This window comes from Gemella sp. GL1 (genome assembly GCF_013415365.1).
GTDB lineage: Bacteria > Bacillota > Bacilli > Staphylococcales > Gemellaceae > Gemelliphila.
The window spans coordinates 115344-171921 of record NZ_JACBYB010000007.1 but is presented as its reverse complement, the minus strand read 5'-3'; the positions used below and the strand labels follow the sequence as shown (position 1 = coordinate 171921).

At 29.6% G+C, this 56578-nt stretch carries 73 protein-coding genes and 1 other RNA gene (2 of these 74 only partly in view); 64 read left to right on the top strand and 10 right to left on the bottom strand.

From position 1 onward, the window contains the following. The 4 genes from HZY82_RS01020 to HZY82_RS01005 all read left to right on the top strand — a co-directional run. On the top strand, positions 1 to 1075 hold the 3' portion of the coding sequence (locus HZY82_RS01020; RefSeq protein WP_135156999.1) for a S1C family serine protease. It extends 164 nt beyond the left edge of the window; 1075 of the gene's 1239 nt are visible here — the last part of the coding sequence; the start codon falls outside the window, past its left edge; the stop codon is at positions 1073 to 1075. 70 nt (positions 1076 to 1145) lie between these two features. Then, positions 1146 to 1901 carry a GNAT family N-acetyltransferase gene (locus tag HZY82_RS01015; protein ID WP_135157001.1) on the top strand — a complete coding sequence of 252 codons (756 nt, stop codon included), beginning with the start codon at positions 1146 to 1148 and terminating at the stop codon, positions 1899 to 1901. A 142-nt stretch (positions 1902 to 2043) separates the two neighbouring features. After that, positions 2044 to 3330, top strand: coding sequence for an adenylosuccinate synthase (locus HZY82_RS01010; protein ID WP_135157003.1), 1287 nt, complete (start codon positions 2044 to 2046; stop codon positions 3328 to 3330). 128 nt (positions 3331 to 3458) lie between these two features. Next, positions 3459 to 4439 (top strand): serine hydrolase, encoded by a 981-nt coding sequence (locus tag HZY82_RS01005; RefSeq protein WP_179938417.1) that lies wholly within the window; start codon positions 3459 to 3461, stop codon positions 4437 to 4439. 14 nt (positions 4440 to 4453) lie between these two features. Here HZY82_RS01005 and HZY82_RS01000 read toward each other — a convergent pair whose 3' ends face one another. The 4 genes from HZY82_RS01000 to mvk are packed head-to-tail and all read right to left on the bottom strand — an operon-like array spanning position 4454 to position 8127. Further along, on the bottom strand, positions 4454 to 5407 hold the full coding sequence (locus HZY82_RS01000; protein WP_135157007.1) for an alpha-hydroxy-acid oxidizing protein: 954 nt from the start codon (positions 5405 to 5407) through the stop codon (positions 4454 to 4456). Positions 5408 to 5420: 13 nt separating this feature from the next. After that, a complete protein-coding gene (locus tag HZY82_RS00995) occupies positions 5421 to 6461 on the bottom strand; it encodes a mevalonate kinase family protein (RefSeq protein ID WP_135157009.1) in 1041 nt (346 codons plus the stop codon). Continuing rightward, positions 6428 to 7339: a diphosphomevalonate decarboxylase gene (gene mvaD / locus HZY82_RS00990; RefSeq protein ID WP_135157011.1), complete on the bottom strand. Its 912-nt coding sequence runs from the start codon at positions 7337 to 7339 to the stop codon at positions 6428 to 6430. The genes HZY82_RS00995 and mvaD overlap by 34 nt, the downstream gene beginning before the upstream one ends. Further along, entirely contained in the window at positions 7321 to 8127 is an 807-nt protein-coding gene (gene mvk / locus HZY82_RS00985) for a mevalonate kinase (RefSeq protein WP_135157013.1), read from the bottom strand. The genes mvaD and mvk overlap by 19 nt, the downstream gene beginning before the upstream one ends. Positions 8128 to 8315: 188 nt before the next feature. Between mvk and cmk the strand changes: the two genes are divergently transcribed. From cmk to trpS, 22 genes are all read left to right on the top strand, one after another. Beyond that, on the top strand, positions 8316 to 8999 hold the full coding sequence (gene cmk, locus HZY82_RS00980) for a (d)CMP kinase (protein ID WP_135157015.1): 684 nt from the start codon (positions 8316 to 8318) through the stop codon (positions 8997 to 8999). Further along, positions 8992 to 9579 carry a lysophospholipid acyltransferase family protein gene (locus HZY82_RS00975; RefSeq protein ID WP_135157017.1) on the top strand — a complete coding sequence of 196 codons (588 nt, stop codon included), beginning with the start codon at positions 8992 to 8994 and terminating at the stop codon, positions 9577 to 9579. The genes cmk and HZY82_RS00975 overlap by 8 nt, the downstream gene beginning before the upstream one ends. Before the next feature lies 1 nt (position 9580). Further along, positions 9581 to 10012, top strand: coding sequence for an acyl-CoA thioesterase (locus HZY82_RS00970; RefSeq protein ID WP_135157019.1), 432 nt, complete (start codon positions 9581 to 9583; stop codon positions 10010 to 10012). Between the two features lie 49 nt (positions 10013 to 10061). Continuing rightward, positions 10062 to 11210 (top strand): cysteine desulfurase family protein, encoded by a 1149-nt coding sequence (locus HZY82_RS00965; protein WP_135157021.1) that lies wholly within the window; start codon positions 10062 to 10064, stop codon positions 11208 to 11210. Then, entirely contained in the window at positions 11200 to 12444 is a 1245-nt protein-coding gene (gene thiI, locus HZY82_RS00960) for a tRNA uracil 4-sulfurtransferase ThiI (protein WP_135157023.1), read from the top strand. The genes HZY82_RS00965 and thiI overlap by 11 nt, the downstream gene beginning before the upstream one ends. A 275-nt stretch (positions 12445 to 12719) precedes the next feature. Further along, complete coding sequence (locus tag HZY82_RS00955) at positions 12720 to 12881, top strand: hypothetical protein (protein WP_179938415.1); 162 nt, start codon at positions 12720 to 12722, stop codon at positions 12879 to 12881. A gap of 240 nt (positions 12882 to 13121) precedes the next feature. Then, on the top strand, positions 13122 to 13295 hold the full coding sequence (locus HZY82_RS06675; protein ID WP_135157075.1) for an oxidoreductase: 174 nt from the start codon (positions 13122 to 13124) through the stop codon (positions 13293 to 13295). Between the two features lie 39 nt (positions 13296 to 13334). After that, positions 13335 to 13535 (top strand): hypothetical protein, encoded by a 201-nt coding sequence (locus HZY82_RS00940; protein ID WP_135157027.1) that lies wholly within the window; start codon positions 13335 to 13337, stop codon positions 13533 to 13535. Then, positions 13532 to 13978: an ArsR family transcriptional regulator gene (locus HZY82_RS00935; RefSeq protein WP_135157029.1), complete on the top strand. Its 447-nt coding sequence runs from the start codon at positions 13532 to 13534 to the stop codon at positions 13976 to 13978. Before HZY82_RS00940 ends, HZY82_RS00935 begins: the two co-directional genes overlap by 4 nt. 144 nt (positions 13979 to 14122) lie before the next feature. Next, positions 14123 to 14338, top strand: coding sequence for a type 1 glutamine amidotransferase family protein (locus tag HZY82_RS00930; protein ID WP_135157031.1), 216 nt, complete (start codon positions 14123 to 14125; stop codon positions 14336 to 14338). Between the two features lie 160 nt (positions 14339 to 14498). Next, positions 14499 to 15233 carry a biotin--[acetyl-CoA-carboxylase] ligase gene (locus HZY82_RS00925; protein ID WP_135157033.1) on the top strand — a complete coding sequence of 245 codons (735 nt, stop codon included), beginning with the start codon at positions 14499 to 14501 and terminating at the stop codon, positions 15231 to 15233. A 13-nt stretch (positions 15234 to 15246) separates the two neighbouring features. Continuing rightward, positions 15247 to 15720, top strand: a complete 474-nt coding sequence (locus tag HZY82_RS00920; RefSeq protein WP_135157035.1) for a MarR family winged helix-turn-helix transcriptional regulator — start codon at positions 15247 to 15249, stop codon at positions 15718 to 15720. A 74-nt stretch (positions 15721 to 15794) separates the two neighbouring features. Beyond that, the gene (trmFO, locus tag HZY82_RS00915) at positions 15795 to 17102 is read left to right on the top strand and encodes an FADH(2)-oxidizing methylenetetrahydrofolate--tRNA-(uracil(54)-C(5))-methyltransferase TrmFO (protein WP_179938413.1); all 1308 of its coding nucleotides are present in this window, start codon (positions 15795 to 15797) and stop codon (positions 17100 to 17102) included. Between the two features lie 76 nt (positions 17103 to 17178). Then, positions 17179 to 17964 carry a GTP-sensing pleiotropic transcriptional regulator CodY gene (codY, locus tag HZY82_RS00910; protein WP_135157039.1) on the top strand — a complete coding sequence of 262 codons (786 nt, stop codon included), beginning with the start codon at positions 17179 to 17181 and terminating at the stop codon, positions 17962 to 17964. A gap of 246 nt (positions 17965 to 18210) precedes the next feature. Next, the gene (pheS, locus tag HZY82_RS00905) at positions 18211 to 19230 is read left to right on the top strand and encodes a phenylalanine--tRNA ligase subunit alpha (RefSeq protein ID WP_135157041.1); all 1020 of its coding nucleotides are present in this window, start codon (positions 18211 to 18213) and stop codon (positions 19228 to 19230) included. A 14-nt stretch (positions 19231 to 19244) separates the two neighbouring features. Next, positions 19245 to 21632, top strand: coding sequence for a phenylalanine--tRNA ligase subunit beta (pheT, locus tag HZY82_RS00900; protein WP_135157043.1), 2388 nt, complete (start codon positions 19245 to 19247; stop codon positions 21630 to 21632). Between the two features lie 7 nt (positions 21633 to 21639). Further along, complete coding sequence (gene plsY, locus HZY82_RS00895; RefSeq protein ID WP_135157045.1) at positions 21640 to 22239, top strand: glycerol-3-phosphate 1-O-acyltransferase PlsY; 600 nt, start codon at positions 21640 to 21642, stop codon at positions 22237 to 22239. An 11-nt stretch (positions 22240 to 22250) separates the two neighbouring features. Continuing rightward, on the top strand, positions 22251 to 23102 hold the full coding sequence (locus tag HZY82_RS00890) for a bifunctional 5,10-methylenetetrahydrofolate dehydrogenase/5,10-methenyltetrahydrofolate cyclohydrolase (protein WP_135157047.1): 852 nt from the start codon (positions 22251 to 22253) through the stop codon (positions 23100 to 23102). Positions 23103 to 23597: 495 nt separating this feature from the next. Beyond that, positions 23598 to 24611, top strand: a complete 1014-nt coding sequence (locus tag HZY82_RS00885) for a methionine ABC transporter ATP-binding protein (RefSeq protein WP_135157076.1) — start codon at positions 23598 to 23600, stop codon at positions 24609 to 24611. Position 24612: 1 nt separating this feature from the next. Next, entirely contained in the window at positions 24613 to 25272 is a 660-nt protein-coding gene (locus HZY82_RS00880; RefSeq protein ID WP_135157049.1) for a methionine ABC transporter permease, read from the top strand. A gap of 88 nt (positions 25273 to 25360) precedes the next feature. Continuing rightward, positions 25361 to 25666: a rhodanese-like domain-containing protein gene (locus HZY82_RS00875; RefSeq protein WP_135157051.1), complete on the top strand. Its 306-nt coding sequence runs from the start codon at positions 25361 to 25363 to the stop codon at positions 25664 to 25666. 90 nt (positions 25667 to 25756) lie between these two features. Beyond that, positions 25757 to 26776 carry a tryptophan--tRNA ligase gene (gene trpS, locus HZY82_RS00870; protein WP_135157053.1) on the top strand — a complete coding sequence of 340 codons (1020 nt, stop codon included), beginning with the start codon at positions 25757 to 25759 and terminating at the stop codon, positions 26774 to 26776. A gap of 132 nt (positions 26777 to 26908) precedes the next feature. Here the strand turns inward: trpS and HZY82_RS00865 are convergent, their stop codons facing one another. After that, on the bottom strand, positions 26909 to 28168 hold the full coding sequence (locus HZY82_RS00865) for a competence/damage-inducible protein A (protein WP_179938411.1): 1260 nt from the start codon (positions 28166 to 28168) through the stop codon (positions 26909 to 26911). A gap of 107 nt (positions 28169 to 28275) precedes the next feature. Between HZY82_RS00865 and ssrS the strand changes: the two genes are divergently transcribed. The 9 genes from ssrS to HZY82_RS00820 all read left to right on the top strand — a co-directional run bounded on the left by ssrS (position 28276) and on the right by HZY82_RS00820 (position 33646). Then, positions 28276 to 28463: non-coding RNA, 6S RNA (ssrS, locus tag HZY82_RS00860), on the top strand. A gap of 94 nt (positions 28464 to 28557) precedes the next feature. Continuing rightward, the gene (locus tag HZY82_RS00855; protein ID WP_135157056.1) at positions 28558 to 29325 is read left to right on the top strand and encodes a tRNA threonylcarbamoyladenosine dehydratase; all 768 of its coding nucleotides are present in this window, start codon (positions 28558 to 28560) and stop codon (positions 29323 to 29325) included. A gap of 244 nt (positions 29326 to 29569) precedes the next feature. Then, positions 29570 to 30559 (top strand): competence type IV pilus ATPase ComGA, encoded by a 990-nt coding sequence (gene comGA / locus HZY82_RS00850; RefSeq protein WP_228098197.1) that lies wholly within the window; start codon positions 29570 to 29572, stop codon positions 30557 to 30559. After that, positions 30516 to 31580 (top strand): competence type IV pilus assembly protein ComGB, encoded by a 1065-nt coding sequence (gene comGB / locus HZY82_RS00845; RefSeq protein WP_179938407.1) that lies wholly within the window; start codon positions 30516 to 30518, stop codon positions 31578 to 31580. The genes comGA and comGB overlap by 44 nt, the downstream gene beginning before the upstream one ends. A gap of 10 nt (positions 31581 to 31590) precedes the next feature. Beyond that, entirely contained in the window at positions 31591 to 31935 is a 345-nt protein-coding gene (comGC, locus tag HZY82_RS00840; RefSeq protein WP_135157059.1) for a competence type IV pilus major pilin ComGC, read from the top strand. Beyond that, positions 31910 to 32350, top strand: coding sequence for a prepilin-type N-terminal cleavage/methylation domain-containing protein (locus tag HZY82_RS00835; RefSeq protein WP_135157060.1), 441 nt, complete (start codon positions 31910 to 31912; stop codon positions 32348 to 32350). Before comGC ends, HZY82_RS00835 begins: the two co-directional genes overlap by 26 nt. After that, positions 32328 to 32624, top strand: coding sequence for a type II secretion system protein (locus tag HZY82_RS00830; RefSeq protein WP_135157062.1), 297 nt, complete (start codon positions 32328 to 32330; stop codon positions 32622 to 32624). Before HZY82_RS00835 ends, HZY82_RS00830 begins: the two co-directional genes overlap by 23 nt. Further along, positions 32596 to 33294, top strand: a complete 699-nt coding sequence (locus tag HZY82_RS00825; RefSeq protein WP_135157064.1) for a prepilin-type N-terminal cleavage/methylation domain-containing protein — start codon at positions 32596 to 32598, stop codon at positions 33292 to 33294. Before HZY82_RS00830 ends, HZY82_RS00825 begins: the two co-directional genes overlap by 29 nt. Next, positions 33251 to 33646, top strand: coding sequence for a hypothetical protein (locus HZY82_RS00820; protein WP_135157066.1), 396 nt, complete (start codon positions 33251 to 33253; stop codon positions 33644 to 33646). Before HZY82_RS00825 ends, HZY82_RS00820 begins: the two co-directional genes overlap by 44 nt. Before the next feature lie 121 nt (positions 33647 to 33767). Here the strand turns inward: HZY82_RS00820 and HZY82_RS00815 are convergent, their stop codons facing one another. The 4 genes from HZY82_RS00815 to HZY82_RS00800 all read right to left on the bottom strand — a co-directional run bounded on the left by HZY82_RS00815 (position 33768) and on the right by HZY82_RS00800 (position 37504). Further along, entirely contained in the window at positions 33768 to 34865 is a 1098-nt protein-coding gene (locus HZY82_RS00815) for a tyrosine-type recombinase/integrase (protein ID WP_135157068.1), read from the bottom strand. 374 nt (positions 34866 to 35239) lie between these two features. Further along, complete coding sequence (locus HZY82_RS00810; RefSeq protein WP_135157070.1) at positions 35240 to 36274, bottom strand: Abi family protein; 1035 nt, start codon at positions 36272 to 36274, stop codon at positions 35240 to 35242. Between the two features lie 105 nt (positions 36275 to 36379). Then, entirely contained in the window at positions 36380 to 36760 is a 381-nt protein-coding gene (locus HZY82_RS00805) for a hypothetical protein (RefSeq protein WP_135157071.1), read from the bottom strand. A gap of 78 nt (positions 36761 to 36838) precedes the next feature. After that, positions 36839 to 37504 (bottom strand): LexA family transcriptional regulator, encoded by a 666-nt coding sequence (locus tag HZY82_RS00800; protein WP_135157072.1) that lies wholly within the window; start codon positions 37502 to 37504, stop codon positions 36839 to 36841. 176 nt (positions 37505 to 37680) lie between these two features. On the opposite strand from HZY82_RS00800, the gene HZY82_RS00795 reads away from it, so the two are divergent. From HZY82_RS00795 to HZY82_RS00780, 4 genes are all read left to right on the top strand, one after another. Beyond that, a complete protein-coding gene (locus HZY82_RS00795) occupies positions 37681 to 37836 on the top strand; it encodes a hypothetical protein (RefSeq protein WP_167753239.1) in 156 nt (51 codons plus the stop codon). A 209-nt stretch (positions 37837 to 38045) separates the two neighbouring features. Continuing rightward, positions 38046 to 38255 carry a helix-turn-helix domain-containing protein gene (locus HZY82_RS00790; RefSeq protein WP_135157073.1) on the top strand — a complete coding sequence of 70 codons (210 nt, stop codon included), beginning with the start codon at positions 38046 to 38048 and terminating at the stop codon, positions 38253 to 38255. Positions 38256 to 38272: 17 nt separating this feature from the next. Beyond that, positions 38273 to 39016, top strand: coding sequence for a phage antirepressor KilAC domain-containing protein (locus HZY82_RS00785; protein WP_179938404.1), 744 nt, complete (start codon positions 38273 to 38275; stop codon positions 39014 to 39016). 12 nt (positions 39017 to 39028) lie between these two features. Continuing rightward, positions 39029 to 39217 carry a hypothetical protein gene (locus HZY82_RS00780; protein ID WP_135157305.1) on the top strand — a complete coding sequence of 63 codons (189 nt, stop codon included), beginning with the start codon at positions 39029 to 39031 and terminating at the stop codon, positions 39215 to 39217. On the opposite strand, the gene HZY82_RS00775 is transcribed toward HZY82_RS00780, so the two are convergent. Further along, positions 39204 to 39407 (bottom strand): YozE family protein, encoded by a 204-nt coding sequence (locus HZY82_RS00775; RefSeq protein ID WP_218925221.1) that lies wholly within the window; start codon positions 39405 to 39407, stop codon positions 39204 to 39206. The genes HZY82_RS00780 and HZY82_RS00775 overlap by 14 nt on opposite strands. 55 nt (positions 39408 to 39462) lie before the next feature. Between HZY82_RS00775 and HZY82_RS00770 the strand changes: the two genes are divergently transcribed. From HZY82_RS00770 to HZY82_RS00650, 25 genes are all read left to right on the top strand, one after another. Further along, positions 39463 to 39720, top strand: coding sequence for a hypothetical protein (locus HZY82_RS00770; protein ID WP_135157301.1), 258 nt, complete (start codon positions 39463 to 39465; stop codon positions 39718 to 39720). 29 nt (positions 39721 to 39749) lie between these two features. Next, positions 39750 to 40046 carry a hypothetical protein gene (locus tag HZY82_RS00765; protein WP_135157299.1) on the top strand — a complete coding sequence of 99 codons (297 nt, stop codon included), beginning with the start codon at positions 39750 to 39752 and terminating at the stop codon, positions 40044 to 40046. Positions 40047 to 40057: 11 nt separating this feature from the next. Beyond that, on the top strand, positions 40058 to 40603 hold the full coding sequence (locus HZY82_RS00760; protein WP_135157297.1) for a dUTP diphosphatase: 546 nt from the start codon (positions 40058 to 40060) through the stop codon (positions 40601 to 40603). After that, a complete protein-coding gene (locus HZY82_RS00755; protein WP_135157295.1) occupies positions 40584 to 40877 on the top strand; it encodes a hypothetical protein in 294 nt (97 codons plus the stop codon). Before HZY82_RS00760 ends, HZY82_RS00755 begins: the two co-directional genes overlap by 20 nt. 283 nt (positions 40878 to 41160) lie before the next feature. Further along, positions 41161 to 41502 (top strand): hypothetical protein, encoded by a 342-nt coding sequence (locus tag HZY82_RS00750; protein ID WP_135157293.1) that lies wholly within the window; start codon positions 41161 to 41163, stop codon positions 41500 to 41502. Between the two features lie 56 nt (positions 41503 to 41558). Then, on the top strand, positions 41559 to 41849 hold the full coding sequence (locus tag HZY82_RS00745) for a hypothetical protein (RefSeq protein WP_179938402.1): 291 nt from the start codon (positions 41559 to 41561) through the stop codon (positions 41847 to 41849). After that, the gene (locus HZY82_RS00740; protein ID WP_135157289.1) at positions 41839 to 42060 is read left to right on the top strand and encodes a hypothetical protein; all 222 of its coding nucleotides are present in this window, start codon (positions 41839 to 41841) and stop codon (positions 42058 to 42060) included. The genes HZY82_RS00745 and HZY82_RS00740 overlap by 11 nt, the downstream gene beginning before the upstream one ends. Continuing rightward, positions 42050 to 42421, top strand: a complete 372-nt coding sequence (locus tag HZY82_RS00735; protein WP_135157287.1) for a hypothetical protein — start codon at positions 42050 to 42052, stop codon at positions 42419 to 42421. Before HZY82_RS00740 ends, HZY82_RS00735 begins: the two co-directional genes overlap by 11 nt. Further along, positions 42421 to 42756, top strand: coding sequence for a hypothetical protein (locus HZY82_RS00730; RefSeq protein ID WP_135157285.1), 336 nt, complete (start codon positions 42421 to 42423; stop codon positions 42754 to 42756). The genes HZY82_RS00735 and HZY82_RS00730 overlap by 1 nt, the downstream gene beginning before the upstream one ends. Further along, entirely contained in the window at positions 42749 to 43177 is a 429-nt protein-coding gene (locus tag HZY82_RS00725; protein ID WP_228098195.1) for an MBL fold metallo-hydrolase, read from the top strand. The genes HZY82_RS00730 and HZY82_RS00725 overlap by 8 nt, the downstream gene beginning before the upstream one ends. Before the next feature lie 181 nt (positions 43178 to 43358). Then, positions 43359 to 43703 carry a phage replisome organizer N-terminal domain-containing protein gene (locus tag HZY82_RS00720; RefSeq protein ID WP_135157281.1) on the top strand — a complete coding sequence of 115 codons (345 nt, stop codon included), beginning with the start codon at positions 43359 to 43361 and terminating at the stop codon, positions 43701 to 43703. An 8-nt stretch (positions 43704 to 43711) separates the two neighbouring features. Beyond that, the gene (locus HZY82_RS00715) at positions 43712 to 44461 is read left to right on the top strand and encodes a DUF1351 domain-containing protein (protein ID WP_135157279.1); all 750 of its coding nucleotides are present in this window, start codon (positions 43712 to 43714) and stop codon (positions 44459 to 44461) included. 15 nt (positions 44462 to 44476) lie between these two features. Continuing rightward, positions 44477 to 45118, top strand: a complete 642-nt coding sequence (locus tag HZY82_RS00710) for a lipocalin/fatty-acid binding family protein (protein WP_135157277.1) — start codon at positions 44477 to 44479, stop codon at positions 45116 to 45118. A gap of 41 nt (positions 45119 to 45159) precedes the next feature. Further along, the gene (locus HZY82_RS00705) at positions 45160 to 46821 is read left to right on the top strand and encodes a hypothetical protein (RefSeq protein WP_135157275.1); all 1662 of its coding nucleotides are present in this window, start codon (positions 45160 to 45162) and stop codon (positions 46819 to 46821) included. 1 nt (position 46822) lies between these two features. Continuing rightward, on the top strand, positions 46823 to 48637 hold the full coding sequence (locus HZY82_RS00700; protein ID WP_179938400.1) for a DNA primase family protein: 1815 nt from the start codon (positions 46823 to 46825) through the stop codon (positions 48635 to 48637). Between the two features lie 422 nt (positions 48638 to 49059). Further along, positions 49060 to 49347, top strand: a complete 288-nt coding sequence (locus tag HZY82_RS00695; protein WP_179938398.1) for a helix-turn-helix domain-containing protein — start codon at positions 49060 to 49062, stop codon at positions 49345 to 49347. 12 nt (positions 49348 to 49359) lie between these two features. Continuing rightward, positions 49360 to 49617 (top strand): glutaredoxin domain-containing protein, encoded by a 258-nt coding sequence (locus tag HZY82_RS00690; RefSeq protein ID WP_135157269.1) that lies wholly within the window; start codon positions 49360 to 49362, stop codon positions 49615 to 49617. A gap of 248 nt (positions 49618 to 49865) precedes the next feature. After that, positions 49866 to 50303 carry a hypothetical protein gene (locus HZY82_RS00685; protein ID WP_179938396.1) on the top strand — a complete coding sequence of 146 codons (438 nt, stop codon included), beginning with the start codon at positions 49866 to 49868 and terminating at the stop codon, positions 50301 to 50303. A gap of 89 nt (positions 50304 to 50392) precedes the next feature. Then, the gene (locus tag HZY82_RS00680; RefSeq protein WP_218925220.1) at positions 50393 to 50878 is read left to right on the top strand and encodes a terminase small subunit; all 486 of its coding nucleotides are present in this window, start codon (positions 50393 to 50395) and stop codon (positions 50876 to 50878) included. Then, positions 50871 to 52166 carry a PBSX family phage terminase large subunit gene (locus HZY82_RS00675; RefSeq protein ID WP_179938392.1) on the top strand — a complete coding sequence of 432 codons (1296 nt, stop codon included), beginning with the start codon at positions 50871 to 50873 and terminating at the stop codon, positions 52164 to 52166. The genes HZY82_RS00680 and HZY82_RS00675 overlap by 8 nt, the downstream gene beginning before the upstream one ends. A 56-nt stretch (positions 52167 to 52222) precedes the next feature. Continuing rightward, the gene (locus HZY82_RS00670; RefSeq protein ID WP_179938390.1) at positions 52223 to 52861 is read left to right on the top strand and encodes an HNH endonuclease signature motif containing protein; all 639 of its coding nucleotides are present in this window, start codon (positions 52223 to 52225) and stop codon (positions 52859 to 52861) included. A gap of 44 nt (positions 52862 to 52905) precedes the next feature. Next, positions 52906 to 54414, top strand: coding sequence for a phage portal protein (locus HZY82_RS00665; RefSeq protein ID WP_179938388.1), 1509 nt, complete (start codon positions 52906 to 52908; stop codon positions 54412 to 54414). Positions 54415 to 54416: 2 nt separating this feature from the next. Further along, on the top strand, positions 54417 to 56195 hold the full coding sequence (locus HZY82_RS00660; protein WP_135157258.1) for a phage minor capsid protein: 1779 nt from the start codon (positions 54417 to 54419) through the stop codon (positions 56193 to 56195). A gap of 15 nt (positions 56196 to 56210) precedes the next feature. Further along, positions 56211 to 56396, top strand: coding sequence for a hypothetical protein (locus HZY82_RS00655; protein WP_135157256.1), 186 nt, complete (start codon positions 56211 to 56213; stop codon positions 56394 to 56396). A gap of 50 nt (positions 56397 to 56446) precedes the next feature. Beyond that, positions 56447 to 56578 carry the 5' portion of a hypothetical protein gene (locus HZY82_RS00650; RefSeq protein WP_135157254.1) on the top strand. It continues 117 nt past the right edge of the window, so the window shows 132 of its 249 coding nt (coding positions 1–132); its start codon is at positions 56447 to 56449; its stop codon lies off the right edge, out of view.

Sequence of the window (56578 nt, the reverse complement as noted above, 5' to 3'; positions counted from 1 at the left end):
AAAAACCGCTAGTCCTCTATTTGCTTCTTCGGAAGAAGTAGCAAATATTAATGCAGCTGCAATTGCCAAAGATTCTGTAGTATCTGTAGTAGGATATTCAGATGTGTCGACTACTTTACAGGCTAGATTGTTTGGAAATTCAAATGTAGACAGCTCGAAAATAAAGGATGGTATGAGAGCGGTAGCTAATGGAAGTGGTGTAATTTACAAAAAAAACTTAGGATCTGCATATATTGTTACGAATAATCATGTAATTGATGGAGTTAAGAAAATAGAAATTATTTTAAGTGACGGTAGCAATATTGAAGCTGAGATTGTAGGTAAAGACTTATGGACAGATTTAGCTGTTTTAAAAATTTCATCTGCTAATGTAAAATCTGTAATGGAATTTGCAGATAGTGATAAAGTTGTGGTAGGACAGGATTCTTTAGCCATAGGTTCTCCACTAGGAGCCACATTATCTAATACTGTAACAAAGGGGATAATCTCTGCAACAGAAAGACAAGTTCCTATGGATATAGATAGTGATGGAACAAGTGACTGGTATCAGACAGTTATTCAAACTGATACAGCTATAAATCCTGGTAATAGCGGGGGAGCATTAATTAATAGTTCTGGTCAATTAATAGGTATAAACCAGTTAAAAATTTCTAATGTGACTTCATCGGTTAGTGCTGAAGGAATAGGTTTTGTTATACCATCAAATGAAGTTAAGTTGATTACGGAACAGTTAGAAAAAAATGGAAGTGTTAAGAGACCAGCTTTAGGTTTACAGTTGATTTCACTATCTACTTTAAATTCTCAAACGGTAAAAGAAGAATTGAATTATGATGCTTCTAAACAAGGTGTTATAGTCAGAAATGTAGAGAAGGATTCAGCAGCAGAAAGAGCGGGCTTAAAAGAAATGGATATTATTACTAAGATTAATAATACTGAGATAAAGTCTGTAGCTGAATTAAGAAAGTATCTATTTGAAAAAACAAAAGTAGGAGATACTGTTAATTTAAGCTATTATAGAAATGGGAATGAAAATTCTATACAACTAGTTTTGGGAGAATTAAAGTCAACAAATTAAAAGTAAATTTTTAGAATAATTTTTGTGAGTATGATATAATGTTTTTGAATTTTAATTAAGGAAAAAATATATGTCGTACTCATTTATTAATTTACACAAAAAATCTAAGGTAGCTTTTGAGACAGAAAACTATTTAATCCATAGAAGAATAAAATCTAAATTAGCTTATGATGATAACTATTTAGAAATTAAAATTTTACCAACCACTATTGAAGAAATGCAATATTACATTGAAGCTAATAGAGCATTCTTTAGTGGAATAGGTGTGAATTTTATAAATATAGTATTAGGTGAAAATGAAAATTTAGATAAAAAAATAGAAAAGTATCTTTTCTCTAAAAATTTTCATAAAAATGAATTAGATTTATATTGTTTAGATGTAGAAAAGAAAAACTTAAAAAATACAAGCGAGTTTGAGATTACTTTATTAGATAGAAAAGATTATACCAATTATCTTCAATTTATATATGAAATTGACTTAGAGTACGCAAATAAAGAGTGGGCAGAACATAATAGAGAATTTATATATGACGAAATTAGGGGAGAAGAAATTATTCAGTTAATTGCAAAAGATGATAATCGAATAATTGCTAGTGTGAATATTATTTTATCAGAAGATTACTTTGAGATAGATAATCTTTATGTTGAAAAAAAATATAGAAAAAAGGGGATAGCTTCTTCTATGATTTCTTATGCAATAAAAAAATTTCATAAAAAATTTGTTATTTTAGTTGCAGATTCTAATGATACACCTAAATATATGTACGAGAAAATTGGTTTTGACCATATTTCAACAAGAATCTCTTATTTGAAAAACGAACTATAGATGGTTATCTTAAAAAGATAACCATTTTTTAATGGTCTTTATTCGTTTTTTTGATCATAATACTAGTTTTTTTAGAGTATATTGCAAACGTTGAGAGGAACTGTTATAATAGAGGAGTAAAAAATTTTAGGAGGACAATTAAATGTCTACGATAGTTATTGTTGGTTCACAATGGGGAGATGAAGGGAAAGGTAAAATTACTGATTTTCTATCTGAAGATGCTCATGTTATAGCTAGATATCAAGGAGGAAACAACGCAGGGCATACTATTAAATTTGATGGTAAAACATACAAATTGCAATTAATACCTTCAGGAATTTTTAATGAGGATAAATTATCAATAATAGGTAATGGTTTAGTGGTAGATCCAAAATGGATTTGTGGAGAAATTGAAGGCTTACAAGCAACAGGTGTTACTTGTAAGGGATTAAGAATTTCTAATAGAGCACATGTAGTGTTACCATACCATTTAAAACTTGATGAGTTAGAGGAAGAAAGACGTGGAGAAAACAAGATAGGAACTACTAAAAAAGGTATAGGTCCTGCATATGTTGATAAATATAAGAGATGTGGAATTAGAATTGCAGATTTGCTAGATGCAGACTTATTACGTAAAAAATTAGAACAAAATTTATTGGAAAAAAATGAAGTATTTGAAAAAATTTATGGTGCTAGTGGATTTATAGTAGATGAAATTTTTGATGAATATTTTGAATACGGTAAAAAATTAGCAGAATATGTAACAGACACTGCAAAATTATTAGAAGATGCTAAGAATAAAAAAGAAAATATTTTATTTGAAGGTGCCCAAGGAGTAATGTTAGATATTGACCACGGTACATATCCTTATGTAACATCTTCTAATCCAAGTGCAGGAGGAGTAACTGTAGGTAATGGATTTATTCCAAGTGAAGGATTTAAAGTTTTAGGTATTTGTAAGGCATACACATCAAGAGTTGGAGATGGGCCTTTCCCAACAGAATTATTCGACCAAGTAGGAGAAAAAATAAGAGAAGTCGGAAATGAATATGGAACAGTTACAAGAAGACCCCGTCGTATTGGGTGGTTTGATACAGTAGTAATGCGTCACTCTTCAAGAGTTTCAGGTATGACTAATTTATCAATTAACTGCTTAGATGTGTTGAGCGGCTTAAAGGAATTAAAAATTTGTACAGCCTATGATTACAAAGGTGAGTTACTAACAGAATATCCAGCCAATGAAAATATTATCAATGAATGTGTTCCAGTTTACGAAGTATTAGCTGGATTTGATGAAGATATTACTGGTGTAACCTCATTTGATGAATTACCAGAAAATGCAAAAAATTATCTAAGGAAAATTGAAGAATTAGTAGGTGTTAAAATCTCTGTCTTCTCAACAGGACCAGATAGAAATCAAACACACTTATTAGAAGATTTATGGAAGTAAACTATAAGAGTAGATAGTTAGAGTGATCTAACTATCTACTCTGTTTTTTGTAAAATTATAAACAGTATGTTATACTGTAAAGATACGATATAAAATAGTGTTTATGAAAAATTATAAAGGATAAATTCATGAATAAAAAAGAAAGAAGAAGACCATCTAAAAAAAAAGTAAATAAAAATTTTAGAAGAATGGCTGAATTAGTTATAATATTCTTTATTATAGCTTTCGTATTCACTTCTCGTGCTGCCTACGATGATATTTTTAAGGAAAAAACTGAGGAGCCAGTGGTAGAAATTAAAGAGCCACCAGCCACAACTACCGTAATAGTAAATTCAGAGCAAGAAAAGTATAATAATGAACAGATGACAGGAGCTATTAATAGCATTATAGCAGCTTATGAAGCAAAATATTCTAAAGCAAAAATATCGGTTATTTATCAGGATATTAAATCAGGATACAGATATGGCTATAACGATAAGGAATATTTCTCTTTTGCATCAACAGCAAAAGTGATTTATGCTATGGATACCTACAATAGGATAGCTAGTGGTGAGATAGATCCAAGTTTACCGCTTGCATATAAGGCATCTTATGCAGCTGCAGGAAATGGTCATATTACTAATAATCCTAAGAAAAAAACTTATGAATTAGAGTATGTAATTATGAATATGATTACTTATTCAGATAATACAGCAACTAATATACTATTACAGGGATCTAATTATAATATGATGACGATTGTAAATAGAGTTTATGCTGGATTAGGAATAAGTACAGATCAGATATTACTAGAGAATAATAAGATGAGACCTGAATCAGTTGAAAAAGTATGGTTGCATCTGTATAAGAATCAAGATAAATATCAAAACTTGATAAAATACCTAAAAGATACACAGGCAAGTGCTTGGATAAAACAAGGTATACCTGGAAAAACTATCGCTTCTAAATATGGACAGATTCCAAATGTTTCAAATGATACATCTATAGTATTTGGAGAAAATGGTGATTACTTGCTATTAATTTATACAGAAGGATTGCCAAATCCAGGAACATCTATCCCAGACATAGCAAGACAAATAAATGAACTTCATGATGAAAAACAAAAATAAAGAAGTAGAATTTTCTACTTCTTTATTTTTGTTATTCTGCCATAAAGTTCATCGATATTTTTAGCATGGCATAAAATCATTAGATACTTAATTTCTTTTTGCCATTTTTTAATCTCTTTTTTTAATCCTTCTTTACCTGAAGATAAGAGTATTTCTAAGAAATTTCTAGAAACACCAGCAGCTTTTGCTCCAAGAGCAAGTACTTTAATAACATCAAGAGAGTTTCTTATACCTCCACTTGCAATAATATCTAGGTTTTTCCTATAATTTTTAGCTATTTCTAAGGACTGGGCAGTAGTATAACCAATTTCCTCAAGATAGGGAGAAGGACTAGAAGAACGACCATTTTCAATTTTAGCAAAGTTAGTTCCATCTTTACCAGAAACGTCAACGGCCATAACCTTGTCTAATTTTATTGCTAATTCAAAAACGGATTTTCCAGTTCCAAAACCTGTTTCCTTAAGAATTATGGGAATATTTATCTTTTCATTAGCATTTTGTAAGTTCTCTAACCAGGTCTCAAAGTTTCTATCACCTTCTGGCATAATCATCTCCTGTAGAGGATTCATATGAAGTTGTAGATATTTGGCGTTGGTAGTATCTATAGCTTCAATAATCTGATGAATATTTTTATCTAATCCTAAATTTACAGATCTATATTTAGGATAGGAAATTTTATCTGCTTCGTTTTTTAAAGCGGGGGAATATGAGCCGGGGAAAAATTCTATACCCATTTCACCACAGACCTCTTCAAAATCTTTATTTATTTTATTACATTCATCACCACCTGCGGTAATAGCGTTGATAAAAAATGGATATTGCCATTTATAGCCACAAATAGTAGTAGAGGTATCTACATCGTCTAAGCCAAATAATGGAATAGAATTATATTCCATTCTATATTCATCTAAAGACGTAGATAATGTTTTATCTTGCAAAGCAATATTAATATGATCTATTTTTCTCATTTAGTATAGTCCTTTATAATTTAGTAAGGTCCAAAGTAATTGTAAATTTATCACAAGTATCTATTTTAAAACCTAAAACCATATCTCCACAGCCAGAACCACTTTGTTTTCCTGCGGAGAAAGTCATGATATATTTTTTCATCGCGATAGTCTCCATTGGTATATTAGAAATTTCCTCCAGATATAAAAGATTTTTTCTTATATCTTTTATTACTAGGGCAACTAATTCTGGATTAGTTCCTTGTAAGAAATTTTTTAACCGAATTACTAATTGATTGGATCTATCAATAAATTTTTTATATTTTCTTTTTTCTAAAATTCTTTTTACTTTTTCTCTTAAGTTAGATGAGGGCATATTCATTTCTTTTTTATTTTGAGCCCATTTTTTCACGTGTATTTTAGTATCAATAACTTCGCCTGTCCATTTAGCAATGATTTCTATAGGTACATTTACATTCAGTTTTTCAATTTGAAGGTTTGGCCAGTCTAGTTTGTCGATAATTTCTTTATCTGAGTAGTTCTGGATATATTCTTTAATTATTTTATCATTGAATTTTTTATAGTATGTAACGCCTTCTTCATAAGAAGCAGCTATATCTCCCATGGAACCAGACATACCATTTTTTAAAGAAAATAAAACAACCAGTTTAAAAACTTTAAGACTATTAAACTCTTGTTTATAAAATCTTAATAAAGCTTTAGTAATAGCTACTAATACAGCACCAGAAGAACCTAAACCATATTTTTTATTATTAGAGATAAGTTCATTATCAATCTTTAGAGAAAATGCTTTATTGACACCACAGTAGTTTTGAATAAATGTTATTAAAGACTGAATTGTGGTAAAGTTTTTGTTTTCTTCATCTAATGCAACTTTAGTATTGTAGACATTGTCACTAATAGTAGTCACTGTATCAGCCTTGACATAGGCGGTTATTTTTTTTGGTACTGATGTTATAATGGCTTTCGCATTATCTTCCAAAATAGCGTATTCTCCAGCAAGATATAACTTACCGTAGGCTATTCCGTGCACAGTATGATTTTTTTCTTCCATACCTTTAATATTTCCTCATATATTTTTTTTTGATTTTCTTTTAAGTATAAGACTTTTACATTTGGACCGGCGTCCATTGTAAAATAGGCTTCCAATCCTTTTGAACGTAGAGATTTAACAATATCCATGGCTAGGTAAGAATCTTCTTCCAAGAAAGAAAATGGGGGATTAGCATATTTTGTAGTAGAGTGCATAGCTAAAGCGTTAGATTCTGTTAATTTACCAATTTTTGTAAAATCATTCTTTGCTAGTGCATCAAGAATAGCTTTGTAGTCTTGCCTAGCTTGTTTTACCCAATCAGCATAGGAAGAAGATGTTTGAACACAGTCTTCCATGGCCTTTCTACTAGAAATTTTCTTTCTTCCTTCATTAACTACAAGTACCATCATAGCCAAATCTAAATCACATTTAATTTCGTGAACAGATCCATCTTCTAACCAGGAAGCCATTTTGTAAAAACTTCTACATGAAGAACCAGATCCTTCTTTAGCAATTTTAACTAAATCTTCAGTGCTTTTTTCAAGTCTGAAATATTCATTACAAGCAAGCACAAGTGCCATAGTTCCTGATGAGGAAGATGATAATCCAGCTGCAGTAGGGACAGTATTGTAACTAATTATTTTAATTTTTTCTCTGTTTTCCGGTGTGAATTTATTTACAAAAGTGATGATTTTTTTTAATTCATCAGCTCCTTGTCTTTCGTCATTGATATAAAATTCATCTTGTCCAGACTCTGATTTTTCAATCTTTGTTTTAGTATATAATTTATCCAATCTAAGTGATAAGTTTGGATTGTATGGTAAGACAGGGTCTTTTGATTTCTTTCCCCAATATTTAATCAAGGCTATATTTGCATAACCTATAGAGTAACTATCCATGATGAATATCCTTTCTCTTTTAGTTTTTTTTGTATCTTTTTTGCTGTATTTTGTTCTGGAGTGAGGGCTATACAGCAACCACCATCGCCACCACCTGTAAGTTTAGCACCAATTGCCCCATTTTTTTTTGAAATTTCTACAACTTCATTATTAGCAGGATGGCAGACACTAAGTTCATTTAATAAAATATGAGCTTTATTCATATAGGAGGCTACCTTTTCGATATCTTTATTCTTTAAAGGTTCAATAACTTCAAGACTTATATTCCCCAATTCTTCAATAGCTCTCTTGTTTTGTTCATAATTTTTTCTAACTCTTTCTACTGCGTGTTTAGTTATTCCTACAATACCAGTATCAATAATTAAAAGATAAGCATCTAAAGTAAAATCTAGTTCCTGAGCTCCTTCTTCTTTAGAGAAGAGTAAGGGTTTATCACTTAGTACCTGACTTACATCAATACCACTTGGATTACCGTGGATGAATTTTTCGCACTTATCAGCAATTTCTTTAATATTTTTGCAAGAATTTGCCCTTGCAATTGCAACAGATAGGGCAGCAGATGAACCCAATCCTCGGCCTAAAGGAATAGAAGAAGTAATCTTAATTTCTGTAGTATTACTAATTCCGCATTCTTTAGCTATATAATCGATAATTTCATCTCTTTCCTGAGTTGTATCAGTTTTATTTAATTTTACATTTATTTTCATTTGGTTAAGAGGAATTGATATTCCTTTTTTACCGTAAACTAAGGCATGTTCACCAAAGAAAATTGCTTTAGCATGAGCCATACAAACCTCTTGATAATTTAAATTATAGTGAATATATTAATTATAATAGAAAAATAAGGTAATGTAAAATTAATTATATGATTTTATGATGGGGTAAGTGAGGATACTTAATTAAGTAATTAATGAATAGAAATTATACCATATTTGTAGTATAATATTTTAGATAAATTATTAGTAGAGGTGCATTTATGAATATATCTGTAGCAATAGACGGACCAGCAGGTTCAGGGAAGTCTACAATAACAAAACAAGTGGCGAAGGAATTAGGTTTTAATTATATAGATACAGGAGCTTTGTATAGATCTTTGTGTTATACATTTTTAGAGAAAAATTTAAAAGAATTGAATGAAGAAAAAATTGCAGAGATATTGAAGGATACAGAAATAAAAGTATATTTTAAAGACTTTAAGCAATATCAAGAAGTTAATGGTGTAGACATAACTGATAAGATAAGAACTAATGAAGTTTCAACCTATACATCATTATTTGCTAGAAGTAAAAATGTAAGAGATTATCTAATTGATATTCAAAGAGATTTAGCCAACTTTTGCGATGTGATTATGGATGGAAGAGATATTGCTTCAGTAGTTTTGCCCAAAGCAGATGTAAAAATATATTTAACTGCATCAGTCGAAGAAAGGGCTGGGAGAAGATTTAAAGAATTGAGGGAGAATGGAGAGAGTGTAGATATTGAGGAACTGAAAAAAAATATTGAAACTAGAGATAATCAAGATAAAAATAGAGAGATAGCACCACTTGTGAAAGTTGATGACGCCATAGAGATAGATACAAGTAATATGACTATTGAACAAGTGGTCAATAAGATAAAAGAAATTATTGAGAAAGTTAGGGTTAGTAAGTTAAGTGTATAGAATAATTAAAAAATTAATAAGAACTTATTACAAAATATTTTATAAGATAAGTATAGTCAATAAGGAAAAACTTGAAAATGCTTCTGGGGTAGTCTTATCTGGAAATCATACAAGTAATCATGATCCAGTTTTAATATATACTCTATTTGATAAAGCAACAAGGTTTATTGCTAAGGAAGAATTATTTAAAATACCTATTTTAAAAAATTTACTAGAGAAACTTGAGGTCATACCGGTAAAACGTGGTTCTTTTGATAGAGCATGTATAGCAGCGGCGGTTAATGGATTAAAATCTGGTCAAAATATAGGTATTTTTCCAGAGGGAACTAGATCGAAGTCAAAAGATTTAAAGTTAGGAGAGGGGCATAGTGGAGTATCTTTAATATCCTCAAGAGCAGGAGCTAATGTATTGACATTTGCTATTATCCCTAAAAAACATTTTAGATTGTTTTCTGAGATAAAAATTGTGATCGGAGATGAAATAAATGTAACTTCTTTAAGAGAAGAGGGTTATAAACACGATCAAATTACATCTGAAATTATGAAATCTATAGAGAATATAATAAAGAAGGAGATATAGTATGTACGAAAAATCAATAAAATTTAGATTAGAGAAGAAATTTTTTAATAAAGCATCTTATCTTGATAATCTTAATATTTATTCATGGTTAGAGATTGCAAGAAAGCATTTTTTAATTTCGGTGGGTATTGATATTGATTCTTTAGAAAATTATGGATTTTATTATGCAGATGCTGAAACTAGAGTATCTATAAAGGAAAATATTAGATATAGTCCTAAAGAAGTGAGAGTATATGTAGGACTTTTGAAACATTCAGGAGTAAAATCTACATTTACTTATGAGATTTGCATTGATGATGTAATAATAATTACGGCAAAGTCAACTCATAATGTTTTAAGAGCAGACAGTGATAGAGCGGTAAGAATTGATAGATATTTACCTAAATGGGATCAAATTTTAAAAGATGTAGTTAATAATGAGATAGCGAATTAAAACTTAAGGTAGTACTACCTTAAGTTTTATAACTTTATTAGGAGGAACGATGATTTATTTAGACAACGCCGCTACTACAAAGATGTTTAGAGAGGCTTTAGATAGTTATATAGAAGTTAATGAAAAATTCTACGGTAATACAGCAAGTATTAATAATTATGGAAAAAATAATGCTAAATTACTGGATGCATCAAGAAGACAAATAGCAGATATATTAAAAGTAGAACAAGAGAAAATTTACTTTACAGCTGGGGCAACAGAGTCTAATAATATAGCAATTTTAGGTGCTGCAAAACATAAAAAGGCTTTTGGGAATAGAATAATAGTCTCTAAAATTGAGCATCCCTCAGTTCTAGAAACTTTTAGAGCTTTAGAAAAAGAAGGATTTGTTTTAGATTATGTCAGTGTTGATAAGATGGGAAGAGTAGATCTAGTAGATTTAAAAAGATTATTAACAAAAGATACAATTTTACTAAGTGTGATGCAGGTTAATAATGTATTTGGAACTATTCAGCCAATTGCAGAAATAATTGAAGTTTTAAAAGATTATCCAAAAGTCCACTTTCATGTTGATGGAGTCCAGGGTGTGATAAAAGAAGAAATAGATCTAAGTTTGATTGATTCTTATTCAGCATCTGCTCATAAATTTCATGGACCTAAAGGTATTGGAATATTATATGTGAAATCAAGAAGAACAGTTAATAATGTTAACTATGGTGGAGGGCAAGAAGATAATCTTCGAAGCGGGACAATTAATTTACCATCAATAGTTTCTATGGCGAAAGCTATGAGATTATATAGTGAGAGAATTGAGGAGATTAAGGAAAGGCATTCAGTTTTTAAAGAAAGAATTATTAATGAATTAGGATCCTTGAAATATCTAGAGATAAACTCACCTAAGGATGAAAATTTCGTAGACTCAATTATTAATATTTCCTTGCCAAAGATTAAGGGAGAGGCCATAATAAATTCTTTAAATGAAGAAAATGTTATGGTTTCAACAACAAGCGCTTGTTCATCTAAGAAATTTTCTGTTAACGAGGCACTTTACGCAAGGGGACTTAGTGAAGAAAATATCAAAGGTTCTATAAGAATAAGTCTTTCATACTTTACTACTAGTGAAGATATAGATGGATTTATTAAAGTATTTAAAGACAAATATAAACAATTTGAGGAGGTAATAGAAAGTGCAATATAGTCACATAATAGTAAGGTATGGAGAACTAACTCTAAAATCTGGAAATAGAAATGAATTCTTAAAAAAATTAACTAAAAACATAAAACTAAACTTTAAAGAATTTAAGGGATATCACATTCAAACAAAAAGAGATAGAATGTATATCCATTTAGATAAGAATGATTATATAGATGAAATTTTAACCTCATTGAAGAGAATACCCGGAATTCATACATTTTCTCCTGTATTAAGAGCAGGATTAGATATTGAAGATGCTAAGAAAAATATTGATTTATTGTTGCATACTAAATTAGACGGAAATTATAAATTCAAAATACAAACTAAAAGACCAAACAAAAATTTTCCTAATAATACTAATGAATTAAATAATATTTTTGGTAGTCATGTTTTAGTTAATTACCCCAATTTAAAAGTAGATGTTAAGAATCCTGATTTTGTAATCAACGTTGAGGTAAGAAGTGAAGGTATTTTTATCTTTACAGACTTTATCAAAGGGGTAGGAGGATTTCCGGTTAATACATCATCCAAAGCGCTCTTATTATTATCCGGGGGAATTGATTCTCCTGTAGCAGCACATATGCTACAAGTAAAAGGGGTGGAAGTCGAAATGCTACACTTTCAATCACCTCCATTTACATCTAAAGAAGCATTGGATAAAATATTCTCTCTTGCCCAAGAATTAAGTAAGGTAATAGGAACTGTCAAAGTTCATGTTGTAAATTTTACAAAACTTCAAACAGAAATTGTTAAAAGAATACCATCCAATTACACTATGACATCTACAAGACGTTTTATGTTAAAAATAGCAGACAAAATCGCCAGAAAGGAAGATTGTTTAGCTCTAGCAACAGGTGAATCATTGGGGCAAGTGGCAAGCCAGACACTTGAATCAATGAACTGCATAAATGAAGTAACAAATATGCCTGTTTTGAGACCTTTATTAACAATGGATAAGGTGGATATTATTAAAATAGCAGAAGAAATAGGAACTTATGAAATTTCAAATTTACCATTCGAAGACTGCTGTACAATTTTCACTCCAAAAGCACCAAAAACAAGACCAAAATTGAAAAAAATTATAGGCTATGAAGCAAGAGATGATTATTCTGAATTAATAGAAGAATGTATTGCAAGTGCGCAAACTTATTTAGTTAATACAAAAGCTGTAAATTTATTTGAAGAAAATAGAGAGAAAAATCTTCAAGACAATGAAGATTTTTCAGGATTATTATAAAATTCTTTTATAATAATTGTATTCCTATACTAAGATTATCATTAAGATAATCTTAGTATAGGAATATTTTTATTTGAGACAATATTTTTGAAACATGTTCATTGAAAAATATAAGTTATAACAATACAATATTTTTAAAAGTTTAAAAATACGAAAGTAAAGGTGGGTTAAATTTATGAAAGATATACTATTTTCGTCTAAAACTAAGAAGTGGATTAATATTTAAGAACAGATTTGTTAAAGCTGCTATGAATGAAGCCATGGGAACAAAAGAAATGAAAGTTAAAGAAGAAATTTCTAATTTATATAAAATTTGGGCTCAAGGAGGAACTGGACTCATTATAACCGGAAATGTTATGGTTGATGAAAATTATTGGGCAGAACCAGGAAATATTGTATTTAATGAAAATATTAATAAAGAGGTATTGAGATCTTGAGCCCAAGCCGGACAGATAAATGGATCCAAAATAATAGTTCAAATAAATCACCCTGGTAAGCAGGTTCCAAAAACTATTGCTAAAAGGCCTGTGGCACCTAGTGCGATCCCAATAGAAGGAGACATAGGAAATTTATTTAATCCTCCGAGGGAATTGACTAATATAGAAATCAAAAATTTAATTAAAAAATTTGCTCGGACAGCAAAGATTTCTTAAAAAACTGGTTTTGATAGTGTAGAAATTCATGCAGCACATGGTTACTTAATAAGCCAATTTTTAGCAGCTTATGACAATAGAAGAAGCGACGAATATGGTGGAAGCTTAGAGAATCGAATGAGATTTTTACTTGAGATATACTTAGCAATGAGGGAAGTTACGAGTGAAAAGTTTACAATAGGTTTAAAAATAAATTAATCCGATTTCAAGGAGGGTGGTTTAACTGAGGAAGAATCTATGTTGGTAATTCAAAAAATGGATGAAATGGGAATAGACTTTGTAGAAATATCGGGAGGAAGTTATGAAAATCCTAAAATGAATGAAACTACAAGTAAAAATAAGAATACTATTTTCTTTTCTGAGTACAGTAAACTATTAAAAGAAAAAGTAAAAGCTCCACTTATTTTAACGGGGGTATTCGTAGTGAAGATTCTATGATTGATTTGTTAAAAGAAAATATCGCAGATTTAATAGGGATTGCTAGACCCCTTGTAATAGAACCTAATATTCCTAATTTAATTGAAGATAATGAGTATGATATTATAGAAACAAAAAGATTAACAACTGGGATAAAAAGTTTGGATAAAAAACTAGGAGGCTTGATAGGACTAGTTTACTATCAAAGATTAATGAAAGCATATGCTAAAAACAAAAAGCCCAAAATAACTACAAATACCTGGCCATCATTATTGGATGCAATTTTTCACCGACAAGAAATTTTAACAAATTTAATGAAGAATAAAGAGTTGACAGTTAGTGAGTTAGTAGATTTGTCAGAACTATCTATGCCGGCAATATCACATCATCTCAAGTTGTTATCACAAAGTGGTCTAGTAGTTTCAAGAAAAAAGGAAATAAAAAATATTATAGGGTATCATTAGACAAAGCATTATTTGAATTAGAAAAGCTGATAGAATCTTTAAAAAATATACAGAACATGAGGCAAGGAGATCTACAATGAAAAAAATATTAATAGTTTTAACAAATACGGAAAAATATAAGAAGTATAATATAGCCACAGGTTTATGGTTAGGAGAATTAGTACATTAGAAATATTAAGCAGAAAATATAATAAAGTTCCCTTTTCTACAGAAAAGGAACTAAAGAGAAGAGGAGCAATATATAGTAAGAAAAGATTTTTCAAAGAGTATGCGATTTCTGATCAAAGACTTATAACTGGACAAAATCCATGGTCACCTAGAGAAGTTGCAAAATTATTATTGCTTGAAAGTGGAATGTAAAAGTAGTTGAATATATTTAATTGGAGGAATTATGTGTAAAATAATACGAGTGATAGTGGAGAAAATTTTATAAAATTATCGACTTATTCTGTATAAGATTTTGAAAGTAGCCTAAATTATAATATAATTATACTAAACATCTATTTAAGGAGACTATATAATGAGCATATCAAAAGAAAAATTACAAGGGAATTTAAATAAGAAATATACTTTTGAACTAGTTGAAAATCTGGATTCAACAATGGACTATATCAAAAAATATGTAGATGAAAGAAAGTTTAACCATATAGTTATAGCTAAAGAAGATGGTGGTAAAGATGGAGGAAAATCTATTTCTACAATAAATATGTCTTTACTTATCAAAGATGATATTTCTATTGAAGAAGTGTTGAAGATAAATACACTGACGTCAACAGCAGTTTATTCAGCTCTTAAAGAGCTATATGATATAGATCTAGGGTTGAAATGGTTAAATGACTTAATTTTGGATGATAAAAAGGTAGGGGAAATTTTATGTCAATATCCACAAACAGCAGGAAATAAACTAGATTATTTAATTATAAATGTAGTCTTAAATACTAAGAAAGTAGAAATTTCAGGTAATTTAGCAGAGATAAGAGCTATTGAAAGTGTTAGAAATATTCAAATAGATGAAAATTTATTACTTATCAAAATAGTAGACTATATAGATAAATATCTAAGAGATGATTCAACTTATTTAGAAATATATAAGCAGGCATCTAGTATTATAGGTAAAGAAGTAGATGTATATACTAATAATGAGTCATTTTCAGCGGTAGCACTATTAGTAAACAAATATGGGTACCTATTATTAGATAAATCAGGAGAAATAGTACCTCTACTAAGTGGAAAAGTAAGTATTAAGAAAAAATAGAGGAGACAGTCTTATAGGTAAAGAAGAAACATTAAAAATTGTTAATGAACTAGTTAGAGATTTATTCAAATACATTTTATATATACAAGAAAAAGAGCTACAAAAAAGCGGCTCTAAATTAAGTGTTACAGAAATTCATTTACTAGAATCAGTAGTAAATTCAGAAGAAAATAATACAGTAACTAGTATTGCTAAATCTATGTTGATAACTAAATCAACATTTTCTATTAATGCAAGTAAGTTGATAAAAAAAGGATATTTAACTAAATTTAGAGATGAAAATGATGGCAGAATTGTGAGAGTAAAGATTACGGACAAGGCCAAGGATATATTGAAAATCCATAAAAAGTATCATGATATTATAACTAAAAAAATTATGGAGGTCATTACAGATGAAGAAAGTCTAGTTCTCAACAAGAGCCTAGGAAATATCTTAGAATATTTGAAGGAAGAGTACAGAACAATTCTAGAAAAACAGGATATTTAAGACTTTACAATTATCTTTAGATACATTATAATTTACAGGTTAAATATATGATTATATGAAAATAGGAGACGAAAATGAAAAAGATTACCGTTATCGGTGCTGGTTTAGCAGGAAGTGAAGCTGCTTGGCAAATAGCAGAACGAGGAGTAAAAGTAGAGTTATATGAAATGCGACCTAAAAAAATGACACCGGCCCATAAAACAGAAAAATTTGGAGAGTTAGTATGTTCAAATTCATTGAGAGGAAATGATATTACTAATGGAGTTGGACTATTGAAAGAAGAGATGAGAAGATTAAACTCTTTAATTATTTCTTGTGCAGATGCAACACAGGTACCTGCGGGAGGTGCATTAGCAGTAGATAGGGAAAGTTTTTCGGCATTAATTACAGAAAAAATTAAAAATCATCCTAATATAACAGTTATTGAAGAAGAAATTAAAGAAATACCTAAAGGAGGAAATCCTGTAATTGTTGCAACTGGTCCTCTAACATCTGATGCCCTATCAGAAGATATTAAAAAATATACTAAGCAAACAGGATTATATTTCTACGATGCGGCAGCACCAATATTAGAAAAGGATTCTTTAGATATGGATAAGGTATATCTAAAATCACGTTATGATAAAGGAGAAGCGGCTTATCTAAACTGTCCAATGACAAAAGAAGAGTTTGAAGCATTTTACAATGAATTAATTAATGCAGAAGTAGCACCACTGAAAGAATTTGAAAAAGAAATCTACTTTGAAGGTTGTATGCCTTTTGAAGAAATGGCGAGACGTGGGGAAAAAACATTGTTATTTGGACCTATGAAACCAGTAGGATTAGAAGACCCCAAAACAGGGGAACGACCATATGCAGTAGTACAATTACGTCAAGATAATGCAGAGGGAACCTTATACAATATAGTTGGATTCCAAACCCATTTAAAATGGGGAGAACAAAAAAGAATTATTTCTATGATTCCAGGTTTGGAAAATGCTAATATTGTAAGATATGGAGTTATGCATAGAAATACATATCTAAATTCACCAACACTCCTAAAAAGAACTTACCAATTAATCGAAGAAGATAATATTTATTTTGCAGGACAGATGACTGGAGTAGAAGGTTATGTTGAATCGGCAGCGTCTGGGATAGTTGCTGCCTTAAATGCAATTAACAATCAAAATGATAAGGAGATTATATTTCCAACGGAAACTATGATAGGAGCTATGGCTAACTATATAGTAGATACAACAAATAAAAATTTCCAACCAATTAATGCTAACTTTGGTGTAATTAAACCTTTAGAAGAAAGAATTAAAGATAAAAAGGAAAAGTATACGAAATATGCTGAGCGTTCTTTAGAAGTTTTAGCAGAATTCTCTAAAAATATCCTGTAGACTTTAAAAAAATATTTACAATTTGTCTGAAAAATTGTATAATAATTTATGATAAAATTAAATAAAGGAGGAATAGATGGCTAGTTTATTACAAAGAACAAGAAAAATAAGTGCTATATTGCAAGAAGGACGTCATGATAAAGTGGATTTCGAAGCAATGGCTATGAGATTAAGTCCTATACTAGATTCTGTTGTATATATAATTGATAATGATGGAAAAATCTTAGGTTATGATTCAAGTATCGATTATTCTAATCAACGTCTTGATGATATGATTAAAACAGGATATGTCACGAAAGATTATTTGCAAGCAGCTTTAAAAATATATTCAACAATGACTGATATTCCGTTTAGACATGAACTTTCTATTTTCCCAATTGAAGAGGAAGAAAGATTTGATGGAAAAACATTTACCGTAGTTTTACCTGTACGTGGTGCAGGTGAACGATTAGGTACACTAGTCTTTGGTAAATTAAATAAAAACTTTGAAGAAGAAGATCTAGTATTAGCGGAATATGCATCTACAGTAGTAGGAATAGAAGTATTGCATGAAAAACAGGATAAAGAGAAGAATATAGCAAGAGATAAAGATTTAGTTATAATGGCTATGAACTCTTTATCGACGTCAGAAAAAGATGCTGTAGATCATATTTTCAGAGAATTAGATGGAACAGAAGGTTTACTAATTGCATCGAAAATAGCTGATAGAGTAGGTATTACAAGATCTGTGATTGTAAATGCTTTAAGAAAATTGGAGTCAGCAGGTATTATTGAATCAAAATCTCTAGGTATGAAAGGGACTTATATTAAAGTTCAAAAGGAATACTTCCTAGAGTATATCTTTTCTAAAGAAAATATTTAAAACAATGATTAAGACGGTGTATAATTAAATTCTTACAGGAAACAATTCCTAGACTGAGAGAATTGTAGAAGGTATTATATATTTTCAGCTTATGAGTGATTCTATAAGCACTAGTGAGTAGAGTCGGGTGGTTTCGTTAAAGACTATTAAAGGAGAGTATGTAGTACTCTTAAAAATGGGTGGTACCACGATTATTCGTCCCTGGATTATTCCAGGGACTTTTTTATTTATAATTAGGAGATAAGAATGAATTTAGAACATATAAAAGAAGAATATCAAAGATTAATAAAAGAGGTAAGTGATGAAAAATCACTTTATGACTTGAAAGTTAAATTTTTAGGAAAAAAGGGAAGTCTTACAGAAATAATGAAAGGAGCAAAAGATCTTTCTCCAGAAGAAAGACCTGCATTCGGTAAAGCTGTTAATGAGATTAAAGCATATATTAATAAACATATAGAGGAAACTAAGGACGAACTTATTAAGAAAGAAGTTGAAGCAAAACTCGTTAGCGAAGAAATTGATGTCACACTTCCAGCAAAAGAAGTTGAATTAGGGGGAATGAATCCACTTAATAAAGTAATTGAAGAGATTGAAGAATTGTTTATTAAACTAGGATATTCTGTAGCTGAAGGTCCAGAGGTAGAAACAGACAAATTTAACTTTGAAATGCTTAATTTACCAAAAGATCATCCGGCACGTGATATGCAAGATTCTTTTTATATTACTAATGAATTATTAATGAGAACGCAGACTTCTCCAGTACAAGCAAGAGAAATGCTAAAAACTGAAGGAGAAGGTCCAATCAAAATTATTTGTCCTGGTAAAGTATTTAGACGTGATAATGATGATGCAACGCATTCTCATCAATTTACTCAAATTGAAGGATTAGTAGTTGATAAAAATATTAAATTTTCTGACCTAAAGGGTACGTTAGAATATTTAATTAAATCAGTATTTGGACAAGATAGACAAATTAGACTACGTCCATCATTTTTCCCTTTTACTGAACCATCAGTAGAAGTAGACATTTCTTGGGGACAAGATGGAGAAGGAAATACAAAATGGTTAGAAATTTTGGGTGCAGGTATGGTTCATCCTAAAGTATTAGAAATGGCAGGCTTTGATCCGGAAATTTATTCAGGATTTGCTTTTGGTATGGGACCTGAGCGTATAGCCATGCTTAAATATGGAATCAGTGATATAAGATCATTCTATACAAATGATGTAAGATTTTTACAACAATTTTCAAGTGATAGAAACGATTAATTTAGGAGGAAGATATGTTACTTAGTTATAATTGGTTAAAAGAATTAGTAAATATTGAGGATTCAGTTGAAATTTTAGCTGATAAAATTACACGTGGTGGATTAGAAGTTGAAGAAGTGATTAGATTAGATGCAAATTTATCTAATCTAGTAGTTGGATATGTTGAGTCTAAAGAAAAACACCCAGATGCTGAGAAATTAAATGTATGTCAAGTAAATGTTGGTGATGAAATTTTACAAATTGTATGTGGTGCGGCTAATGTTGATGCTGGTCAGTATGTAATAGTTGCTAAACCAGGTGCTAAATTACCGGGTATTAAGATAAAAAAAGCTAAATTAAGGGGAGTAGAATCAAATGGGATGATTTGCTCTCTTAAAGAATTAGGATTTTCTTCATCAGTTCTTCCTAAGAAAACTCAGGATGGAATTTTTGTATTTGAAGAGAAAGTTACTCCTGGACAAGATGCTATTGAATTACTAGGATTAAATGACTCGATAATTGATATAGCAATCACACCTAATAGAGCAGATGCATTATCTATGAGGGGTCTAGTTTATGAAATTTCTGCTTTATATAATAAAGAAGTAAATTTTGAAAAAGCTAATGTGAACAAAGGTTATGAAGCAAGTGAACTTACAGTAAAAGTGGATAGTTCTAACTGTATAAATTATTTAGGACAAGTGGTTAAGAATGTAGAAATTAATGATTCTCCATTATGGATGCAATCTAAGCTTATGAAGTCTGGTATTAGACCGATTAACAATATAGTAGATATTACAAACTACATATTACTTGAGTATGGTCAGCCTATGCATGCTTTTGATAAAGATTTGTTAGGAACTAATATTTTAGTACGTCAAGCAAATGTAGGAGAGAAACTAATAACACTTGATGGAGAGGAAAGGGAGCTGACAGTAGAAGACTTGGTGATTACGGATGCTTTTAAACCTGTTGCATTAGCAGGAGTTATGGGAGGAAAACATACAGAAGTATCTGATTCTACAAAGGATATAGTATTAGAATCGGCTTACTTTAATCCAATTTCTATAAGAAGAACTTCGTCTAGACATGGATTAAGAAGTGATTCATCGGTTAGGTTTGAAAAAGGTATTGATGCAAATATGCAAAGACTAGCTTTATCAAGGGCTTTAGAGTTAATTTTAGAATTTTGCCCTAAGGCAGCAGCAGAAGAAGTAGTGGCAGTAGAAAATAAATTTGAAGAAAAAGAAATTAAGGTAAGCACTAGCTATTTAAACAATTATATTGGAATTAATCTAAAAGCAGAAGATGTAGAAAATTTATTAAAATCATTGTCATTTGCAGTGGAGAGAAATGAAGATGAATTATTTGTAAAAACATCTAGTAGAAGACCAGATATTACAATTAAACAAGATTTAGTAGAAGAAGTTGCTAGATTATATGGTTATGACAATATTAAATCTACTTTACCACTGACAAGTAAAGCTATACAAGGTGGGCTAACTTATAAGCAAAGGCTAATAAGAGAACTGAGAAAAAGCTATTTGTCACTTGGATTTAACGATACAATTAACTACTCATTAGTATCTGAAAAAGAAGCAGATCAGTTTACCTTGATGGATCATCATAAGGTTAAACTTTTGATGCCAATGACTGAAACTCACTCAACTTTAAGGCAATCACAAGTACCTGGTCTGCTAACTACACTTGCTTATAACAAGGCAAGAAGACAAGAAAATTTAAAATTATTAGAAATTGGTAAGGTATTCTTTGGTTCAGGAGATGATAATATTCAGCCTGAAGAAGTTTTATATCTAACAGGTGTTTTATCTGGTAAAGATGAATTAAGTAGATGGCAGAAAGAAGAAAATAAATTTGATTTCTTTACGGCTAAAGCTTATTTGGAGGTAGCTTTTAAAAAATTAGGATTAAGTGGGATTACGTATAAAAAATCAAAATTAGATTTATTACATCCAGGAAGAACAGCTAGTGTATTTTACAAGGGGGAAGAAATTGGATTTATAGGAGCAATTCATCCAGAATATGCAAGACAATTAGACTTAGATGAAACTTATGTATTTGAAATTAATCTTGATAAAGTTTTAACAAATGATAAGGTAAGTCCTATATACACAGAAGTATCTAAATATCCAACAGTAACTAGAGATATAGCTATGTTACTAGACAAAGAAGAAGCCTATTCAAATATTGAAAACTTAATCTTAGGATTAAATAACAGATTAATCAAATCTGTAGACGTATTCGATGTTTACCAAGGAATAGGCTTAGCAAGTGGTAAAAAATCAGTAGCAATAAGTATTGCTTATAATGATAGTGAGAAGACATTAACAGAAGAAGAAATTACTGCAGTTCATAACAAGGTTCTTAGAACTTTGGAAGAATATGGAGCAATAATAAGGTAACAATATTATGAAGATAATTTTAGTTTGTTTATTGGCCTACCTAATAGGTTCAATCCCTTGGGCACTGATTATAGGTAAGGTATTCTTTAATAAAGATATTAGAACAATGGGTTCTGGTAACTTGGGAACTACTAATATGATTAGAAATTTAGGTAAGAAGGCAGGAATGTTTGTTTTCTTCCTAGATATTTCTAAATCGATACTAAGTATGTTTATTGCAGCTAAGGTTCTAGGAGATGTTAACTATTTATCATTATTTGGTGCTTTTGCTATGCTAGGACATATATTCCCTTTATTCGCAGGGTTTAAAGGTGGAAAAGCAGTAGCTACAGGATCAGGTATATTTATATATTTATATCCAGTATTAGCTTTAGTATTGGTTCTTATATTTTTTATAAATTTATTTGTGACAGGGTATGTTTCACTAGGTTCAATAATTATTTCTATAGTAGGAGCTATAGGTGTATTTTTCATTGGACAAGGTTTTGATAAATATATTATGATAATAATGTGCATATTAGTTGTTTATATGCATAAATCTAATATAGTCAGATTAAAAAATGGTACAGAGAATGTATCAAAGATGAAGATTAATTTTAAAAAATAAGAGGTTACATAATGGGTAAGATAATCGATGGGAGACAAATTGCAACAGAATTAAGAGGAAGAATAAGAGAAGAAGCTATACAGCTTAGAAGTTTAGGAATTATTCCAACTCTTGCAGTGGTAATAGTAGGTGATAATAAAGCCTCTCTTTCTTATGTTAACTCTAAACATAAGGCTTGTCTTGAAAATGAAATACATTCTGTAAAAGTAGAGTTAGCTAAAGAAATTAGTCAAGAAGAGTTAGAAAAAAGCATTGATGCATTGAATAAAGATAATAGTGTTAATGGGATTTTAGTTCAATTACCATTACCAAAACATATTAATGAAGATAGAATTTTAGAAAAAATTTATGTAGAAAAAGATGTAGATGGATTTCACCCAATAAACGTAGGGCGACTATCTGTAGGTAATGCTGATTTAATACCTTGTACGCCATTAGGTATTATGGATTTAATAAAATCGACAAATGAAGAAATTAGTGGTAAGAAAGCATTAGTAATAGGGCGTTCTAATATAGTAGGAAAGCCAGTTGCTAATTTACTTCTAGCAGAAAATGCAACAGTAACAATTGCTCACTCAAGAACGGATAATTTACATAAAGAGGTAAAAGAAGCTGATATAATTGTATCATGTGCAGGTGTAGCTCATTTGCTTGATGAAACTTATGATTTTAAAGAAACAGCTCTAGTTATTGATGTAGGAAATAATTATAAAGATGATAAGTTAGTAGGAGATATTGACTTTGATCTAGTTAAAGATAAGGTAAGCTATATTTCACCAGTACCTGGGGGAGTGGGGCCTATGACTATTACAGAATTAATGCATAATACAATTGTAGCTTGTAAAAAACAAAATAATTTATAAGAATAAAAGGGTTTGTTTGATTAAAGAAAACTTTTTTTCAATAAATATTAATTAATAATAAGTAATGTTTGTTCTATATTAGTTTCAAGACAAGAATAAAATCATATATTAATTAGGTATGAAATTCTTTTGAAGTAGGTGAATTTAAAACAAAGATATTAAATTATCTGAAAATAGTTTTAATTGATTGACAATTGATGATAGAAAAGGTATAATATGTTTATATCAAATAAAGACGTTAGATGAGTAACTAGGGGAAGATTTTCAGAGAGTGTAGGGTGGCTGAGACTACATAATAATAACTTGGTGAATATGGTCTAATTTATGTCGGTAAAGTAAACTATGTGAACTTTATTCGTGTTGCCGCGTTATAGGCAAAGCTATGTTAGTAGCAAGAGTTATAAATCAAGGTGGTAACGCGTATAAACGCCCTTATTAGTTTTACTAATAAGGTGCGTTTTTTGTTTAAATAAGAAAGGAGTAAATATAATGACAATAATTGAATTGAAAAATGTAAAGAAAGTTTATAATGATACTGTTCATGCTTTAAAGGAAGTAGATTTAAAGGTGGAAGAAGGAGATATTTATGGTATCATTGGTTATTCAGGAGCAGGTAAATCTACATTGATTAGATTACTTAACGGCTTGGAAACAGCAACTGAAGGGGAAGTCATTGTTCTAGGGGAGGATTTTGGTAAAATTAATAATGAAAAAAGACGTATTAAGCGACAAAGTATAGGAATGATTTTTCAACATTTTAATTTACTATGGTCTAGAACAGTGGCTGAAAACATAGCCTTTCCATTAGAAATCTTGGGAATACCTAAAGAAGAAAGACAAGAACGTGTTGATGAATTAGTTAAGTTAGTTGGATTAGAAGATAGGAAGGATAATTATCCCTCTCAACTATCAGGAGGTCAAAAACAACGAGTAGGTATTGCTAGAGCTTTAGCAGGAAATCCTAAAATTCTTTTATGTGATGAAGCGACCTCAGCACTTGATCCAGAAACAACAGCAGATGTATTAGAATTAATTAGTGAAATTCATAAAAAAACCAATATTACAGTAGTCTTAATTACCCATGAAATGCATGTTGTTAAAACTTTATGTACTAAAGTTGCTGTTATTGATGGTGGTATGATTGTAGAAGAAGGTTTAGTATCAGATGTATTTTATAGTCCGCAACAAGAGATTACAAAACGTTTCTTAAAACAAACAGAGTTTTCATCGGAAAAATCAGCTAATAAAAATATTGAATTATGGAAAGAGTCATTTGTTAATGGAAAATTAGTTAAATTACTATTTGATGACAAGAGATTCAATGAACCTTTAGTAAGTAAATTGTCAAAAGAATATGGAGTTACAATTAATATTATTCAAGGCAAGATTGATAAAACACAAACTGGTAATATCGGTACCTTGTACGTTCAATTAGTAGGGGAAGACACTAATATAGGAAATGTAATAAGTAAATTAAACGAAGAAAAAGTTTCTGTGGAGGTATTATAAAATGGATTTTTCAAAAGTTAAATGGGAGAAAATAACAACAAATACAGTTGAAACCTTATCTATGACGGTTCAGTCTTTAATAGCAGTATTCATATTAGGATTAATATTAGGGTTAATATTGTACATTACATCAACAAGTCAAAATAAGTTAGCAAGGATTTTCTACAATGTAGTGACTTGGATTGTAAATATCTTCAGAGCTATTCCTTTTATTATATTAGTAATACTATTAATACCTTTTACAAAGTTAATAGTTGGAACAATGCTAGGGTCTCAAGCAGCCATACCAGCTCTTATTGTATCAGCAGCTCCATTTTATGCAAGACTTGTAGAGATTGGGCTTAGAGAAGTAGATAAGGGAGTCATTGAAGCAGCTAAGGCAATGGGTGCTAAAAATATTACTATTATTACTAAAGTATTAATTCCAGAATCATTACCTGCCCTTATTTCTGGACTTACTGTTACGGCGATAGCATTAGTAGGTTCTACTGCAATGGCAGGTGTAATTGGAGCAGGAGGATTAGGGAACTTAGCTTATCTAGATGGATTCCAAAGATCTAATAATGCAGTTACATTCGTAGCAACTGTAGCAATTTTAATTATAGTGTTTGCAGTTCAATACTTAGGTGACTATGTAGTTAAGAAAGTAGATAAACGATAATATATAAGCAGAGTAGCTGAAAGCTACTCTTTTATTTTTACATAAAGTATGTTATAATTTTCAATATAAATACACGGAGGAAGAGCTAATGGAAGACACTTATAAAAACATAACAGCCATAGCTTTGCAAGAATTATTAGAAAAAGAGGACATAATTTTAATTGATGTCAGAACACATGAAAAGTATAATGAAGGGCATATAGAGGAGTCAATAAATATTCCTTTGGAAGATATAGCTACTTATAAGGGTGATATTGATTCTGTTCATTATATAATTTGTCAACAAGGTAGTCGTAGTAAAGAAGCTGCTGAAATATTAATTAAAAAAGGTTATATAGTGGTTAATGTACTTGGAGGAATGACAGATTGGCAAGGAGAAAAAATAGAAGATTAATCTAGTGTGTTACTAAATTTTTATTTACTTTCATAAGTTGTAGGAAGTAGGATATAATGCTAGTATTATTGAGTTTAGGGAGTTAATAAAATGAGTAAAAAAATAATTTTAACTGGAGATAGGCCGACAGGAAAATTACACCTGGGACATTATGTAGGATCACTTGAAAACAGATTAAAGCTGCAAGAAGAGGAAGATACAGAAATGTTTATTATGATTGCGGACCAACAAGCACTTACTGATAATGCAGATAATCCACAAAAAATCATTGAATCAGTAACAGAGGTTGCATTAGACTATTTGGCAATTGGTATTGATCCAAATAAAACAACAATCTTCTTGCAGTCACAAATACCACAATTACCAGAATTAATGATGTATTACATGAATTTGGTATCCGTATCTAGACTACAGCGTAATCCAACGGTAAAACAAGAATTAAAAAGTAAAAACTTTGGAGAATCTATACCGACAGGATTTTTTACATATCCAATAAGTCAAGCGGCTGATATTACCGCTTTTGGTGCTACTCATGTACCGGTAGGAGAAGACCAAAAACCTATGATTGAGCAGACTCGTGAGATAGTAAGAGATTTTAATAGAATTTATAATAAAGAAGTTTTAGTAGAACCAGAAATTGTTTTACCTCCTAAAAAGCAAGGACGCCTTGTAGGAATTGATGGAAATGGTAAGATGAGTAAATCTTTAAACAATGGTATATACTTATCTGACTCGCCAAAAGAAATTCAAGATAAAATCATGAAGATGTACACTGATCCTAATCATATAAGAATAGAAGACCCAGGTCAAGTAGAGGGAAATGTTGTATTTACTTATTTAGACATCTTTGATCCTAATAAGGAAGAAGTAGAGTCACTTAAAGAGCATTACCGTCGTGGTGGTTTAGGTGATGTTAAGTTAAAACGTAGACTTAATGATATAATGCAAGATATGTTAAGACCAATTCGTGAGCGACGTGAAGAATTAGCTAAGGATAAAGAAGCAATCTATAAAATGCTAGAAGAGGGTTCTAAAAAAGCAGAGAAAGTTGCGGCTAAGACCTTAGCAGAAGTAAAAGAAGCCATGGGGATTAACTACTTTAAAAAATAGAATAAAGTCATAAAATAAGCACAGCTAGACAGCTGTGCTTATTTTTTTATATAAAAAACGATGAGAAATTAGTATTTTAGTATGTATTTTAGAATCTAGAAAAATAGGATGAGGAGTGCAATGAATCAGATATTAGGAAATCTTACTTAATATTAATTTTCTTAATACATTCATTGCTTCTTGACTAGCTCTATATCTAATTTTATTTCTATTTCCAGAGTAATGAAATTTTTTTATGATTTTTTCTCCTTTATAGTAGGCTCCAATATAAACTAGGCCAGATAAATATTTTTTTTCATGATTGGCATAACCTGTTGTAATAAGGGCTGACTCTACATTGGTTTTTAAAATTAAACCATCTAGCATTTCTTCAGCAACTTCTTTAGAAACAGCTGTATAGTTTTTCAAACTTGCTATATTAACTCCCAGTAGATCTATTTTACTTTGATCAGAGTAGCTAATATAAGATTCTTTTAATACAGAAGAGATTCCTTCGTTTTCAATTAAAGTAGAGACAATAAGCCCCCCAGTAATGGATTCAGCTGTAGAAATAGAGATATTATTGTCTATTAAAAGTTTAGCTAAAACTTTATTCATTTCACTTTGAGATTCAGATGCTTCTTCTCCAGCGACTAAATATATATATTCTCCAACTAGCTCATAAACCTCTTTTATTTTATTATCAATTAATTTTTCACATTCTTCAGCAGAAGAGGCGGAGGCAGTAATTCTAAGTAAGACTTCACCGTATTTAGCATATAAAGCAAGACTAGGATTTGTCTGTTGGATCATTAAGTCTTTAATTCTATCTTCAAGCAAAGATTCTCCAATGCCAAAAAATCTTATGTATTTTGAAAGAAATTTTTGATTAGAAAATGAGGCTAGGTAGTCTCTTATATGATGATTAAAAATATTTTTCATTTCATGAGGAGGGCCGGGTAATAATATTATTTTTCTATTATAGTCTTCTATTGCTATTGCAGGAGCAGTACCCCAAAAATTTTCAAAAGTTATGGCTCCCTCTGGAATCGAGGCTGTTTTTTCGTCGTTTTTCGTTATAGTTTTATTTGATGAATGATTAAGCAGATAGTTTTGAATTTTATTCCAGTAGTATTTATCAAGATATTGTTTTCTTTTAAAAAATTTTGCAACACATTCTTTTGTGATATCATCATCTGTAGGTCCTAAACCACCGGTTACTATAACAGTGTCGGCATCTTTAAAGGCATTACTCAAAACTTTTAAAAACCTTTCTCTATTGTCACCAACACTAGTGTGTCTAAAGACGTTTATTCCAAGATTTGCTAACTCTTTTGATAGATAGTGTACGTTTGTATTTAGGATATCTCCTATTAAAATTTCTGTTCCTACAGATATTAATTCTACTCTCATAAATATACCTCTTTATATTTCTTAGATTAATTATACTAAATAATGTTTATTTTTGAAAATGTGAAAAGCCCTTGTTTATTAAAAATTTCTGTGCTAAAATATAAATATAAGAACTTAAGTATATGTATGGCTCATGTTTATTCGGGCCTAACACTTTTGAATAGGGAATGAGAATTATCTGCTAGTATAGCGTGCCTAACCACTATTGTTAGGATTTTAGAAAACAGAACTATCATACCCACCTGATCATATCAGGACCAATTTTTGTGAGTACCTACGATACTTCGGTTTACCTAGCTATATGCTAGGTTTTTTTATTTAAATTTAAAGAAAAATTTTTAAAAGTATAGTATAATATTTTTATGTTTATTTAATGAGGAGAAATAAAGATGTTACATCAATTTTCAAGAAATGAATTAGTCATTGGTCAAGAAGGACTTAATATATTAAAAAATTCCAGAGTAGGGGTTTTAGGAATGGGGGGAGTTGGTACTTTTGCAGTAGAAGCTCTTGCCAGATCTGGAGTTGGTTCATTTGTAATTATGGATAAGGATAGCATTGATATTACCAATGTTAATCGTCAAATCCATGCTACAACAAAAACTGTAGGACTTAGTAAAGTAGATGAGATGAGAAAAAGAATTCTAGATATTAATCCGGAAGCAGAAGTTATTGCGATCCACGATTTTTATACAGAAGAAACGTTTGAGAAATTTTACGAGAAAAAGCTTGATTTTGTTATTGATGCTTGTGATACAATCAAGTATAAAATACATTTAATCGACTATTGCTTAAGAAATAAGATTAAATTTATTTCTGTAATGGGAGCAGCTAATAAGATTGATCCTACTAAATTTCAAATTGCAGACATTTCAAAAACAAAAATTTGTCCTTTAGCTAAAGTGATTAGATTACACTTTAAAAAATTAAAGTCAAAAGGTAAAATTCCAGTAGTATTTTCAACAGAAAGCCCATTAGTACCAAGAGAAGAATATATAGAAAAAATTGGTAATCAAAATTCTGATATTAGAAAAGCTCAACTACCACCATCATCAAATGCATTTGCACCATCAACTGCAGGTTTAATTGCCGCTTCTTATGTATATAGAGAATTATTAAAAACAGTTGAATTGAGAACTATAGAAAAAAATAATTAAGTATAAAATAAGTTTCGACAACTTTCATAAAAAAGTTGTTAGAAACTTATTTATTTTTTACTTTTTTTAGGTTATAATATAGGTGTATTGAAAAGGTTTTTATGCTTATAAACTTGTAGGCTAAAAAATTTAGCCTAGAGTAATTTTTATAAAATATTATTTAATAATAGAATTTTACTAAAGGCTACTCAATAAAATAAATTTCAATAGAGTTGGTCTTTCCAACTCTATTTTTTAGGAGTTGATGGATATAGATATAAAAACTGTAATGATAAACCTTTTGCAAGATGCAATTAATCAAGGAGCTAGCGATATACACATATATCCTAATAGCAAGAATAATTCTAAAATTAGGTTTAGAATATTAGGAAATTTAGAAGATAATCTTCAATTATCTAATACTGAAATAGAGGCTTTAATTTCATTATTAAAATTCAACGCTAATATAGATATCTCCATGAATAAGAGGCCACAATCTGGGAGATTTGAATATACTTACAAAGATAAAAAATACTATTTAAGAATCTCTACTCTACCACTTAATGAATTATATGAAGGTTGTGTAATCAGAATTTTTACGGATGAACTTGCTGATGTTGAATTTAGTATTTTTGAAGAGGATAGGAAAAAAATATCACTTCTAAGTAAATATACTAATGGTTTGATAATTTTTTCTGGGCCAACTGGTTCTGGTAAATCAACATCTATGTATAAGTTGGCTTTAGAATTAACTAGATCCAATAAGCAACTTATTTCTATTGAAGATCCAGTTGAGAAAAATTTTGATGAATTTATACAAATGCAAGTCAATGAGAAGGCAGGTATTACTTATGATAATGCATTGAAATCAATTCTTAGATGTGATCCAGATGTTATAATGGTAGGAGAAATTAGGGATAAGGATACGGCTAAGTATGTAATTACATCAGCCTATTCTGGTCATCTTGTCTTAACGACTATTCATGCAGAAGATGGTATAGGAATAATAAACAGACTTAAGGATTTAGGTATTAGTCAAGAAGATTTAAAACAAACTTTACTTGCTTTGATATCTCAACGTTTAGTAAAAGTTGGAGACAGGAGGGAGTTAATTACTGAATTTTTGGATAAAGATGCAATTTCAGCCTATATAAATACTAAAGATATTAAGTTTGAAAAATTAAGAAATAAGTTTCAAAGGGCGTGTGATGATGGCAAAATCGAAAAAGAAGAAAAAGAGAAATGGGGATATTAGAAAACTACTTTCAAATGATGATAAAATTCAATTTATAAGCAGGCTCTATGAATTAATAAATCACGGTTATACATTAGAAGACTCTATTGAATTTTTATTTATTCAATATAATGCTAGTAAGAAATTAGTAGAGTTAGTAAAAAAAGATTTATCTATGGGAAAAAAATTATCTCACATTTTGGAGAGATTAGGCTATTCTGCTTCTGTTGTAAGTAAGATGGAATTTGCGGAATACTATGGAAAGATAGAAACTATGCTTTTAGAAATAGAGAAGTATTTGAAGATACAAAAAGAGCAAAAAGAAAAGATTATTCAAACAATAAGGTATCCCTTTCTTTTGACTTTAAGTCTTATCTCCTTGATTATGCTATTTAATATTTTACTAATTCCTCAATTTAAATCTATTTATGAATCATCAAATATTCAAATGGATACAGAAGTAATAATTTTAATGACTTTACTTGAATATTTACCATACATATTAATAGGAATCATACTTATGGTTTCTTTAATCGCTCTATATTTGACATATACCTACAAATATAAACAAGATTTATTTTTAAAATATATAACAAGAATGCCCTTTTTAAATAGGTATTTTAGGTATTTTGCTTCGTATCAATACTCTTTAGAACTTAGTTTATTTTTATCTAGTGGTTTTTCTATAAAGACATGCTTAGATGAAATGATTAATAAAAATTATAATTATTTTTTCTTGGTATTTTCTAAAGATATAGAAGAAGGACTTGTAAAGGGGCAAGTCTTTGAAAATATTATAGAAAAATTACCTTATTTTGATCAATCTATGCCAAAGTTTATATCACATGGTAGAAAAAATTCTATGCTTGATAAAGAATTGAAACTTTTTTCTGAGATTATGTTAAATTCATTTTTGAAATTAATTGATTCTAGATTAAAAAGATTACAACCCATTTTATTTTTATTACTAGCCCTAATTATTTTAGCACTTTACTTGGTAATCTTATTACCGGTATTTAATATGACGACAGCTTTAAGATAGGAGAAATATTATGTTAAAAAATTTATTAAAATTAAGAAATAAATTAAAAGATAATAAGGGGTTTACCCTTATTGAAATGCTTATTGTAATTTTTATTATAGCTATATTGCTGGTCTTAATTGTACCTAATATTAGCAAAAATTTAGACTCAGCCAAAGATAAATCTTCAGAAGCATATGTTAAGACAGTCCAGTCACAAATAACAGCCTATGAACTAAATGAAGGAGATTCAAATGTGACATTTGATAAACTAGTTTCTAGGGGATACTTAGAAGGAGATGTAGAAAAGGCATCGACAGCGCCTAATGGAAAAAAGGTTGTGATTTTAGGTGGAAAAGCACAACTGCAAGGCTAATTTAGGATTTACATTAATAGAAATTATCTCAGTTTTATTTATAGTTTCAATTTTAGTTTTAGTAATTTCTTTCAATCCTATCCGCTCTTATGAAAGATATAAAGAGAGGATAGCTGTTAATGAGATAGTATCTGATATTTACTTGATTCAAAGTAAAAGTTTGGCTTCTAATGATACTAATTATATTTATTTTTTTGAAAACGCTAATGAATATCAAATTTACTATGACTCTAGTCGTAAAGTAAAAAAGATAGGTCAGAGTGGAAAATCAGGAACAGGGGAAAAAGCCTTACAATTTAGGTATAGAAATGGGAATGTTAATATTGCTAATACTGTATTAGTAAAATTTAAAAATTCTTCTTATAAAATAGTAGTTAATTTGGAGACAGGTTATGTTAGACTTGAAGAAACTTAAAAATAATGATGGTTTTAGTTTGATAGAATTATTAGTAGCTATATTTATAGCAAGTTTGATAGTTGGCTTGTTACTTCCTAATTTAGTAAATGAATATAAATATATGAAGAAGGCAGAAGATGAAATTAAAATGAGAACTATTCTTTATGAAGAAATTCTAGCTAACAAGAAGGACATTAATTTCGTAAGAGATGGTTATGATATTAGTATTATGAATAATAGAGCAAGGATAAGGGATATAAACAGTGGAAAAGAAATTATTTATTCAAAATAATAAAGGTTTTACTCTTGTAGAAATTATTGTATCTTTGTTACTTTTATCAATATTTATCTTATTACTTGCATCTATTGTAACTATGACAAGTTTAACTTCTCAAAAATTTTTAAACTATACAGATTATGAATATGCTATGATGCATAAGAAAATTTTTCAATTATATGAAGATTCTAGAAAAGTTACGGCTACGAAGAATAATATTATATTTCAAAATGATAAGGAAAACAGGGAACATAAAGTAGTCTTTAATTCCAGAAAAATATTTAAGCAAACTAGAAATCCAGGAGAAAATTTTGCATCAGGTTACTCTTTACTTTTGGATAATATTCAATCTTATAATTTGGAGAAAAAAGAAGAAAATTTGATTATAAGGATAGTTGACAGAGGGGGAAAAACCAGAACTATAAAACTTTTTTTGAAAGATCAAATAAAACTAGATGAAGAAAAAGAAGAATTATTATTAAAAGAAAAAGAAGAAAGTGAAAAAATTCGATTGGAAGATGAGAAGATTCTAAAAACTTATGAGGAAGAAAGAAATAAACTATTAGAAGAATATAAAAAGTATAAAGAAATTAGAACAAAAGAACTGGAAAACTTATTAGAAATAGAAAGAGGTCTTATTCTTGAAAAAGAAAATTCAAAAGATAATAAAGAGAAACAGCAATAATAAAGGGAGTGCCTTGGTTATTTCATTAAGTATGCTTTTGCTGGTAATCACGGTAATATTTTCGATTTCTAACATTTATATGAATAAAATTCAAAGCATTAAAAATATTAATACATATTATGATAGAAAAATAAATGAGGCTCTAGAGGAGAGAGATGATAATCATAGAAAAGAGATACAGGAAAATATAGAAAAAAAATATAAAGAAGACAATAAAAAAATACAAATGGAAAATAGAAACAAGGCTCTAGAGAACTTGGAAAAAGAAAAAGTAGAATTTTTAGAAAAAATAAAATTAGATAAAGAGAAATTTGATCAAGAAATAGAGAAAAAATTGAATAAAGAAGCTTAAATTTATTGTTAGAAAATTAGAGCTATGTTATAATAACAAACATTACTCAAACCCCGAGAACGCCGTTGTCAAGGGGTTTGTAAGATCTGTTTTTTAAGTGGTTACGTTATGGTTACGTTCATTATGAAATATGTTTTTTGAATGAAATTATAGTGTCGTTTTTTTGTTTTTCGGTGACTTGTGTATATATATCTAATGTAGTAGTTATATTAGCGTGCCCAAGTTGCGCTTGAATAGCTTTAACAGGTACATTAGCTTCCGAAAGCAATGTAGCGTGTGTTCTTCTGAACCCATGAGGGGTCACTAGCGGTAAGTTGTGTTTTTGTAAAAACTTCTTTAAATGATGTCCGAAATATATATAATTTCTATTTGAAAAAAGTCTACCACTAATTTTTTTATTACGCATGTATTCAAAAACCATATCTATAGTGTCTTTGTCTATTTTAGAGGTTCGGACGCTATGCTGATTTTTTGGTTTGTTTTTAATATAATAATTCCCATTTTCGTTTCTAGAAATAGTTTTATTTATTGTTACTTCTAATTTTTTTGAGTCAAAATCTGTAATCTGAAGTGCTGCTATTTCTCCTGGTCTAGCACCAGTGAAAGCTAATAATCTTGCATAGATATAATAATTTTGCGATAATTCTGTTTTACCTTTTTCTAACAAAAATTTCAATTCGTCTTTTGTAAAAACTTTTTTTACTTTTGCGTCTTTTTTTGGGACAATGATTTTTTTTACAGGATTTTTATGAATTAATTCTGCGTCAACTGCATATTCAAAAATAGACTGTAACTGAACTTTCAACACTTTCATCGTAGCAGTTGATAGATTTAATTCGTCTGATAGAAAATTGTTAAAAATATTTTGAATATACAATTTATTTATTTTTTTTACTGGTAATGACGCCAGTTTTGGAAAAAGATAATTTTTTCTATCTCTTTTTATTCCATAAATCGTCGAACTTGAAAGAGTGTGTTTTTTTGAATCAAACCAAATATTGAAAAGAGATTCAAAAGTTGTATTTTCGGGTAAGATACTACAATCGCTCTCGAATTCCATTTTTTTTCTAGCTATATATAAATTCGCCTCTTTTTTAGATTTAAAACCTTTCTTTTTAATACGTTTTTCTTTTCCAGTGAGTAAATTCTTTCCTATATATTCCCCGACAATTTCATACATTTTTTTATTTGTTTTTTTATCAATATATTCTTTTATCATTTTTTTCTCCTTTTTTTAATCTTGCCCGGATTTCAAAAGTGAAAAAATAATGAATGTGTGATATAATTATTTAGTAAATATTTTACAAAATAATTAAAATTCAACATATGAAAAACACAATAAAACTGTTTGTTTTATAAATAATATGAACCGTAGGAACTACGGGGATAGCTTGGTAAACTTGTGTAACCGCTGTTGATTAGTCAGCTAATCATCAAGTCAACACATTACCCAAGAATCCTACGACTTTAGTCGTGGGAGGTTCAAAAGTGTATCTTTTCATAGTTTCTCCTAGCACCGTAAAAGGTGCTTTTTTATTTTGGTGTCCTGAAGCGGACATAATGCCGGACAAAGTCCGGTGATGATTCTTTAATTTAGACAATGGGTCTATTATATTTAAATGCTAAAAAATTTAACATTCTATTATGAATATTTTTAGGAATGTTAAGTAGTTCAAAAATATCTTTATTTGCTATTGAAGTATTCTTATATTTATTTAAAAATATAATGATATCTTTATAAAAATCAAGTTGAATGTTAATTAGATTTATTGGTATAAATACAGATAACATTAAAGAAAAAAATATACTGTCTCTATACTTTTTATCTTTCTTAGAACCTGAAACTAAAGTGTAATTTGTATATTCCCCGACATCTTTAAAAATCAACCTATCAGGTAGTTCACTTTTTATAAGCATGTTAGAATGTGCTAATTTATTCCTAAGATTTTTAATTATATTTAAAAATTTTATAAACATATCTTTTTTTATAGATGTCTTCATATTTGTATTTGTTGATAACATTTTCTTTATAACTTCATCTTTTTCAGAAGTTTTCATTATTTTATATAAACCAATACTATCAGATAAATAAATACTATCGAGTAAAACCCAAGGCGGTATATAGTTTTTATTGTTTACATAATATTCTAAATTTGTATATTTTATAGGTCGAGTGGTATGTTTTTTTAACTTTTTTAAAACATTCATCGTTTCAGGATTATTCATATTATAATTATGTTTATATAAAAAATCATTAGGGTTATCTATATCGTTTTTATCTCTACTAGTATCTGTACTAAATTTTTCAGAAATAATACTACTTAATACGCTATTTAATTCTTGCTCTACGTATAAAACGTATTTAAAAAGTATAGAAGAAATATCTGCATTTATCCTATGTAATTCAAGTAACTCATAAGGAGTTATAGATTCTAAGAAACAACCATGTTCATCTACTAAATTAGTATTTTTATATCCTTTTATTAGCGTTGAGTATGAAATATTTTCTAACATTAAAGATAGTTTGATTTTATCGTTATCTGTTTCTAAAATAACATTTTTACTTTGGGATTTTAATATTAATTTGTCTAAAGTTAAGTATTTAGTATTGTTTGAATAAATACTCAATGAAAAAAAGCCTCCTTTCACTGATAGTGATAAGAGACTTTTATCGGTGGGACTATGCCCTCTAATCTAATATCATTCTATCATTTTTTTGTTTCTTTGTCAATATTATTTTTGGAAAATCACAAGGTCACCTAAACGTATTCTAGTGTCTGTTGATTTTAATTTTTCATTTTCTTCAGGTAGTACGTTTAATTTAATTGATTTTATATAACTATGATCAGCACCGATATCGATTAAATCTATAGGTTTTCGACGTATTATTTTTTGTGCTACAACATATAAATCGTGATTAGAAACCACCTCTAAATGTTCTTTTTCAACGTAATAATTACCTAGTAATGTATCATCATCAGGGTTAATTATAGGAAAAACACTTGCGACTATTGCGATATTATCTCCTCTTTTGACGTTCTTATATGGTGTATGTATTATCAATGTGTCTGAATTAATAATTTTGATAACCTTTCCAATTATATCGTTGTTCATGGAATTTTCTCCTTGAATAAAATTTTTTGGTGATAATTTTGTCATAATGTCGGGCAAGGGCCCGATGAAATAAAAGTGTTAAAACTTTGCCCTCAACTCTACCACTTTTCCAAGAATCGTTACAGGTAATTCTTTTACCTCTTTATTAGAGAAAAATTTTGCAGGATAGTTTGGATTGGTAGAGATAAGCATTATTCCATTTTCGTGTTTTTGAATTTTTTTACATGTTGCAGTATCACTATTGACCAATACTATAGCTGTATCTCCAGAATTAACATCAGATTGTTGTTTCACTATAACTACATCTCCGTCGTCCATTTTAGGCTGCATTGAATCACCTTTGATTTGTAATGCGAAAAAATCTCCAGTTCTAGCCATATCTTCTGATATTTCTTCATAATCTAGTATATCTTCAACGGCAGATATTGGAACTCCTGCGGCGACTTCTCCCAGAACTGGGATTTTAATTCCTTTTTGTTCTTTATTTTTTTGAGTTTGCTCTATATCATCTTTAAAACGTAAATCTAGTTCTGATTTTGCAACATTAAAGTAATCCGCTATTTTTTGCACATTTCCAGCGGTAGGTAAAGAAGTTCCTTTTGTATACCCAGTAATTGTACTTTTAGGCATATCTAAATCTCTATGTAAATCAATTTTTTTCTTATTATTAATAGAAATTAAATGATTTAGTTTTTCAGAGAAGTATTTTCTGTTTTCTATTTCTTGTGGGCTATTTTTAGCCATATTAACAAATCCTTTCTTTAATTCTTTCCTATATTATATCGAATTTTTTCGAACTTATCAAGAATAAAATGTAAAAAAATACGAAAAAAATAAAATAAACCATTGACAAAGTACGAAAAATATCGTACAATATAATTACAAGGTTGAAAGACCTGAGTCTTAACAAGGAGGAAACAATGATTACTATAATAGAGTTAGCAACTCTCATGGCTGGGCTAGGAACTTTGCTTGGTGGTATTGGAACTTTAATAAAAGGTATAGATACACTAAAGCAAAATAAAAAGCCTTCTGCAAATAGCAGAAAGCCAAAACAACACTGTAAAGGGCGATAAGCCCTTTACAAACATAGTATATCATAGAATAAAAGAGAATGGAATATTTATTATTTACAATAGCATGTTTTCTTATAACTATGTATTGTTACTGGTTTGTTAATAAAGATGATTAGGTCTTTCAATCTTATATAGTAGAGAAGTGAGTATATCTCACTTTTTTCTAAGAAATAATAGTACGAAAAAAATAGAACTAAAGAGGTGAAAAAATGACACAAATAACTTTGGAAGCCGCACGAGTAAACGCTGGATATACTATGCGGGAAGTTGCTACGATCACAGGCGTACATCATCAAACAGTATCTAAGTACGAAAAAGACAGCAGTAAGATACCTTTTGATTTAATGAATTCATTATGTGAACTGTATAAAATATCAAAAGATGAAATTTTTTTTGGTAAAGTAGTACGAAAAAAATAGAACAAAAGGAGAATTAAATGAATTTAATAAAACAAGAGAAAAACAAAATCACAACATTAGAGTTGTTAGAACAAATCAATTTCTTTAGAAAAGATATTGAGGGTAAAGCAGAGTTACTACACAAAGATTTATTAAAGATAGTAAGAAATGAATTTGAAGAAGAAATAGATGAGGGAAAAATTTCGCCCATCTCATACAAAGATAGTCTTAACAGGGAAAGACCAATGTTTGACCTAACTCTATCACAAGCTAAACAAGTACTTGTAAGGGAAAGTAAGGCAGTCAGAAAGGCAGTTATTAAATATATAGAAGAATTAGAAGAAAAGTTAAAAGTTCCGTCTACATATAAAGAAGCATTAATATCGCTTGTTAATCAAATTGAAGAAAATGAAAAACTACAGTTGACAGTAGCTGTTCAAAATCAACAACTACAAGAGTTACAACCTAAAGCTACATATTATGACATGATTTTACAGAGTAAATCCCTAGTAAGTATTACTAAAATAGCTAAAGATTTTGGTCTATCAGGAACAAAGTTAAATAAAATTTTGAAAGAGCAAGGTGTACAGTTCAAGCAAGGGAACGTTTGGTTACTATATAGAAACTATGCCGATAAAGGTTATACACAATCTAAAACTAGTGATCTAGATGGTGGTAGAAAGTCAGTTTTACATACTTACTGGACGCAAAAAGGAAGATTGTTCATTTATGAGTTATTGAAAGGTTTAGGTATTAAACCTACAGTGGAAAGGGAAACGTAAAGGAGAAAAAAAATGAATTTAAAACCAGAAATAATGACTACGAAAGAATTAATAGAAGAGTTGTTAAAGCGTGGAGCGGTTCGAATAAAACATAAATTATACAATAAAAAACAAGTAATTTTAGAAGAAAAGTACACTCAAAATAAACGGAAGAGCGTACTTAAAGATGTTTTAATTTTAGATAATATTAACGAGAACTAGAATATAGCTTCCAAGAGTGCTCGAAAGTTTCTAAAGCGTCTTTAAAAGCACCCTGATTTTGAAGATATTCACTAATTACTTCTTTGTCAGATGTATTAGGAAAATTGTTATCGAAATTAACATCTTTTGCTAAATCGCCAATAGGAAGATTTACGTCAATAAATTCTAAAATCCAATTTTTAAAAGTCATAATATACTCCTTTCGTTTAATGAGTATATTATATCACATAAAGGAGGTACGCAATGTGACGCTTGAAGATAAAATAGCACAAGAAACAGCTGAAAAAATTAGCGAAAGAGTAATGCTAGTAGTAAATAATGCTGCTGATATTGGACTACATTATAGTCCTAAAAGTGAAGTTAGGAAGAAACTAAAAATAGGAGATGAAACTTTAGACGAGATCTTGAGGAGTGGAGAAATCGGAATTGTACATCTCACTAAAAGAAGAACTTTAATCGACATTAGAGATTTAAATAAATATTTAGATAGAAGAAAAATATAATCTTGCCCGGATTAAAAAAGGAGAAAAAAATGAACAGAGCATTTGTTAATAGCCCAATGAGCACAAAGAAAGTGCACAGGTCTAAAAAAAGATTTAATCAAAATTTAAATAGAATTTTTAAAGATACAAACAAAGTTAAAAGAAAAATGAGTTTTTTCAGAGGTTTAGTTTTTGGTATTGGTTCTACATCAATGTTAACAACTGAATTATCGATAACAACGCTATTTTTACTAACTTTAAATATTATTATAATTTCATATTCTTTTGACGCAAAAAGTGAAAGTGTCAGAGATAAATTAAGACCAAAGAAGATACATTTTAAGTAAGGAGATAAGAAATGACGACAATTGAAGATATTGAAATAGCAACATTAAAATATAAATTTGATGAACTTGACAGAGAAATTGGAATTATGAAACACAGAGTTAAAACATTAGAAAAAATGTTTACTAGTGTTACTGAAATACCATTCAGACTGGTTAGAAGCGATGCTAAACTGCCAAGTAAACATCTAACAGCTAGCGCTTATGATTTATATTTAACAGAAGATATAACGATTTATCCATTTACAAAAGGAAGACTTATTGGAACAGGTATAGCAGCTAACTTTCCGCTAGATTTAGCTGGAGAAACACACGCAAGAAGTAGTATTAACAAAAATACTGATATAAGAATAAATGTGGGGCTAATTGACAATGATTACACCGGAGAAATATTTTTAAACGTTGATAATTTGAGCTGGTGGAAGTTTTATAAATTTAAAAAAGGTGACAGAATAGCACAATTAAAAATTGTTAACATACCAGTAACAGAAGCTATTGAAGTTAATTTTACAAAAGACAGTGAGAGAGGAGAGAAAGGTTTTGGTTCTAGCGGAAGATGAATTAATTATAGAAGAAGTTTTGTTTATACATAAAAACTTTGAAATTTATACAGTTAGTGACTTTGCTAAAAAATTAAATCATAAAAAAGAAGTTGTAAGACAAGCTGTAAGGCAATATGGTTTTAGAGATTTTGAAGATGGTGTAAGTAAAGATTATTTTATATATAAAATAATAGAAAATTTCGGTTATACGAATGAAAATCTTAACATGCTAGCTGATTATTTTAATATATCATTGAAAATGATTAAAAACTATTTCAACAAAAGAGGATAGTAAATAGAACTTTTAAAGAATCTACGAGGACGCCACGAGCGATTTTTAAAAAAGCTTTCAATGAAATTTTAGATAATAGATCTGTTAAATCGATCATGAAAGAAAATCATTCAGATGATGAATATAGATTTATTTTAAATATTAAACAAAAAGGATATTCATATAGTGACAAAACTTTAAACCGTATAGAATCATGCACTATATTAAATATAAATGAGTTGAAAACAATTTTTGAAAGGAAATGGGAAGAGTGTCAAAAAGAAAATAAAAGGAGGTGAGAATAATGGTAAGGAAGATTAAAAGAACAAAACTACCAAAAAAAGAACGTATTGAATATGAGCGAATGGAAGCTAGAGGAGATTTATTAGAAGAATTTTTACTGTCAACAGCGAGCGTACTTCGTATCAAGTATGACTGGGGGAAAGTTAGAATTACTAATTTTATAACTAACTTAATGGAACATATGTCAGATTACAAAATGGAGATATATTTTCAAAAATCAGATATGAGAGCGATGCTTAAAGAAGAATGTTCTATTGATATAGATAAATTGATTTTAAGTGAAGCAAATAAACATTACGAAAGAACAAAAAAGCCATGTCGACAAACACAGCTTAGAAAATAAAATTACAAGTATATTATTACATGAATTAATAAAAATTTCAATAGGAGGATATAGTAATGAAAAAAGCAGCTTATGAAAGCTATATGGAAGATATGAAAATCTGGTATGAAATTTCATATAGACGTAAAAGATTTCTTAATGAAGAAATGAGAGAAAAGTTAGAAGATGTTATGAAATATGTAGATGACGGTTTTCCTTTTTCAGGTGAATTAGAACTTATATGCAAGGAAAAAGATTTGCCAAAATGGTTGGAACTTACGGAAAAAGTAATAGGTGTATTTAGCACAGTAGACAAGCTATCATTGAAAAAGATAATAAGAAGAGTCAAAGAAGATTATGATATATAGTGAATACATAAATTTATTAAATAAAGCAATAAAACATTTAGAAAATTATGAATATGATCAAGCTAAAAAAGCTATTGAAAAAACTGATGTGGCAGGATATAAATATCATTACATAATGTGCGCTATTGATTATATAGACGCACGTACAGCTATTAAAAAGATAAAAGAAGAAATTAAATATTGGGAGGAAATAAAAGAAAATGACGATTAAAGAAGAAGCTGTTAAACCAAACAGATACATAATAAATCTTGATGGTAATCAAGTTGAATGTAGATATGTGTTAGAAGAATTGATTAAAAGAAATATAGAAAAAATTAGTCCGATTAGCAGTCCATATTACACAAATGCTTTTGAATATTTATTCAGATTATATGACAAACATGAAGATCCAGAAACAGATATTAGAAAAGCCATTCAAGAATTGATATTTTTACTTGAAGCAGAAACTGGTAAAAAAACTGAATTGAAAGATATGAAAGATATTGAAAAAGAAGATTACAAACTGCAAGACTATGAAATTAAAGAATTTGAAAACATGCCTGATTTTCCGAAATTTAGGAGGGATAAATAATGATCGCAAAAATACAATTTAGAGAAAATGAAAAAATATATTACTACTATACAGATAAAAAAGATTTAAAAGAAAACGATATATGTTTATTATCACATAAGAGCCAATACGTTAATTCAGGTAAATTTATAGGATATGAAACAAATGAAAAACTAAATATAAGACCAACACAATTTATTATAGCAAGACTTGATACTAAAGTTATACATAAAGAAAAAGCGAGAATAAGCGAACTTAAAGAAAAAGCTGATAAAAAACGTGATCTAGAAAAAGAAATACTTAAAGCTACTGAAGAACTAGTGAAATTGAAAATGGAGCAAGCAAAATATGATTAATTACAAAGTTTTATTTTCGGGCTCTAAGGGTAATTGCGTAGTTATTGATGATATAATGGTTGATTGCGGTGTAGCTTTTAAAAAGATAAAAGAATATTTATACGATATAAAATATCTCTTAATAACTCATATTCATTCAGATCACTTAAACAAAGCTACAATCAGACAGATAAAAAAGAAATTTCCTAGAATAACAGTTATTGGAAACTATGAAGTGGCACAACTGATAGAAGTAGACATAATATGCAATGCCAATTTTGAAGTAGAAACAGAAGATTATAAATTTTTACCATTTGAGTGTGTACATGACGTTTTATGTTATGGTTTCACTTGGGAAAAAGGAAGTCAGTCAATTATATACGCAACTGATACAAACACTTTAAAACATGCTCCTAAAAAATATATGATTACTTTTTTATAGAGTCAAACTATGACGAATATAAATTAGAACAAGCTTTAAAAAGTAAAAAATATAAATATGATATACATTTAGGAGCACAAAGACATTTGTCTACAAAAGACGCAAAAACTTTCTTCTATATTAATAGAAGAAATATTGACAGTAAATTAATAGAATTACATAAAAGCGAGAGGTTTTACTAATGAATCACAAAGATATTAAATCATATTTAGAGTTTTACCCCTCTGCGACAAATCAAGAAATCGCAATACATTTGAATAAAAGTGTTGAAAATGTAAAAGTTATGATTTATAGGTTGAAAAAAGCAGGGGTTATCACAACTGAAAATATTGACGGAAAAAGGTATATCACCGTCAACTGGGAAGTTCACGGTAATGTACCTAAAAAAGAAAATGTAGATATTCATATGAAAGAGGGTTTAAAGAGGCTAGCTGATAAAATTTTAGATACTGTAGAACATGAAAGCAGAACTGATTATATTTTAGAAGCAGGTAGACTGTTTATAAAAATCTATGACAGACTATAGGAGGTTTTATGCAAGAGTTAAGTGTAAAAGATACTGATAATTTTATTGTTGAAAATGGAATGGGTCATTTTCCAGCTTATGCTAAATTAAAAAAAGAAGCATTAGACTTGTCTCAGAACTTGAAAAATATAGTTGTTACAGAAGATACTATAAAAACTAACAAAAAGTTAGTTGCAGCAACAAGAAAAGCAACAGACCTTTTAAACAAAAGGTTAATTGAATTTAAAAAGGACTTGTTAATACCTTACGAACAAGTAAAAGGACAAGTTGACGAGATCGTATCTATTGTAAAAGAAGCTGAAGATACAGTAAGAAGTCAGACAAGAGAATTTGAAGAACTAGAAAGATACGATAAAAACAATAACATAAACATTATTTTTAACAAAAGATTAAAACATTACAAGATGTTAGTTAAATACGAAATATCTTACTCAAGATTATTTGAAAGTAGATATTTAAATAAAACAATGTCTATAAATAAGGTTGAAGATGATCTTGTAGAAAAAATGGAAAGAATTGAACAAGATTTAAATCTTATTGACAAACATGATGATAGAAACACTTTATTTATACATTATTTAAACAATTTAAATATAACCGAAGCTTTTTCTAAATTAGAGAAAGAAAAAGAGATTGTAAAAGCTATCAAAGAAGATAATAATAGTAATACAAAAACATATAAAATAGAAGTATTCACAGAGGCGCATTATCAGCTCTTGAAAATGTACTGTGAAAAAATAAATATAAAATTTAAATAAGAGAGGTATAAAAATATGGAAATTTTAAAAGATTTATTACTAGTAGATGTTGAAAGATTAAACGAAGGTAAAAAGATAAGATTTACTTTCTTAAATGAAGAAGCCGGGGAAACGTATGAAGTCTTATTCAATAAACAAGTTTACAACAAGACTTTGGAAGAATTTGAAGATAGTCAGGAACAAACTGAGAAAGTTGAAAACTGGTGTAATGAATATTTTGGTGTTGATTCTAATTCGCTTGGCTCAGTTATCGGTGAGGTTAGAAAAGATGTGTATAGATACGATAATTTCTGCTCACTTTGGGAATCTAATTACAAGACTTACGCAAAATTTGACTTAGAAGATGTAGGTATGATGATTCAAGTGCCTTGTAAAGAAGTTATCGACGATAATATCGCTGTAAGGATTATTTTTGAATACGAAGGTGAAGAATATGAATCAAAAATGACTTACGCTAAATATCTTGACTCGATGAAAAAATGGTATCCTAATCCGATTGAAAAACAAAAGAGATACGATCAATTCTTTAAAAAATTTGGTATTCATATTGATAATAAAGAAGAATTAATTGGTAAAAACTTAACAGTCGAGGTGAAAAAGGCTGGTAAAAATCATACTTGGGCAGAGGTCAAAGCCTTTATGAAAAAGAAAAAATAGAGTATAGGGGAAAAAATTCCCCTACAAGTTAAGGAGAAAGTATGCAAGACTTATTATTTTACGATGTAGAAGTTTTTAAAGAGGACGCTTTAGTTGTTTTTAAAGATATAGATAAAAAAGTTATTAAAATTTTTCACAATGATTTTACAGGACTTAGCGATTTAATAGAAGATAAAATTTTAGTAGGTTATAATAATTACTGGTATGACGATAAGATTTTAACATACATGTTAGATTTAAGAGATGTATATCAAATAAAAAAACTTAATGATGATATTATTAACGGTGAAACTTATATGAAAGTAAGTTCTGATATTAATTCACTTGACTGTTTTCAACAAATAGATGTAGCCAGACCCTCTTTAAAGAAAATAGAGGGCAATATGGGGCTTAAAATTAAAGAAAGTGATATTGACTTTAACATTGATAGAAAACTAAACGATGAAGAAGTAAAAGAAGTTATAGAATATTGTTCATACGATGTAGACGTGACTATAGATATTTATAAAATACGTATTAAATCTTACTTTGAAACTAAACAAGAGTTATTGAAAATGTGTAAATCTAAAGCGTCGATAAGATGGAATACAACAACACTATCTGCTAACGCACTATTAGATAGACCGCTGGCGAAATGGTATGACATTAGGCTTAAAAAGAATAATGAAGATTTTGAAGATTTATTATCAATAGTCGACCCTGATGTTGTTGAAATGTGGAGAAGTAAAGATAAGGGGAAAGTTGTAGTTGAAGCATTTGATAATATTATCGAATTTGGTTTTGGTGGTCTGCATGGCGTCCATAAATCTATAAAAAAAGTAGAAAATGTAAAACTTTTAGATGTAGCGTCAATGTACCCTAATATAATACTAAATATCAACGCATTAGGTCCTTATACTGAAAAATATAAAGAGATACTAGATAAACGTATAGCTGTTAAACATAGCGATAAAGTTCTATCAGATACTTTAAAACTTATATTAAATTCAGTGTACGGAAACTTAAAGAATGAATATTCATCTTTATATAACCCCAAAGCAGCACTTTCAGTATGTATATACGGTCAGATAGCCCTGTACAGACTCTGTGAAATGTTATCACCCTACTGTACAATAATTAACATTAACACCGATGGTGTAGCCTTTACTACAGACAATAACGAATATAAAAAAGTTTGGAAACTTTGGGAGAAAGAATTTAATTTAACGTTAGAAGAAGATACTTTTGATATGTTTATTCAAAAAGATGTAAATAATTATATAGGTGTTAAAGACGGTAAACTTAAATGTAAGGGCGGAGATGTTAACAGATACCATTTTGACGCTATATTTAAAAACAACAACGCTAGAATATTAGACATAGCTCTAGTTAATAAATTAGTTTACGATAAAGAAGTTTTAGATACCTTGCTTGAGAACTTAGACAAGCCTAAACTATACCAATACGTGCTACAAGCCGGTTCTACATATCTAGGAACCTTTGATAAGGAAGATAACAAATATCAAAAAATAAACAGGGTATTCGCTTCTAAAGATGGAGATTTTGCTTTATTTAAGAAAAGAAAGGACGGAGGTCTGGTTAAGTTTGCTGACGCTCCTGAAAAAATGACGCTGTGGAATGACGACTGTAAGGATTTTAAAGGAGAAATAGATATAAACCACTATTATCAAATAGTGCAAAAAAAACTAGAAAGGTGGGTGTAGAATGTATGTAGAATTTTTACCTAACCAAAAACATGCGAAAAAAGGTGCTGATATATCAGATAGTCATGATCATTTTAAAGACGCAGGCTATATATTGAATGAAAATGAAGTGGTTGTAGATATTGACAGCTTGGATAAAGAAGTTATTAAAAAACTAATTAATACATTTGATATTAAGACTCAAATAGTCTGGACTACGAGAGGTGCTCACCTATATTTTAAAAGACCAGATAGCTTTAAAAGAGCTAAAGGAATTTGCGCATTAGGTTTTGAAGTAGAATTTAAAACATCACGCAACACTTACGCTGTAACGATTAAACAAAAAGGTGAACTTAGACAGATAGAAAATGAGGGTATTAGGGAAGACTTACCTTTGATATTTTCAATGAATAAGAAGTTTTTAAATCTAAACGGATACGCTGAGGGAGATGGTCGTAATCAATCTCTATTTACTCAAAGAGCAATGTTGGCTCAGTGTAAGGGTTGGAAGTCTATACTTAGATTTATAAACTACAATATATTTTCAGAACCTATGAAAGATGATGAACTTGAAACCATATTAAGAGAGGGTGTCACTTTTGACAGCAATGAAGTTACTGAAATTCAAATGGCTGAGCTTATAAAGAACAAATATAAGATAGTGCAGTTTAACAATGCTATCTACTATAGATATAGAGGTGATTATAAAAAAGATGAAGAACTGCTTAAAAGAATTATAAAAAATGAGTGCGGCTCACAGAAAACCTATTTTTACAAAGAAGTAAGAAGTCAGTTAGATTATATGACTGATATTATTCCTGGAGATAAAATACATGTTGTGAAATTTAAAAACGGTATTTTAAAAGACGGTAAGTTTATAGAGATAGACTACGTAGACTTTACGCCTTACTCCATACCAATCAAATATAATCCGAACGCTAAATCAGTCAAAGAGATAGACGATTATTTGAAACATCTGACAGATGATGACAAAGATTATAGAAAACTAGTTCTTGAAATCATAGCTCATGCTTTGATTACAGACCCTGAATTTAAAAGACTATTAGCAATGTTTTCAATATTCGTCGGAGATGGTGGTAATGGTAAAGGTACCTTATTAACAATAATAAGACGCATTCTAGGTGCTGAAAATACATCTGGTCTATCTATCAAGAACCTAGCTGATGAACGTTATATAGTCACTTTAAAGGGTATTTTAGCTAATCTAGGAGATGATATACAAGACGCACCTATAAACAACGAACAAATGAAAGTCTTGAAGAATATATCATCTTGCGACTTTGTAGCAGTACGTGAGCTTTTTAAACAAAGTGAGAATACTGTATTCACTACTACACTGATATTTACATCAAACCATATATTAAAAACATTTGAAAAAGGGGAATCATATAAAAGACGTGTTCAGTGGTTACCTATGTACGGTAAACCTAAAAAGAAAGACCCTCATTTTATAACAAAGTTAACTACAGATGATGCTTTAGAATACTGGATAATGATTATTATAGAAGCTTACAAAAGATTGTATAGTCAAGGTCACTTTACTAAATCAGAACGTGTAACAAAATGGAATGAAGAATATCACGAAGAGAATAACTCGACAATTCAGTTTCTAAGTGGATATACAAAACAAGATATCTTAGGTAAGAAACCACCTGAAATATACACACAATTTGAAACATGGGTTGAAGAAAACGGAGTTCATAAATCAAGTGCTAAATTATTAAAAGATACTATCTGTGCTATATATGATGTACAGGTTAAATTAAAGAAAATAAATAAAAAACCAGTCAGAGTTTATACAGAAATAGAAGAATAATTAAAAAAGGTAACTTTTTTAAAATTTAAGTTACGTTTAAGTTACCCATTTTTTTAATTTTATTTTAACTAATATATATTATATATTAATAATTTGTATTCCTTGATGTATAAAGGTTATAACCTTTATATAATAAATAATAATTATATAATATTTGTTAAAAGGTAACAAGGTAACAAAGGTAACATTGATTAAAAGTATTTGAGTAAAATTAGTACTTTCTTGCTTTAAAGTAGTAATTTACTATATATAGATTTGAGATGACATGTTACCTGTACCTAGATTCAAACAAACCTAGTTGTATCAAGGGTTTGAGAGGGTAACTAAATTAAAAAAGGTAACATGTTACCTATTAAATCTGTTGGATATTAGTTGAATATTATCAGAAGTGTGAAGATTTTAGAAAAAAGGTAATTAATATAATGAAAATACAAGTAAATAAAAAAAATGTAGGTTTAAGAATTAAGCAAATAAGATTGAATAAGGGATATATTTTTAAAGATTTCGGAAAATTGTTCGGAGCTAGTGATAGTAGTGTTATAGGTTGGGAAAACGGTCGTTCATTACCCAACAAAGAAAGAATAAAAGCAATAGCTAAATTTGCTGATATTACAGTAAACGAACTACTGTACGGCAGTGTTGAGTACAAATGTATCTGTAAAACGTGGAGACCTACAAGTGAATATATAGATTATATTATGAAAAATTAAAGGAGAATAACAATGACAAATAAAATAATAGTATATACAACAGTACCTTGCGTAAACTGCAGCACAACAAAAGAGATGATGAAATTTCATGAGATAAAATTTGAAGAAGTAGCAACGCATAATCTAGATAACAGTGACGATGTGATAGATATGCTGCGTGAAAAAGGATTTACACAGTTTCCAGTAATCAGCGTTAATGATTGGGAAGATTCATGGTGTGGATTTCAGCCGGATAGAATAGAAAATTATAGCGGTAAATATAATGAATAAAAATCTTGAAACAAACGTATTATTACATGTAATTTTATTTATTGCTTGGTGTGTTGTTTTGTATTACTTATGTATTACACATCTTGAAAAAATAGAATACATGAAAGAAAACAACGTTTTACAAAGTGAAGTAAAAAGGTTAGAAGATAAGAATAAAAAACTCAGTATGGAGCTTGAGCTTTACGATAGGGGTTTGTATAAGAGGGAAGTTTGATGGGTAACGATAATAAGTGAGAGGAGAAATCTTATTGAAATATTCGTGGGAAGCAACTAATTATTATTTAAATAATTTTGAGAGAATAAGGGAGGAATTGAATTTATTTTTAGTTACTAGCAATACCTTTGAAGATCTGGACGAAAATATAGGCGTTGTTAGAACTAAAATGAAGAATAGTACAGAACAAGCTTTGTTAAGAAAATTGAATTATGGCTGGTATATTAGAAGAAAACACGCTGTAAATTGCGTCAAGCAACTTTTTAAAGAAATGGACGATGAAATCAAAGAAGTTATGATATGTAGATATTTAAAAAGGGAATCGATAGTACGTATTAGTCAAATGATACACAGGAGTGAATCTAGTGTAGAGAAGATGATTTACAGACAGAAACAAATTTTATACAAAAAATTAAATTCAACACAAGTTTACGGAAATTACGGAAAAAAAGGTGGTAATATGATATTATAAGCGTAGCGAAGTTAATCTCTTAGATTATATCGCACAGAAGAGAGTGTAACAACTCTCTTTTTATTATGAAAAAAAGGAGTGGTGGAAAATTGAATGAAAGACAAAGACGTTTTGCTGATGAGCACATCATCTCAGGAAATGTTTACCAGTCGGCAATAAAGGCTGGTTATAGTGAAAGATACGCTAAAACGGATGCTCATAAAATACGAGAAAATCCTAGTGTAAAATCGTATATAGATAAACGCTTAGAAGGACTTAAAAAAACTACTATAGCGACTCAATCAGAAGTACTAGAAGGTCTAACTGCTATTTTTAGACAAGAAACTACAGAAGAAGTTAAACAACTTAGTCCTTTAACGGGGCAGGTAGTAGAATATGAAAAGAAACCATCTATTACAGAAGTAATAACAGCTGGAAAAGAATTATTGAAAAGATTTCCTATTATACCGATAGAAAAGCAACTTGAGAAATATGAACTTGAATTAGAGAAACTAAGAATAGAAGTGGGAGCAAATGTAGAAGGTGAAGAAGAAATAACAGGTTTCATTTTTGATAGGAGTGAATATAATGAGTAAGTTTAATCTTGCTAAATTAGTTAATCCTACATTTGATTCTGTTTTATTTTCTGAAAAGAGCCATCTTATATTAAAAGGTGGTCGTGGTTCTACTAAATCATCTGTAATATCAATTAAGCTAGTTAATGACTTTCTAAATGATAAGTTGAGTAATGTAGTTGTACTAAGAAAAGTAGGTAAGTATTTACGTACATCAGTATATGAACAAATTAAGTGGGCTATATATGAAATGAAAGTAGCTAATCAGTTTACTTTTGGTTCTTCACCATTAAAAATAACTCACAAAAAAACAGGAACTGCTTTCTATTTTTATGGTGTAGATGACCCTATGAAACTAAAATCACAAAAGATTGCTAAAGGATATGTCACGCATGTTTGGTTTGAGGAATTAACAGAGTTTGCAGGGAGAGAAGATATTGACGTTGTAGAAGATACGTTTATACGTCAAGAATTACCAGGAAATAAACAGGTTAAAGTTTACTTTTCGTATAACCCACCAAGAAACCCATATGAATGGATTAACGAATGGGTAGAAGAAAAGATATTAGACCCAGCTTACTTTATACATCATAGTACATATCTTGATGATAAACTAGGTTTTTTATCTAAACAAATGAAAGCAAAGATAGAGAGATACAAAGAAAATGATATTGATTATTATAACTGGATGTACTTAGGAGAAGTAGTAGGTCTAGGTACTAACGTTTATAATATTAATACGTTCAAAAGATTAGATGGATTACCTACAGATGATAAAATTTACGGTATTTCTTTTGCACTTGATACAGGACATCAACAATCAGCAACTGCTTGCGGAGCTTATGCTATTACTGTCAAAGGTAAAGTTATATTATTAGATACTTTTTACTATAGTCCAGTAGGTAAATCGGTTAAGAAAGCACCATCTGAACTGACTGTAATGATTCATGAGTTTATAGAAGCGGTAATTGATAAGTATAAAGTGCCTGTATTAAGAAGAACTATTGATAGTGCAGAGGGTGCTTTAAGGAATCAGTACTATCACGATTATAGTATTAGGTGGAATCCGGTAGCAAAAAAGAAAAATCAAACTATGATTGACATGGTTGTATCTTTACTAGCAAGTGGTAGATTTTATTATTTGGACAATGAAAACAACAAGATATTTGTACATGAACATAAAATTTATAGATATGATGAAGACACACTGAACACACCAGAACCCAAAGTAATAAAAGAAGATGATCATTGTTGTGACTTTATGAAATACTTCTGTCTAGATAACTCTAAAATATTAGGTTTATCATAGTGAAATCAATGACCACAACTAGATATTGTGTTATAATGTTTAGTAGGAGGTAGATTATGGAAGTAAGATATATAGATGGTTACGCAATGGTAGATGGTTACAAATTTAGAAGAGATACTAAAACTGGTTATTACTTATCTACAAAAAAGATTTTTGGTTTTAGACCAAGGTTGCATGTTTATATGTGGATAAAACATAACGGAGAGATACCAAAAGGTTATCAGATACACCATAAAGATGAAAATAAAGATAATAATGAAATTGATAATCTAATGTGTATGACTAAAAAGAAACATTTAGAGTGGCACGGGGCCAATATTCCTGATAATAGGTTAGAGAAAATCAAAAAGAATTTAGATAACATTAGAATTAAAGCTAGTGAATGGCATAAATCAGAAGAAGGAAGAAAATGGCATAGTGAACACGCTAAAAGGTTAAACCTAGGTAAAATGGGAGCTACAAAAATGAATTGTGAATATTGTGGTAAAAGTTTTACGTCAGGTAAAAAACATGGTAAGTATTGTTCCCCTAATTGTCGTTCTAATCATAGGAGAGTTAGTGAGATAGATAACGAAAAAAGAATATGTTGTATATGCAATAGTGAGTATATGGTAAATAAATATAGTAAATCTAAAACTTGTAATAGAGTTTGTAGTTTTAAATTATCTAGCATAACTAGAAAGAACGCTGAATAAGTGTTCTTTTTTTTATTGGGCTTATAACATAGGAGAATTAACAAATGAACTTAATAGATAGAATTAAGAATTTTTTTAATAGGAGTAAATATAGAATGACAACTTCTAGTTTAAATAGTATTCTTGATCACAGTAAGATAAACTTATCGGATCAAGAATACAATAGAATAAAAAGTAACCTTGATTATTACAAATCATCTTTTGATGATGTTGTGTATACAAACACTCAAGGTGATAGCAAGAAAAGAAAACTAAATCACTTGCCATTAGCAAGAACAGCTTGTAAGAAAATAGCTTCACTTGTCTACAATGAGAATGCCGAAATTATTTTAGATGATGAGATAGCTAACGAATTTGTGAACGATGTCTTGTATAAAGATAGTTTTAATAGAAACTTTGAGAGGTATTTAGAGAGTGCTTTAGCTTTAGGTGGTCTTGCGATGAGGCCCTATGTTGAAGATGACACAATTAAAGTGGCATTCATTCAAGCACCAGTATTTTTACCACTTAAATCTAATACTCAAGAGATAGAAGAAGCTGCTATTGTTACGAAAACAACAGTAACAGATAATGGAAAAACTAAATATTATACTTTGCTAGAATTTCACGAGAGAACAGAAACAGGGTTTGTTATTAGCAATGAATTATATGTATCTGAAACATCTTCTATGATCGGTAATAGGGTACCTGTGACAGACTTATATCCCGATCTACAAGACGTTGTAACTCTTTCTGGTATGTCTAGACCCTTGTTTACATACTTAAAGACACCGGGTATGAATAATAAGGATATTAATTCACCCTTAGGACTTTCTATCTTTGATAATGCTAAGACAACCATAGACTTTATCAATAGAACTTACGATGAGTTTCTTTGGGAAATTAAGATGGGTCAGCGTAGGGTGGCAGTGCCTGAATCTCTAACAGATATTAAAGTACAAAATGAAAATGGAAATATGACATTTAAACGAAGATTTGACCCGGAACAGAATGTATTTGTCCAGTTTGACATGGGAGGAATGGACGATGGTAAGATTGTAGACTTAACTACTGCTATACGTGCTGATGATTACATCAAGTCTATTAATCAAGGTCTAGCCCTATTTGAAATGCAGATAGGGGTATCGGCTGGTATGTTTTCTTTTGATGGTAAATCTATGAAGACAGCGACTGAAATTGTTTCTGAAAACTCGGATACTTATCAAATGAGAAACTCTATCGTATCACTTGTTGAACATTCGATAAAAGAATTGGTTATCTCTATTTGTGAATTGGCTAAAGCTAGTGGTTTATATTCTGGTAATATACCTGACTTTGATACAATCTCAATAAATCTTGATGATGGTATTTTCACTGATAGGAACGCAGAACTTGACTACTGGACTAAGGCAGTAGCTAGCGGCTTAATCTCTAAAAAGTATGCTATCGCCAAGATATTAAACGTAACTGAAGATGAAGCTGAGGAAATGTATGAGGAAATCAACGAGGAAAGTCAGCCAGTACTAAGTGAAGAAGATTCAACCATTTATGAAGAAACTAGAGTAGGTAAATAATAATGAATCTTGTAAATAACGATGGGTTATATTATGTTAAATCTAAGCAAGTAGAGCAAATATATCAAGATTTATCTACTGAACTTATGTTTAATATGATAGCTAGGTTAGCTGAAAGGGGTAACGCAGACCTTGAGAGAAATCCTTACATTTGGCAACTTGAGAAGTTGAATGATATGCATTTGCTTACAGAGGAATCTGTTAAGATGATTTCAGAAAAGGCAGGTGTTGCCGAAGAAATATTTAGAGATGTAATTGAAAATGAAGGTTATAGAATATATAAAGATAGTCACGAACAACTGACAACAGCTTTAAAGTCAAATGCTTTACCTGACCCGCAAGTTCAAGCCTCTTTAAATGCTTTAGTTAATCAAACAATGTTTGAGGTAGATAATTTACTGAATATCACTTTACCTAAATCTATAAGACGTTCTTTTGAACAAGCTGTGTTAGGGTCAGTAGCCGGAGTAGTCACTGGTACTAAAACAGCTGAAAAAGCATTGTCAGAAGCTGTGCAAAAAGCTCATAAAAAAGGTTTTTATTCTTTTACTGACAAGGCAGGGAGAGAAAGAAGTGTAGAACCACATTTAAGAACTATAATCAAGACCACAACAAGGAGAACTGCTAGAGAATTAAGGGAAAAGTCAGCTGAAGATTTAGGAGTAGATACCTTTTACTATTCTATTAAAAGTTCAGCGAGAGCTTATTGTGCTCCTCTGCAACATCAGATAGTTTCTAAGGGTAAGGGCGGGACTTTCGATGGTGTAAAGGTGTACGCATTATCTGATTATGGATACGGAAAACCTGAGGGCTGCCAAGGTATTAACTGCGATCATTATATGACACCTTTTGTATTAGGTATGAATTATAAACCTGATTTACCTGATCATCTTAAGAATATAGATGAAAAAAAAGCTATAGAAAACGCCAAAGCAGAAGCCAAACAAAGAGCCTTTGAAAGAGAGATAAGGAAATCTAAGGAACTTATAGAGATAGCTAAGATAGTAAATGATAAGGAGCTTGAACAAAAGCATAAGTTAAGACTTAAGACACTTAGAAGTGGTCTTAAACAGCATATAGAAAAGCACCCGTTTCTTTATAGGGATACTAGTAGGGAGAGGGGAAGTAAGAAGCACTTAACAAAAACAAATAAATCTGCTAAAATTAAAGAAAATAAGAATGGAAGGCAGTTACAAGTGTTACGATTAGAAGCGAAAAACATAGGTAAAAAGATAGATATAACAGACGAAGCAATTAGTAAAGTACCATTAGTAAAAATACCTGGGTTTAATGAACAGGATAGTAAGAATCTACAATCGCATCATAAAGAATTATTAAGTATAGCTAAAAGTAAAAATAATAGTAATGAGGTATCGGGAGTATACAATTTAACTTCTTTTAGTGGTGTAAAATATAGTTATGGTAATAGAAAAAATGTCGATTTTAATTCTGATGTAAAAGTCTTATTAAATGCTAGCCCTCAATCTTCGCTTGTTGTTATACATAATCATCCAGGACAATCTAATTTTTCACTAACAGATATAAAATTCTTCTTTACAACACCTAGTGTAAAAACACTTACTGTCGTTACTAATAAAGGTGGGGTAAAGTATATTAGTAAGAATACTGACTATAATATAGGGAATTCAATGATTATTCTTGAAAAATATAGAGAAGGTATCGAAAAAGCCAAAACAGATAAAGAGTTAAATAGATTAGTTGAAAAATATTTAAAAGATGTTATAATTAACGATAAAGGCATAGATGTAAAAATAAGGTAAAGAGGAGTGGTAAAAATGGAAAAAGTATACACTTTAGATAAAAAGATGTCCAAAAAAGAGATAAAAGAATTTATGAATTTTGTTTCTATCACTGCTGATGAAACTAGAAAAAAAAATAAGGGTGTTAATAACAATCAAAGTTCAGTTTCAAAGAAGAAACGTTTTAAAATTATAGAAACACCAGATATTGCGATACTTTAAACACTTAACATCAGTTAGGTGTTTTTATTATGTTTGAAAAGGAGAACGGTATGAAAAACATAAATTTAAATATCAAACCACGCTATCCGGAAACGGTAACTAAAGATAGTTCAATATTATCTGAGGGTTATTCAGTAAAAATAGGAGGTGTGGATATGGAAGATGTTGAAAAGGTCAAATCA

Coding starts and splice junctions, on each gene's coding strand:
- HZY82_RS00940 (WP_135157027.1), top strand. CDS start 13,335: ATGTTGGTAATTCAAAAAATGGATGAAATGGGAATAGACTTTGTAGAA.
- plsY (WP_135157045.1), top strand. CDS start 21,640: ATGAAGATAATTTTAGTTTGTTTATTGGCCTACCTAATAGGTTCAATC.
- HZY82_RS00715 (WP_135157279.1), top strand. CDS start 43,712: ATGCAAGAGTTAAGTGTAAAAGATACTGATAATTTTATTGTTGAAAAT.
- HZY82_RS01000 (WP_135157007.1), bottom strand. CDS start 5,407: ATGAGAAAAATAGATCATATTAATATTGCTTTGCAAGATAAAACATTA.
- HZY82_RS01010 (WP_135157003.1), top strand. CDS start 2,044: ATGTCTACGATAGTTATTGTTGGTTCACAATGGGGAGATGAAGGGAAA.
- pheT (WP_135157043.1), top strand. CDS start 19,245: ATGTTACTTAGTTATAATTGGTTAAAAGAATTAGTAAATATTGAGGAT.
- pheS (WP_135157041.1), top strand. CDS start 18,211: ATGAATTTAGAACATATAAAAGAAGAATATCAAAGATTAATAAAAGAG.
- comGA (WP_228098197.1), top strand. CDS start 29,570: ATGGATATAGATATAAAAACTGTAATGATAAACCTTTTGCAAGATGCA.
- HZY82_RS00690 (WP_135157269.1), top strand. CDS start 49,360: ATGACAAATAAAATAATAGTATATACAACAGTACCTTGCGTAAACTGC.
- HZY82_RS00875 (WP_135157051.1), top strand. CDS start 25,361: ATGGAAGACACTTATAAAAACATAACAGCCATAGCTTTGCAAGAATTA.
- HZY82_RS00730 (WP_135157285.1), top strand. CDS start 42,421: ATGATCGCAAAAATACAATTTAGAGAAAATGAAAAAATATATTACTAC.
- HZY82_RS00725 (WP_228098195.1), top strand. CDS start 42,749: ATGATTAATTACAAAGTTTTATTTTCGGGCTCTAAGGGTAATTGCGTA.
- HZY82_RS00970 (WP_135157019.1), top strand. CDS start 9,581: ATGTACGAAAAATCAATAAAATTTAGATTAGAGAAGAAATTTTTTAAT.
- HZY82_RS00815 (WP_135157068.1), bottom strand. CDS start 34,865: ATGATAAAAGAATATATTGATAAAAAAACAAATAAAAAAATGTATGAA.
- HZY82_RS00890 (WP_135157047.1), top strand. CDS start 22,251: ATGGGTAAGATAATCGATGGGAGACAAATTGCAACAGAATTAAGAGGA.
- HZY82_RS00955 (WP_179938415.1), top strand. CDS start 12,720: ATGAAAGTTAAAGAAGAAATTTCTAATTTATATAAAATTTGGGCTCAA.
- HZY82_RS00930 (WP_135157031.1), top strand. CDS start 14,123: ATGGTTAGGAGAATTAGTACATTAGAAATATTAAGCAGAAAATATAAT.
- HZY82_RS01005 (WP_179938417.1), top strand. CDS start 3,459: ATGAATAAAAAAGAAAGAAGAAGACCATCTAAAAAAAAAGTAAATAAA.
- HZY82_RS00655 (WP_135157256.1), top strand. CDS start 56,211: ATGGAAAAAGTATACACTTTAGATAAAAAGATGTCCAAAAAAGAGATA.
- HZY82_RS00670 (WP_179938390.1), top strand. CDS start 52,223: ATGGAAGTAAGATATATAGATGGTTACGCAATGGTAGATGGTTACAAA.
- HZY82_RS00995 (WP_135157009.1), bottom strand. CDS start 6,461: ATGGAAGAAAAAAATCATACTGTGCACGGAATAGCCTACGGTAAGTTA.
- HZY82_RS01015 (WP_135157001.1), top strand. CDS start 1,146: ATGTCGTACTCATTTATTAATTTACACAAAAAATCTAAGGTAGCTTTT.
- comGC (WP_135157059.1), top strand. CDS start 31,591: ATGTTAAAAAATTTATTAAAATTAAGAAATAAATTAAAAGATAATAAG.
- HZY82_RS00675 (WP_179938392.1), top strand. CDS start 50,871: ATGAGTAAGTTTAATCTTGCTAAATTAGTTAATCCTACATTTGATTCT.
- cmk (WP_135157015.1), top strand. CDS start 8,316: ATGAATATATCTGTAGCAATAGACGGACCAGCAGGTTCAGGGAAGTCT.
- HZY82_RS00795 (WP_167753239.1), top strand. CDS start 37,681: ATGATTACTATAATAGAGTTAGCAACTCTCATGGCTGGGCTAGGAACT.
- HZY82_RS00785 (WP_179938404.1), top strand. CDS start 38,273: ATGAATTTAATAAAACAAGAGAAAAACAAAATCACAACATTAGAGTTG.
- HZY82_RS00775 (WP_218925221.1), bottom strand. CDS start 39,407: ATGACTTTTAAAAATTGGATTTTAGAATTTATTGACGTAAATCTTCCT.
- HZY82_RS00665 (WP_179938388.1), top strand. CDS start 52,906: ATGAACTTAATAGATAGAATTAAGAATTTTTTTAATAGGAGTAAATAT.
- mvaD (WP_135157011.1), bottom strand. CDS start 7,339: ATGGATAGTTACTCTATAGGTTATGCAAATATAGCCTTGATTAAATAT.
- trpS (WP_135157053.1), top strand. CDS start 25,757: ATGAGTAAAAAAATAATTTTAACTGGAGATAGGCCGACAGGAAAATTA.
- HZY82_RS00705 (WP_135157275.1), top strand. CDS start 45,160: ATGCAAGACTTATTATTTTACGATGTAGAAGTTTTTAAAGAGGACGCT.
- HZY82_RS00780 (WP_135157305.1), top strand. CDS start 39,029: ATGAATTTAAAACCAGAAATAATGACTACGAAAGAATTAATAGAAGAG.
- HZY82_RS00935 (WP_135157029.1), top strand. CDS start 13,532: ATGATTGATTTGTTAAAAGAAAATATCGCAGATTTAATAGGGATTGCT.
- HZY82_RS00865 (WP_179938411.1), bottom strand. CDS start 28,168: ATGAGAGTAGAATTAATATCTGTAGGAACAGAAATTTTAATAGGAGAT.
- HZY82_RS00880 (WP_135157049.1), top strand. CDS start 24,613: ATGGATTTTTCAAAAGTTAAATGGGAGAAAATAACAACAAATACAGTT.
- HZY82_RS00745 (WP_179938402.1), top strand. CDS start 41,559: ATGAAAAAAGCAGCTTATGAAAGCTATATGGAAGATATGAAAATCTGG.
- HZY82_RS00660 (WP_135157258.1), top strand. CDS start 54,417: ATGAATCTTGTAAATAACGATGGGTTATATTATGTTAAATCTAAGCAA.
- HZY82_RS00760 (WP_135157297.1), top strand. CDS start 40,058: ATGACGACAATTGAAGATATTGAAATAGCAACATTAAAATATAAATTT.
- HZY82_RS00830 (WP_135157062.1), top strand. CDS start 32,328: ATGTTAGACTTGAAGAAACTTAAAAATAATGATGGTTTTAGTTTGATA.
- HZY82_RS00790 (WP_135157073.1), top strand. CDS start 38,046: ATGACACAAATAACTTTGGAAGCCGCACGAGTAAACGCTGGATATACT.
- HZY82_RS00695 (WP_179938398.1), top strand. CDS start 49,060: ATGAAAATACAAGTAAATAAAAAAAATGTAGGTTTAAGAATTAAGCAA.
- codY (WP_135157039.1), top strand. CDS start 17,179: ATGGCTAGTTTATTACAAAGAACAAGAAAAATAAGTGCTATATTGCAA.
- HZY82_RS00720 (WP_135157281.1), top strand. CDS start 43,359: ATGAATCACAAAGATATTAAATCATATTTAGAGTTTTACCCCTCTGCG.
- HZY82_RS00800 (WP_135157072.1), bottom strand. CDS start 37,504: ATGGCTAAAAATAGCCCACAAGAAATAGAAAACAGAAAATACTTCTCT.
- comGB (WP_179938407.1), top strand. CDS start 30,516: ATGGCAAAATCGAAAAAGAAGAAAAAGAGAAATGGGGATATTAGAAAA.
- HZY82_RS00735 (WP_135157287.1), top strand. CDS start 42,050: ATGACGATTAAAGAAGAAGCTGTTAAACCAAACAGATACATAATAAAT.
- HZY82_RS00700 (WP_179938400.1), top strand. CDS start 46,823: ATGTATGTAGAATTTTTACCTAACCAAAAACATGCGAAAAAAGGTGCT.
- HZY82_RS00855 (WP_135157056.1), top strand. CDS start 28,558: ATGTTACATCAATTTTCAAGAAATGAATTAGTCATTGGTCAAGAAGGA.
- HZY82_RS00765 (WP_135157299.1), top strand. CDS start 39,750: ATGAACAGAGCATTTGTTAATAGCCCAATGAGCACAAAGAAAGTGCAC.
- HZY82_RS00805 (WP_135157071.1), bottom strand. CDS start 36,760: ATGAACAACGATATAATTGGAAAGGTTATCAAAATTATTAATTCAGAC.
- HZY82_RS00750 (WP_135157293.1), top strand. CDS start 41,161: ATGGTAAGGAAGATTAAAAGAACAAAACTACCAAAAAAAGAACGTATT.
- HZY82_RS00925 (WP_135157033.1), top strand. CDS start 14,499: ATGAGCATATCAAAAGAAAAATTACAAGGGAATTTAAATAAGAAATAT.
- HZY82_RS00740 (WP_135157289.1), top strand. CDS start 41,839: ATGATATATAGTGAATACATAAATTTATTAAATAAAGCAATAAAACAT.
- HZY82_RS00710 (WP_135157277.1), top strand. CDS start 44,477: ATGGAAATTTTAAAAGATTTATTACTAGTAGATGTTGAAAGATTAAAC.
- trmFO (WP_179938413.1), top strand. CDS start 15,795: ATGAAAAAGATTACCGTTATCGGTGCTGGTTTAGCAGGAAGTGAAGCT.
- mvk (WP_135157013.1), bottom strand. CDS start 8,127: ATGGCTCATGCTAAAGCAATTTTCTTTGGTGAACATGCCTTAGTTTAC.
- HZY82_RS00965 (WP_135157021.1), top strand. CDS start 10,062: ATGATTTATTTAGACAACGCCGCTACTACAAAGATGTTTAGAGAGGCT.